Raw genomic sequence first — 43,073 nt, forward strand, 5'->3', positions numbered from 1 at the left:
GGAGCACGAGTCCCATCCTGAGCAGGCTGTGTTGACTTCAGTGTAAATTCAATTTTGTCGTTTCCAATAATTGCCCGATCGACATTGCCCGATCGCACTTGAGAGACGAAATCACTATAAGCAACTTGCTGAGATTGTGAACTAAAGCTTGGCACCACAAAATTCAGCAGTAATAGTAACGCAAATACAATCAGCAATCCGCCTCCGAACTGCCGAGGGCGCTGAGTGCGCTTATTGTTTGTTTCTACTGGCATTGCGGATTTATCCCGAATCGTTTTCTCCATTGTAGAAAATGCACTGCGATCGCTCCCGCCAGGACGCTCTGCCAAAAGGTAAGGATTTCCGTACTTTATCTGTTGTTATTGTTTCAAAATTCGAGGAAACGGCTGTTTTCTGTATGATTGAAGAATGATGGCTAGAGGAGTTCGGTTTTTTGGAGTTTGAGTTTGACCCCAATAAGAGTGCGGCTAATCAAGTTAAACATGGAATCGACTTCAATCAAGCTCAACAGTTATGGACAGATTCGGAGCGCGTTGAGATCCCAGCCAGAACAGAAGATGAACAACGATTCCTTGTCATTGGTAAAATCTCTCAGCAATATTGGGCAGCAGTCATAACATATCGAGCCGAAATGGTACGGATCATTTCCGTTCGACGTGCAAGAGATAGCGAGGTAGAACTTTATGAAAGCAGAAGAATTTGATAAACGGTTTGACAACGCCGAAGATATCATCGAGTTTTTAGACCTGTCAAAAGCATCACGTCCAGGATTAGGACAGAGATCAGTAAGAATTGACTTTCCAGACTGGATGGTTCAAGGAATCGATCAAGAAGCAAAGCGCTTAGGCTTAGATCCGTCAGACAATCCGCTCAAAGGGTTGGCTGACGCGATTGAGGAACACATGACAAAGCTTGGGGCTGAGGATGTGAAAGAGTACGCGATCGCATTCTTTAAGTCTTTCCACTACGCGATCGATCACCCTGACATCCCAATTTTTGAGACGGGCATCGAGATGATTTTGAACGATCGGGTTTTGCCAGATATTGACAGCGCTGTTTTTGCAGTGACGATGAGCTATCTGGCACAAAGCCTGAAAGACAAAAAATATAACGGCGATGTCGGTGTTATGCTTGCCGAACTTTTGACGGGAAAAATTTCGCAAGCTCCGGCAAGAGAACCAGTGGAATGACGCATTCTTCTCTGCCGCAGTAATATCGCACTCTGTCGATCGCGAATCGTTCTGGGTGCTGCTGGATGCAACAGGCGATCGTTGGATGCAATTCTCTGACTAGGGTTGTGCTCGTCCCCGGTGAATCGCATTTAATCTGAAATGTGCGGTTTGAAATTGTTAACGGTAATCTGTCTAAAAGTTGTGATTTGTCCCCAATCGTTTCGAGTAAAAATTGCATCTCAAATTCCTGCCAGTCAGTCAATCGCTTCTAAAAATCTGGGTTGCAGACAAATTAAGACAAGATTCGCCGTCCTCTCAGTATTGAGTTGAATGATTGAGGCTTGAATGACAGCTTTACACCATTAAAAATATTAAGATTCAACCTTTATGCTTTTAGAACTAAAGCGAATTGAGGTTCCACCAGGGCAACGAGTGTTGTTACAAGAGGTTTCATGGGAAGAATTTGAGCAAATTTTAGAAGAATTGGGCGATCGGCGTGCTACCCGAATTGCATATGACGACGGAACGTTAGAGATTATGACCCCACTGCCTGAACACGAAGGCGACAAAGAGGTTATTGGAGATCTAATCAAGGCGTTATTAGAAGAACTAGACATTGAATTTCTGACATTGGGTTCAATTCCTTTAAGAATCAAGAAATGCTTAAAGGAATTGAACCCGACCAATGCTTCTACATTCAGAACGAGTCCAAAATACGAGGCAAAAAGCGTCTAGATTTGAGTGTTGATCCTCCTCCAGACCTCGCCCTTGAAATTGATTTAACTTCTCGGACACATCCAAGTATCTATCAAGCATTAGGAGTCCCGGAGCTATGGCGGTTTGAGAAAGGAAAGCTTCAGATCAATGTGTTGCGAAACGGTCAATATGAAGTCTCAGAGCGAGGAGATATTTTTGCCAATTTACCGATCGCACAAGTGATTCCACACTACCGAGAGCAAAGCGACATGATCGGCAGGAATGCAACTCTGAAAGCATTTCGACAGTGGATCAGGCAACAGATTGGTTGATTCGGGCGCTCGATAGAAGTTTTGCCAGCCAAATTCGTCAACCTGCGGCAAGATAAGATAAATAACGCACTTGTTGAAATTTCCGGGACTTCAATGGCTACTCCTCTTAGCGGCGCTCAAATTCGGCAGACGTTTCTTGATTTCTTTGCACAGCGCGGACATCAACCGCTACCCAGTGCGTCGCTGGTGCCTGAAGATCCAACGGTGTTATTGACGATCGCCGGAATGCTGCCATTTAAGCCGATTTTTCTCGGTCAGCGTCAGGCTGAATTTCCCCGCGCGACGACTTCTCAGAAGTGTATCCGCACGAACGATATTGAGAATGTGGGACGCACCGCCCGACATCATACGTTTTTTGAGATGCTGGGAAATTTCAGCTTTGGTGATTATTTTAAGTCGCAAGCGATCTCTTGGGCTTGGGAGCTTTCAACCAAAACGTATGGCTTGCCTCCAGAGCGCATCATCGTCAGCGTGTTTGAAGAAGATGACGAAGCGTTCGCGATCTGGCGTGATGAGATTGGTATTCCTGCCCATCGAATTCAGCGTATGGGGGCAAAAGATAACTTCTGGAATTCAGGCCCAACTGGCCCCTGCGGCCCTTGCTCGGAGTTGTATTACGACTTTCATCCAGAACTCGGTGATGACCACCTTGATCTCGAAGATGATACACGCTTCATTGAGTATTACAACCTGGTGTTTATGCAATACAACCAGGACATTGATGGCAATTTAACCCCACTTCAGAACAAGAACATTGATACGGGAATGGGTCTGGAGCGGATGGCACAGATTCTCCAGCAAGTGCCAAATAACTATGAAACAGATTTGATTTTCCCGATCGTTCAAACCGCTGCAAAAATTGCTGGGATCGATTACGCGATCTCAGATGAATCGACGAAAGTCTCGCTGAAAGTGATTGGCGATCATGTTCGCGCTGTCGTTCACATGATTGCAGATGGCATCATTGCCTCGAATGAAGGACGGGGCTATGTGCTGCGGCGATTAATTCGCCGGGTAGTGCGTCATGGACGTTTAATCGGAATCAATCAAGATTTCACGCCTGATGTTGCAGAAACTGCGATCGCACTGGCTGAATCGGCTTACCCGAATGTGCGAATGAAGGAAACCGTGATCAAGTCGGAACTGAAGATTGAAGAAGAACGGTTCCGCAAGACGCTCGATCGTGGCGAAAAGCTATTAGAAGACATCTTGAACCAAGAACAAAAGCAGATCTCTGGAAAAGATGCGTTTGAGCTATACGACACCTACGGCTTTCCGGTTGAACTCACCGAAGAAATTGCGGCTGAAAAAGGTTTAACTGTTGATATGTTGGGCTTTGAAGCTGAAATGGAAGCTCAACGCCAACGGGGACGCGATGCTCATAAAACGATCGATTTAACTGTTCAAGGAACATTAGATACGCTGGCAGAAACAATCCAGGAAACAGAATTCTTAGGCTACAAACAACCTTCTAGCCAAGCGGAAATTCAACTGTTGTTAGTAGATGGTGAAACCGTCGATCAAGTCGAATCTGGCACCGAAGTGCAAATCGTTCTGAATCAAACGCCGTTTTATGCAGAATCTGGGGGTCAGATTGGCGATCGAGGTTATCTGTCTGGTGAAGATTCGGTGATTCGGATCGAGGATGTGAAGAAAGAGTCAGCGTTCTTTGTTCACTTTGGACGAGTCGAGCGTGGAACGGTGCGAGTGAGCGATCGTGTCACCGCTCAGATTGATCTGTCCTGTCGTCGTCGCGCCCAAGCCAATCACTCTGCCACACACTTGCTACAAGCAGCACTGCGTAAGATTGTCGATGAAAGCATTTCGCAAGCGGGATCATTAGTTGACTTCGATCGCTTACGGTTTGACTTCAACTATTCCAAGCCCTTAACCCTGGAACAACTGCAACAAGTTGAAGAACAAATTAACACCTGGATTGCAGAAGGACATCAAGCCGAGATTGAAGTTATGCCGATCGCAGATGCGAAAGCAAAAGGTGCAGTCGCAATGTTTGGTGAAAAGTATGGGGATGAAGTTCGCGTGATTGATTTCCCTGGGGTTTCGATGGAGCTATGCGGCGGAACTCATGTGAGTAACACCGCAGAAATTGGGTTGTTCAAGATTGTTTCTGAGATCGGAGTTGCGGCGGGAGTTCGACGGATTGAAGCAATCTCCGGAGCATCGGTGCTGGAATATCTCAATGTTCGCGAGGCTGTTGTTAAAGAGTTAAGCGATCGCTTCAAAGTCAAACCCGAAGAGATCGCCGATCGCATTACTTCACTCCAAACCGAACTGAAGAACACTCAGAAGCAATTGGAAGCGGTGAAAGGACAGCTAGCGATCGCCAAAGCCGATCAACTGTTAGCTGAAGCTGAAACCGTTGGAGACTTCAAAATGCTGGTGGCTCAACTCGAAGGCGTTGATCCGGCTGCGCTTCAGAAAGCCGCAGAACAACTGCTGCAAAAATTAGGTGAAGGCGCGATCGTCTTGGGTTCAATTCCCGAAGCGGGTAAGGTGAGCTTTGTGGCGGCGTTTAGTCCAGCAGTCGTAAAGAAAGGACTGCAAGCGGGGAAAGTTGTCGGTGCGATCGCAAAAATCTGCGGCGGTGGCGGCGGGGGTCGCCCGAACTTGGCGCAAGCAGGCGGGCGAGATACGAGCAAACTACCGGAAGCCTTGGCAGAGGCAAAGCAGCAATTGCAATCTGGCTTAATTTAGGAAATTCGCCCTATCTTCAGCAGCCGAGTTTAGCTGCTGAAGATAGGGCATCAGCTGTGCTAATGTTGAGCTATCTTTGTGCAGGAGAGTTATCGTGTCTCCGATTCACCAAATCATTCTCGGAGAGTTACAAAAATTTCCACTTGAGAAACAGGGAGAAGTTTTAAATTTTATTGAATCGTTGCAACAAACAACAGAAACAAAACTTGGTCGTCCCATGCTCAGGGGTATTTGGGCAAACGTAGAAGAAATTACAGAAGAGGACATTGCAGAGGTGCGACAAGAAGTGTGGAGCAACTTTTCAAGAGAGATTGAATGAGTTCAGTTGTTGCAGACACCCATACAATCATTTGGTATCTTCGCAATTCGTCTAAGCTTTCAGTAGTTGCACGCGAAACGCTGGATCGAGCAGTTCAAGCGGGTGATTTAATCTACATTTCAGCAATTTCATTCGTAGAAATAGTCTATCTGGTTGAAAAAGGAAGGATTCCTAATGCAGATTTTACTAACCTTCTGAAGCTTACCTCAGACTTTTTGATAGGAATTGCGATCGCACCGCTGAACCTAGAAGTCGCAATAGCGATACAGCAAATTCCGAGAGAGACAGTCCCCGAAATGCCTGATCGCATTATCGCAGCAACAGCTTTCTCGCTAAATCTGCCGCTGATTACCTGTGATCACAAGGTTCAAGCCTTGGCAAACGTTCAGACGGTCTGGTAGTTTCTCAATTCAATTTATCGATGCTTGCTTTCGTTGATGGCGGCGATAACGAGCTAGACAAGCTTCTAAATCTGTACAGGATTCAGCATCTAAGCTTGAATCACCCTTGCGATTACACATTTCGATGCAGTGTTGCAGCGATCGTGGTTGCGGTTGACGCATTTCTTTGAATAGTAAAAAACAGTCGCGAAACATCTCTTGTTAAAGGTGTAAACAACAAAAAACAGATCTCCAACAGCTTAAGAATGTTAGAGATCTTTAACCGTACCTAATTATTGCGATAGTTCGCATCCAGCCAGCAGCGGGGCAATGCCTCACCAGAAGGAAACACTAAAGCAGTTTTGGTATACTTTTCTGGGTCTTGCTCTTCTTGCCCTGCTTGATCGCGGGCAGGAACCATCTCTTCGTTTGGATCAATCAAAAGCTTCACATCCAGAACTTCGAGTAAGTTACCCGTTTCTTTTTCTTGCAGCAACATACAAAGCCTTCCTTGCGACACTGTGATTAGAATAAAGAACAATCAACGAATCGAAATTCCTCCTAAGACAGAGTTTCGTCAGGATTAATCGCATTCTTGAAGTCATCGGCGATCGGCTGTGCTGCTCCAATTACATCTTGCTTCATGCCATCCATCATCTGCGAAAGCTCTTCGCGAGTTTCAACTTTCAACAGGTAGCGGTTCACAAACCAAACTGTGTAGCCGATTCCAACCAGTTCTAACAACCCGCTAATGATTGGAAGGCTCGTCACAAAGCCAATGACCCCGAAGATAAGATTCAGCGCAAACAAGGAGACTAGAATTGCACCAAGCACATAGACGATCGGCTTATACTCTTGCCAGAATGCCGAAATGTACTTCATTGGATCACTGAAAAAGTCTTCGATCTGAGCGCGATCGCGCTCCCACGCAGCAAGCCGACGCGCTTCGATCATCTCTTGCTCAGTCATTTGCTCAACCGTTGTAGGCGTGGGCTCAATAGCAGAGCTAGATGGCATTTCAATTTGAGTAGTCATGTTAGTTTCCTCTAGGATTTACGACAGCGATCGAACCAGGCTTGATAGGTTTCTTTGTGTTTCGAGTCTTTGAGCGTGATTTCGATCCGAATTTCGGCACAGTTATGATCGGGAGTCCGGGCGATCGCGTCGAGCAGATCACTCACTGTTTTAGGTGAATCGAACTCACCCTGAATCGTGTTACCGTTCGCGATCGCGGTTCCGTTCGTGTGCTCTTTGCCATTAATTTGGCTCTGACCCAGATCGATTTCTGCAATCCGCTCGTAAGTCGGGTCAACCCGCTCAACAATCAATTTTTCTCGTCGAACAGGAACCTCAACAATTCGAGTCTCGATCTCTTTGCGGACAACAATTTCGCCAACTTTACGCTTATCAGAACGGACAACTAACCGTTCTTCTAGCAGTTGAATGACTTCTTCAGGGGTAAGAACCTCAGAAGTCAGGGATTCATCAGCTTGGGGGATCATAGCGGCAGGATGAAGAATAAAGGATCGAAGGATGAAAGTTACCTTTCATCCTTCAGCAGTCGTTGAGATTAGAGTTTCTTCTCGACGATCGGAGTACCATCGACATTGAGATCAACCTCTTCGCGGCGGATTTGATCTTCTGCGGTGACAACATCGTGATCGACAACCTTCTTCACGCGCACTTCTTCACGCACAAAGGCTTCTTTCTGGATGTCGGCTACTTCTTCGTAAACTTCGACTCGCGCCACTTCACCTTCATGAAAATCAGCTTCACCCACAGTCACAGGCATTCCTCCCGTCACCGGAGTCCGTTCAATGACGACGCGCTCTTTCTCGATTGGCACAGAAACACGAGCGGTTTCAGTCTCGGTATGCTTACCGACGGTCACTTCACCCGTTTTTTGGCGAGTCTTGCTAGCAATCAAGCGCTCTTGGTAGAGACGTAAGGTTTGATCATTGTCCAATCCATAGAGATCCGGATCGCGATCGTAGCCATAGCTTGAGCGATCGTAGGTCATGTCTGCACTCATTGCAGCGGTTGTCGGGCGATACACTCCCCGAACTTGTTCTTCATGGTCATAATCGATCAATCGCTCTGGATCGTAGGTCGGTAAACTTTCCACTTGAGCCTTGGTCAGACTGTTTGCATAAACCCGATGATCGGGATATGCAATGCGCCCTTGCGCGATCGGCATCAAGACTTTTTTGCCCAAGATCCACAACCCCGTGTTGATCACGAGATAGCGAAACGATCCATCATCATCAACTAGAACATCATCGACTGAGCCGACCTTTTCGTTACCAGAATACACATCAAATCCAATGACATCATTGTTATCGAAGTGTGTGCGGTAGTCAGGGTCAAAATCCTTAATCTTATGAAGAGCCATAGCAGTATTTCATGGTTAATTGTGAATTATTTCTACAATAGAAACCAAAGCGATTGGCGACATCATTCTTTTGGAGCGTCAAATCAAGCCAAAAGCAGTAGTTTTTGAACGGCTTCGGCAGAAATCTATGTGAGAATCAAGAAAACGATCGCCACCGTTTATTTTATGGCTCAAGTTTTATCAAAAGACCTTGATCAACAATTGGTGATTCAAGGAACCTGGGAGCATTTCAAGCACATCCAACAAGGATTTGCAGAAACGCCAGGAGTAAAGCTGTCTTATTACAAGGAAACGATCGAGATCCCTATGCCCGGACTAGACCACGAACGTTTTTCCCGCATTATCAATTATCTAGTCTCAACATTCCTGCTGAAGCAAGGAGTTTGGTTTCAGATGACTGGCTCAGTGACACAAGAGCGGAAACGAGAAGTTTCTGCTCAAGCAGACGAATCTTTTTGTCTGGGCAGATTGAAGCCGATTCCTGACTTATCTATTGCAGTTGTCTTCACCAGTGGCGGCGTGAATAGATTGGCGAAGTATCGGGCGTTGGGTGTGCCTGAAGGGTGGTTCTGGGAGGGTGGCGTTCTAAAGCTTTATCACCTGCGCGAAGAAGGCTATCAGCAGATCGATCGTAGCGAACTACCAGGACTCGATCGCTTGGATATCAATCTATTGCAGCGCTGTATTTTAATCGCTGAAACCGACTTTGCAGAAGCAGTACAAACCTTTCAACAATCGATCTAAAAGCTCCATTCTCGAAGCGCGATCGCAATCCCTTGTCCTAGCCTGGACTCTTCTGGCTCAACTTTGGCAAGTCGCTTCAATTGTTGATGAGCTAACTCTGCGTTCAGTGTTTTCAATGCCGAAATTGCATGAAACCGTACACCATCCTCTGCATCTGCTAAGAGTGCTATCAGAGGACTTAAAGCTTCCACATTGCCTAACTGTCCTAAAGAAAGCGCGATCGCTTGTCGAGTCACAGCGGAACGCAAAAGCGGCAAAACATTTAACAGAATTCCGGTTGCTTGAAACTTTAGGGTGTCTGAGTCAATCCGCCCCATCGATTGAATAATTTCGAGTTGAATCGCCTCCGGCAGCGCCAACTGTAACAACGCATCTTCTAAGTAATTCAAAGATTCAGGCAGTTTCATCCAGCTTAATGCACGCACTAGCTCGATCGCTAAATTTTTTGGAGTATGCGGCGATCTCAAAGTCTCGTATAGTGCCCTTGCTGCTTCAGAAGTTCCCCGTCTGCCAAGCGAGATCGCAGCTTGCCGACACACCTCAAGATTCAAGTCCAGCAGCATCGGACGAAGATAGGTCACTAAATTTGGGTAATCTTGACAAAACCCTAATCCAGCGACCGCAGCTAATCTAACCTGTGTGACTGGATCTTGCAGTGCATCAATGAGAACAGTCACAACCTCAGGTGCATGAAAACTACTGAGCGCTTCGATCGCAATGGCGCGAACCTGAGCGTTTGAATCATGAACCACCTGCATCAACAATGGAACCGTTTCCGATCGCCGAATCTGTCCCAACGCTTGAACTGCAAACAGTCGCGTAGAAACTTCTACCAGCAATGGCTCTAACATCGGAACAGCAGATTTTCCCATGCTGGCTAACACTGAAACTGCCATCGAATTTAATTCCTGACTCTGGGAATTTTTTAGCAGTTCAATCAAAGCCTCAAGCACTTGTGGATGTTTAAAGCTGCCTAAAATACGAACCGCAAACCATTGTGCTTCTAACTCCGCTTCTTCATCGTTTAACAGTTCAATCAAGGGTGCGATCGCATCCGTCCCAAAGCTTGGAAAGAGCTTACCCATCTCCCAGCGCTCCTGAAAACTGCCGCCTTCTAGCACCTGCATGGCTAAGTCGAGCAGCACAGTCGTAGTGTTTGGATTGCAGAACAACGATCGTTCAGTCTCACCCAGTTCATCGTTTAAGAGAATCTGCTGCAATCTGTAGCTCAACTGTCCCCAGTCCTGCTGATTTGCTGCGGACTGAGCCTGCTCTAAAATCTCGGAATATCTTAAGTTCTGCACAATTTTTGCCTGCCGTTCTGATCACACATCAGCATTCATCGTCTGATGTTACTGTGCCACAGAAGTCGGCGATCGTCTTGGCAGTTATTGACAAAAACGCATCAATTGATTGCAATGTTTGCATGAGTGCGGCAGAGCATCAATCCCCACCGCACTCATTGTTTTAGATTCTGTTTTACATTTTACCGTTTTGCATCACTTGTTGAAGATGATGACGGATTTCTTGAGCCGTTTGCATGTCTGCGTCTCTCAGCTTGCGGAATAGTTCAGCACAGGGCTGAGACTGCATTTGTTCTGCGTCTTTGATGTACGTTTCGTATGCTTTTACCGCTTCTGCCTTATTTTGCAACGCTGTGAGCAAGTCATACTCAAGGTTACTAATGGCTTCATTCCGAATTGCAGCCTGAGTCATAAGCCAAACCTCCAATGATTTAGGTCTGATTTAACAGTGGATCAATGCCGATCGACCTTCCTCTATCCAAAAGCGCATTAACCTAATTTCACCTGAACATTCTGTCCATCTATCTGAACCGGATAAGTCTCTAACGGTTTCGCGGCTGGTTCTTTTTGCACTGTACCGTCCGCAGCAAATGCCGCGCCATGACAGGGACAGACGAACGATTTACGCTCTTTACTCCAACCGACCAAGCAGCCCTGATGGGTGCAAGTCGAATTGACTGCAATCAGCGTTTTTGGATCAGATGGACTGCGAATCACCACGATCGGAACCGGGGACTCGGTTTGTAGGAAACCTTTGGCATCGAGTTCTGCGATCGTTCCCACCGTCTCAAGTCTCTTAGCGTTTGCTTGCTCATTGCCCCGCCCCGTGCAAGCCGCAAGAAACGCAGTCAATCCGGCTGGAACTCGACTCATCAGCCAACCCACTCCAGCCCACGATAAAAATGTTCGACGACGCATCGCGTTCTCCTTTTCCTCTTTGTTCTAAGGTACGGTGGCGAACCTCTTTCTAGGGGCAGATGACGAAAACGAATAGCCATTATGCAAAAACGTCATATTACGACATACTTTGTAACAACAGCTACGAATTTTCTCTCTTATCCCGCTTACCTTTACTGCATGGTCAACGTCGCATCCAAAGACATCGAATTGGGGAGACGAAACGATCAGACTTGTGTTCGCTCTGGAACACCTTTATCTATAGGCTCAATCCATGACAGACACCCTTGCATCTGCGCCCACTCAGAATAAGTTTGAAAAACTCAAAGCAGAGAAAGACGGTCTTGCGGTGAAAGCAGAGCTAGAGCAGTTCGCTCATCTCGGCTGGGAAGCAATGGATGAAACCGATCGCGATTATCGCTTGAAATGGCTGGGCGTATTTTTCCGCCCCGTTACCCCTGGCAAATTCATGTTACGGATGCGAATTCCGAATGGAATTTTGACCAGTGGGCAAACGCGAGTGTTAGGAGAAATCCTACAGCGTTATGGCGATGACGGCAATGCGGACATCACCACGCGCCAGAATATTCAACTGCGCGGCATTCGGATCGAAGATTTACCGGAAATCTTCCGCAAGTTCGATCAGGCTGGATTAACGAGCGTTCAGTCCGGGATGGATAACGTTCGCAACATCACCGGATCGCCCGTCGCTGGGATTGATGCGGATGAGTTGATCGACACCCGCGGACTGGTGCGAAAAGTGCAGGATATGATCACGAACAATGGTCGTGGCAATCCGAGCTTTAGCAATCTGCCGCGTAAGTTCAACATTGCGATCGCGGGCTGTCGCGATAACTCGGTTCATGCAGAAATCAATGACATCGCGTTTGTGCCTGCTTACAAAGAGGGGACGCTCGGCTTTAATGTCTTAGTCGGTGGCTTCTTCTCAGCAAAGCGCTGCGATGCAGCGATTCCCTTAAATGCCTGGGTTGATCCGCGTGATGTCGTCGCCGTTTGTGAAGCGATTTTGACCGTGTATCGTGATTTGGGCTTGCGATCAAATCGCCAGAAAGCCCGCTTAATGTGGCTGATTGATGATTTGGGTCTCGATGCCTTTCGCGAAGCCGTGGAAAACCGCTTAGGCTACAAATTCACGCCTGCTGCTCTGAAAGATGAGATTCTTTGGGACAAACGCGATCACATCGGCATTCATGCTCAAAAACAGCCGGGACTTAACTATGTCGGATTGCACGTTCCCGTGGGACGATTATTCGCTCAAGACTTGTTTGATCTAGCTCGAATTGCAGAAGTTTACGGCAGCGGCGAAGTTCGCTTTACCGTGGAACAGAATGTAATCATTCCCAATGTTCCAGACTCTCGCGTTTCGGCATTGCTGAGAGAGCCGATCGTCAAACGGTTTTCGATCGAGCCGCAAAATCTCTCCCGCGCTTTAGTTTCTTGCACAGGCGCACAGTTTTGTAACTTTGCTCTGATTGAAACCAAAAATCGTGCAGTCGCTTTGATGCAAGAACTCGAACAAGAATTGCACTGTCCGCGTCCGGTGCGAATTCACTGGACAGGCTGTCCGAACTCTTGTGGACAACCGCAGGTGGCAGACATCGGACTGATGGGTACAAAAGTTCGCAAAGACGGTCGCACCGTGGAAGGTGTGGATCTCTACATGGGTGGCAAAGTTGGCAAACACGCTGAGCTTGGAACCTGTGTGAGAAAAAGCATTCCCTGTGAAGACCTTAAGCCGATTTTGCAAGAGATCTTAATTGAGCAGTTTGGCGCACGTCCTTGGTCAGAGTTGCCCGAATCCACCCGACTTGCTCAAACGGCATGGATTACCCTCGATCGACCCGCAACCGAAACGCCCAACGGTCAATCGACAACCGAAGACTTTGAGTATGTTCTCAGTTCTCCCATGGTCGTGCCAACGCCAGTGGTAACACCCGCTACCGTAAGTTTCGTTCGGTCAGGTAAAGATGTAACCTGTACTCAAAATGACTTCATTCTTGATGTTGCCGATCAGGCAGAGGTTGCGATCGATAGCTCTTGCCGCTCTGGAACCTGCGGTAGCTGCAAATGCACCCTACTCGAAGGTGAAGTTAGCTACGACGGTGAACCGGATGCACTAGACGAGCGCGATCGAGCTGCCGGAAAGATCCTAACTTGCATTGCTCGTCCCGTCGATCGCATCGTTCTCGATGCCTAAGTTTGTTCGCCCTTACACATCAGCACTTGCTGTGCTTTCCCTTTTATTCCCAGTACACTTTCTCTAACCATCATCCATGTCTAATCTTTCAAGACGTAAGTTTCTCTTGACCGCAAGTGCTTCCGCAGCAGGTACGCTGATTATCAATGGTTGCAGCACAGGCTTGAATAAAAGTGCTTCGAGCAGTTCATCTACGACGAATGCGGCTCCTGCTGTGAACGTAAGTGCAGCAGATGCACCAGAAACGACCACCGCTAAACTTGGCTTTATCGCGCTGACGGATTCGGCTCCCTTGATTGTTGCGTTGGAAAAAGGCTTCTTCGCCAAGTACGGCATGAAAGATGTGTCTGTCGCCAAGCAGACTTCCTGGGCAGTGGTGCGCGATAACTTAGAGCTAGGTGCCGAAAGAGGCGGCATTGATGGATCTCACATTCTGTCTCCGATTCCCTACTTCATGACCACCGGGAAGATCACCAAAGGCAATACGCCAGTGCCGATGAGCATTCTGGCGCGGATGAACACCAACGGTCAGGGCATATCGATCGCCAGCGACTACGCAAACCTCAATCTCGGTGCGGATAGTACGCCGCTGAAGGCAAAAGTCGATGAGATGAAAGCTTCAGGCAGAAAGTTCAAGTGTGCGGTGACTTTCCCGGGTGGAAACCATGATTTAATTATGCGCTATTGGTTAGCAGCAGGTGGGATCAATCCCGAAACCGATGTCGAAATCGTGGTAGTTCCGCCGCCTCAGATGGTTGCGAATATGCAAACCAAGACGATGGATTCTTTCTGTGTGGGTGAACCGTGGAACGATCGCTTAGTCAACAAAAAACTCGGCTACAACGCGATCACGACCGGAGAATTCTGGAAAGACCACCCCGAAAAAGCGTTTGCAATGCGGAAAGATTGGGTCGATAAGAATCCGAAAGCTGCCAAAGCCTTGTTGATGGCAGTTCAAGAAGCGCAGATGTGGTGCGACAAGGACGAAAACAAAGAGGAAATGTGTCGTATCATCTCGGCTGAAAAGTATGTTAATGCTCCAGTCGAGGACATTCTAGAGCGGATGAAAGGGAACTTCGACTTTGGCAATGGTCGGACACTGCAAAATAGTCCCTTGTTGATGAAGTTCTGGCGCGACCAAGCTTCATATCCGTTCAAGAGTCATGATCTGTGGTTTGTTACCGAGAATATGCGCTGGGGCAAGTTTGAAGCCAGCACCGATGCGAAAGCATTAGTTGATCAGGTCAACCGAGAAGATCTTTGGAAAGAAGCGGCAAAAGCGATCGGACAAGAAGCCGTGATTCCGAAAGAGACTTCGCGTGGAGTCGAAACCTTCTTCAACAACGTCACCTTCGATCCGGCAAATCCCAAAGCTTACCTCGATAGCTTGAAGATCAAAGTCGCGTAAGTGAGTTCAGCCTGAAGGGTTAGCCAACTGGTTAGTCAACTAGCCCTTCACAGTTCACCGTCATCCTCATCAACTATCTCTTCTGCCATGACTATCAACCCGTCTCTTCGTCCCGCTCGATCGTCCAAGTTCTCAAAAGCGCTGAAAAATTACGGCAATAATTTGATTCCGGTAATTGTCTGTGTCATGGCTGCATTAACGGTCTGGCAACTGCTGTGCATGAGTCCGGACTCACAAATGCCAGGCCCGATCAAGGTGATTCAACAAACCTGGATATTAGTGCTTGATCCCTTCTCGGTCGGGGAAGCGGGTACAGGAGTTGGTTTTCTGCTATTGGCAAGTTTGCAGCGTGTTCTAATTGGATATATGCTGGCGGCTGTGGCTGGGATTGCTATCGGTGTTTTGCTCGGAGTCAGCCAATTTATGCGAACGGGTGTTGATCCGATCGTTCAAGTTCTGCGAACGATTCCGCCGCTGGCGTGGTTGCCGATCGCGCTGGGTATCTTTCGTGATAGTCGCCCTGCGGGTATCTTTTTGATCTTCATCACCGCAATTTGGCCGATCGTAATCAATACGGCTCTCGGCGTACAGCAAATTCCGCAGGACTATAACAACGTGGCTAAGGTACTGAAGCTGTCAGGCAAAGAGTATTTTTTTAGCATTCTGGTGCCTTCGACTGTTCCTTATGTGTTTGGCGGTTTGAGGATTGGGATTGGGTTGGCGTGGTTGGCGATCGTGGCGGCAGAAATGATGACACCCGGCGATGGTATCGGGTTTCAGATCTGGGATGCCTACAACTCCGGCGGCGATCTAGGCATGAGTAAAACGATTATCTATGTTTTCTCGACGGGTCTTGTGGGTCTAGCGCTCGATCGTCTGGTTGGTTGGATTGGCTCACGCATTACTTCGGATCACTAAACCCTTCACCCCATTGCTGCATATGTCTGTTTTTCTAGAAGTTGACCACGTTGATAAGGTTTTCCCGCTCAAGGATGGCGGTGAATACATTGCGCTCAAAAACATCGAACTCAAGATCAAACAAGGCGAGTTCATTTCATTCATCGGACACTCTGGCTGTGGTAAGTCCACGCTGCTGAATATCATTGCGGGACTCGATCAAGCATCCACAGGCGGTGTAATTCTCGAAGGGCGACAAGTCACAGAGCCAGGACCCGATCGCATGATGGTGTTCCAGAACTATTCGCTCTTACCCTGGAAGACAGTCCGCGAGAACATTGCATTAGCGGTCGATAAGGTGATGAAAGATGCACCAAAATCAGAGCGGCAAAGTGTAGTTGAACATCACATTAATATGGTAGGACTGCGCCATGCAGCCGACAAAAAGCCGAAAGAACTATCCGGAGGGATGAAACAGAGAGTTGCGATCGCTCGCGCTCTGGCAATTCGTCCGAAGCTGCTCTTACTCGATGAACCCTTTGGAGCATTAGACGCATTAACGAGAGGCAATCTACAACAGCAGTTAATGTCGATCGCACAGGAGAACAATGTCACCTGCATTATGGTGACCCATGACGTCGATGAAGCTTTGCTGCTCTCCGATCGCATTGTGATGTTAACGAACGGCCCGGAAGCTCACATCGGACAAATTCTATCGGTGCCGATTCCCCGTCCGCGTAATCGTTTAGAAGTAGTGAATCATCCCAGCTACTATGCGTTACGCAATGAGATGATCTACTTCCTCAATCAGCAGAAACGGGCGAAGAAACGCCAAGTCAAAGAACGAGTGTCGATCGCCCGCAATGGCTTAGAGAAGGTCAATCTCGAAATCGGTTTTGTTCCCCTCACAGACTGTGCACCGCTCGTGGTTGCACAAGAAAAAGGCTTCTTCAAGAAGCACGGGCTAGAACAAGTCACACTCAGCCGCGAACCAAGCTGGAAAGCGATTTCGGAAGGCATTCGCACCGGACGACTCGATGCAGCGCAAATGGTAGCAGCGATGCCGTTAGCCATGACGTTGGGCTATGGAGGTCATGCCCCTCAGCCGGTCGTGACTGCACTGGTGACATCGCGCAATGGAAATTCGATTACGCTGAAAAAATCTTTCTTGGAGCAAGGAGTCCGATCGCTCTCTGACTTCAAACGCTTCCTCGAAGAGACGCAAGATCGCGCTCATACTTTGGGTGTGGTTTATCCGACTTCAATGCACAATCTGATGCTGCGCTATTGGTTAGCATCCGGGGGCATTGATCCCGATCGAGATCTAGCCATCACCATTGTTCCACCACCGCAAATGGTTTCTAACTTAGTGGCAGGCAACATTGATGGTTACTGTGCGGGCGAACCCTGGAACTCTCGCGCTGTCAAAGAAGGATCAGGCTATGTGATTGCAACCGATTTAGATATCTGGCAAGGACATCCTGAGAAAGTGCTAGGCGTGCGCGAAGGTTGGACACATCAACACCCAGAGACGCACAATGCTCTAGTCAAAGCTCTGCTCGAAGCGTGTGAATACTGTGACGATCGTAGAAACCGCGAAGAAATTCTCAGTCTGCTAGCGCGCCCTCAATACGTGGGTGCAGCCGCAGAATACGCCCGCCCTGGATTCATTGATGCTTACGACAAAGGCACAGGCGAAACTCCAGCCAATCTCCTCCGCTTTAATCAGTTCCATGTGGACAATGCGAACTGTCCCGGTCGCGTTGAAGGACTCTGGATTCTAACTCAGCTTGCCAGATGGGGCATTACTCCCTTCCCGCGCAACTGGATCGAAGTCACCGATCGCGTCCGTCGCGTCGATCTCTATGGTCGCGCTGCCCGTGAAGTTGGCTTCCCGGACAATGAAGGTGATCGTAGTTCCTTCTCACTTTTCGATGGCAAAGTGTTTAATCCTGATGATCCGATCGGCTACCTTAACAGCCTAGAAATCCATCGCGAGATTCGCATCGAAGAAGTCAACCTTGATGCAGTCGAATCTCCGATCGCAGCCTAAACTTCAAGGATCAGAAACCTTCTGATCCTCTATTCTTCTCACTCCTCTACTCCCCACCTTATGCAAATTCTCTCCGCTCAAACCTCTCAAACCGAAGCTCTCGCCGTCGCTCCTTTTGTCGAGATTGACGGAGTTTCCAAGGTCTACCCGAAAAAAGATGGTGGCGAAGCTGTCATTCTTCAAGATGTGAATCTGACTGTTGCTGAAGGTGAGTTTGTCTGTGTCATTGGTCACTCCGGCTGCGGTAAGTCTACCCTGCTGGACATGGTTTCAGGGTTTGGTCAGCCCACTACGGGCGAAGTGCGCGTTGAGGGTAAACGAGTGCTGCAACCGGGGCCTGATCGCATGGTCGTGTTCCAAAACTACTCGCTTTTGCCTTGGAAAACTGCATTCGAGAACATTTATCTCGCGGTAAATGCAGTCTATCCAGAGAAGTCTAAAGCAGATAAAACCGAGATTGTGCATCAGCACTTAGCAATGGTTGGACTCGAAGAAGCAGCCAACAAAAAGCCAGGACAGCTATCGGGAGGCATGAAGCAAAGAGTCTCGATCGCTCGCGCCCTTGCGATCTATCCACAAGTGCTGATTCTGGATGAACCGTTTGGTGCGCTCGATGCCATCACTAAAGAAGAACTGCAAGAAGAACTGCTGCAAATCTGGTCACAGCACAAAGTTACAGTGCTGATGATTACGCATGATATTGATGAAGCCTTGTTTCTTGCCGATCGCGTAGTGATGATGACCAACGGGCCTGCAGCAAACATCGGCGAAATCATGACTGTTCCATTTGCTCGTCCCCGCGATCGGGCAGCACTAATGGAAGACCCGCAGTATTACACCCTGCGGAACCAGGCACTTGACTTTCTATTTGGTCGCTATGCTCACGATGATGAGTAAACGTTGACAAAGCGGATCGTACCGAACAAAGCTGAGGATGTGTTCGGTACGATCGCAATCTGATGCGCTTGTAGCGGTCGGATTTAATCTTGAAGAAGTATCAGCTCGTAACTGATAACACAGTTCAACTCGAAGCCCCCCAATCAGAATGAACTGAGACTTGAAGGCTCTATCTCTCACTGTTGGCTTTGTGGGATTCATGGTTCGGATTTGTTTTCTTTCAGGGCTGGCTCCCCCCTTGATTTCATGACTTCAATCTTGTGCTACTACATCAACTCAACTAGACAGCTTCAGCAAATCCGGTTACAAAACAATCCTGATTTATCCCTCGATCGCATTGTATTCCCTGGGGAAAAATTTATTTTTGAAGCCTTACCCGAAGAACTGCTAGAAATCTATACGTTTACTGCAACCGGATTGCAATTGCTGCAAACGATCGCTTGTCCGCACCTTCAAGTCCTTCAGCGTCCGCCAGCAGAACTTGAGACATAACAGGGAGAGAACCATTTATGGCTGAACCAACTAAAACGCTCTGCCCCTACTGTGGGGTTGGCTGCGGCTTAGAGGTGCTGCCGCCTGCCTTGCCGGGTAAAGCCATCAACCGCGCCTCAGATGGAACACCGATTTGGAATGTGCGCGGCGATCGCGCTCATGCTTCCAGTCAAGGATTAGTCTGTGTCAAAGGAGCAACGATCGCAGAATCCCTCCACAAAGATCGCCTGCGCTATCCGATGCTGCGGGATTCACTGGATGAACCGTTTCGACGGGTGACTTGGGAAGAGGCGCTTTCTAAGATTGTCGATCGCATTCGTTTAGTGAAGTTTACGCAGGGCGTAGATGCGATCGCGATGTATGGATCGGGACAGTTCCAGACCGAGGATTACTACATCGCGCAGAAGCTAATGAAAGGCTGTCTCGGTACCAATAACTTTGATGCGAATTCCCGATTGTGTATGTCTTCGGCAGTTGCGGGATATCTTCAAAGCTTTGGCTCAGATGGCCCGCCCTGCTGTTATGAAGACTTAGAGCAGACCGATTGTGCGTTTCTAATTGGAACGAATACGGCAGAATGCCATCCGATCGTCTTTAACCGCTTTCGTCGCTACCACAAGAAAAATCGCGATGTGAAGCTTGTGGTTGTAGATCCTCGTCGGACTGAAACTGCTGAAGTGGCTGATCTGCATCTGGCAATCAATCCCGGTACGGACATCGACTTGATGTATGGCTTAGCTCACCTATTGCTGCGCTGGGGAGATATCGATCCGGCATTTATTGATGCCCACACGAACGGGTTTGAAGACTTCAAAGAAGTGATTCGCCACTATCCGCCCGATGTCGTATCAGTTCGGTGTGGCATTGCTGAAGTGGATTTGCTCACGGCTGCACATTATTGGAGCCAATCGAAGCGGGTGCTGTCCATGTGGTCGATGGGGATCAATCAATCCTCAGAAGGCACAGCAAAGGTGCGATCGATTATTAATCTTCACTTGCTCACCGGGCAGATTGGCAAACCAGGAGCAGGCCCCTTCTCACTCACCGGGCAACCGAATGCAATGGGAGGACGGGAAGCAGGTGGCTTGTCTCATTTGTTGCCGGGATATCGATCGGTCATGAACGCCGAACATCGCGCCGAACTTGAGCAGCTCTGGCAGCTTCCTTCAGGTGCAATCTCGCCGCATCCCGGTCGCACAGCTTGGGAGATGATCACAGGGCTGGAAACCGGGGAAATTGGGATGCTCTGGGTAGCAGCAACAAATCCAGCCGTAAGTATGCCAGATTTGGAGCGGACAAAAGCGGCGCTGCGTCGATCGCCTTTCACGGTGTATCAAGAGTGCTACTATCCAACCGAGATGGCAGACTATGCTCATGTGTTGCTACCGACAACGCAATGGAGCGAAAAGACGGGAGTTATGACTAATTCTGAACGGCGCGTGACGTTGTGTCCGCAGTTTCGGGTGGCTCCGGGTGAAGCGCGAACCGATTGGGAAATTTTTGCAGAAGTTGGACGACGATTGGGCTATCGCAAGCAGTTTGCGTTTAACTATTCGGCTGAAGTCTATGCGGAATTTGTGCGGATTACCCGCGATCGACCTTGTGATCAATCCGGATTGAGTCATACTTTCTTACGCGAAATGGGCGCAACGCAATGGCCTTTTTCCAACAAAGCCGAACTAACTCCACAAAAAACCGAAAACGCGAAACGCCTTTATACCGATTTGAAGTTTCACACTGCTGATGGCAAGGCACGGTTCTCTAACGTCTACTCGCGTGGATTAGCAGAACCGCCCGATGATACCTATCCGTTTGTGTTAACGACAGGTCGATTGTATGGACATTGGCACACTCAGAGCCGCACCGGACGAATCGAGAAAATTCGCCAGATGTATCCGAATCCATTCATTGAGATTCATCCCAAGGATGCAGATCAGTTAGGCATCGAAGCTGAGGAATGGATTGAAGTGCGATCGCGGCGAGGCAAAGCAAGATTTCCAGCCAAGATCACAAAAGCGATTCCGCCGGGAACAGTGTTTGTGCCGATGCACTGGGGCGCATTGTGGGCAGAGCAAGCTGAAGCGAATGCGTTAACGCATGAAGTCGCTTGTCCAGACTCGAAGCAACCCGAACTGAAAGCCTGTGCGGTTCAATTGATTCCGATCGCAGCGATCGATGGCTCCGATTGTGAAAGCGACACCAGCGAGTCAACGCAGGCTACACTTCTTGCCTCTGCTTCTTAGCGGTTTCTGCAAGCATAGATTCTACCTAATTGTTGTTGATAGAATCCGCGATGTAACAAAGCACACGATTCTCTTTACGGCGATCGCCGTGACTCGGTATGCTCTCAGCAGTAGAGGTGGTAGGTATTTATGCGGCGCTCCCTGTGGAAATCCTTGCGTGAGGGAATGAAAGACGATAATTTTCTCGGTTTCCTCGAACGAATTGAGGGCGGGGTTTCCAAGATCCTGTCGATCATGATGCTGCTGGTGATTTTTTTATCAGTGTTTCAACTCGGCAGAGTGCTGTTTGTTGAACTCACCTCGATTTCACCGAATGACAACTCGACCAGAGTTCTGTTTACAATTTTTGGTTTGTTTTTGAATGTTCTGATCGCGTTTGAGATTCTAGAAAACATTACCGCTTACTTGAAAAAGTACGTCATTCAAGTCGAGTTAGTCATTGTGACTTCACTGATTGCCGTGGCTCGAAAGATCATCATTCTCGATTTAGAGAAAACGGCTGGACTCGATTTAATTGCGCTGGCAGCCGCGATTCTTGCCCTTTCGGTTAGCTATTGGCTGGTTCGCAAAGTTCCCCCAAGAAATCATCATTAAGGAAGCGATCGATGAGTCCTTTTTTTCAGTTTGAATCTGATTTTGTTGATTCGCTCCGCTGCATTCCGATGATTGTGCGATACAAGTTAGATACTTGTGGTGTCAAACTAAAGTTACATCAATGGAATAAGTTTAGTGAATCCGATCGACAACAGACCGTTGATGCGCCTTGCAGCACAGAAGATGAAGTTCGCAAGTACAAAGAATTATTACACCAGCTAATCGAGCAGCGGACAGGAGAGACAGCAACGGACTTAGCGATCGATGAGAATCCCTCGTGGAATGATGCGGTCAATATTCCTGAAAGCGTGATTCAACAAGCTGAAAGAGTTGGCGTGAGGATTACACCCAAGCAATGGCAAACACTCACGCCAATTCAACGGTTTGTATTGATTAAGTTAAGTCGATCGTCGCATGAGAACGCGAATTTTCTACCTGCTGTGAAGGAGTTTCAGTTGGTTCCGGTGTGAACTCTAACCACGCTTGATAAAGCACTAAACGATTTCTTGACGTTGTGGGTGACGATCGAACCGAATAGTAACAGCTTGTGTTGTGGTCTGCATTATGGGCATTACTTATGGGTTAATGCTGCTGGCTGAGCCGATTTTACGCATTATTCATAACGGTGCTGCAATTCAATCTCTGATATCGGTCACAAATTTAATTTTTGTTGTAGGGTGCGATCGACCACGTTAATCAGGAAATAGAATGACAAAGCCTTCTTGGGTAAAGTGTTTGTCGTGAGTCAAAACTTCAATGATTCCAAGTTGGCGCATCGTATTCATTGAGATGCAATCAGTGAGGCTGTATTCTTTGTCGGGTCGATTTTCATAGAGTTCAACACCTGCAAGAAACGATTCATGAGTTTGTTGAATCACCTGAATTCTACGATTTGTCATAGCACTCTTAACAAGTTCAACAGCGCGGTTTCGCATAAGAGTGCCACGAGTCGAAGAGAAAGCCAGAACCTCAACAAAAACTTCGTCTGTTGTAACGATTTGCGTTTTGTTGAGCTTGGCTGCAACAGTCTTAACCCTTAAATGCCATTCATCGCCTGGATTAATAAATGCGATCCAATAAAATGTGTCAGCAAAGACAGCTTTCATTTCGGTCTCTTGGGACTTCCGTAGATGTAGTGATCATGTTGTTCTGCACCATCTTTTGGAAGCTGAGCAATTTCTTCCTCAGTCATGTCGGCGGTTAACCGTTCCATAAGTTCTAACAAAGTTTCATCTTCTGTCTCAATTGGTTCATCTGCATTGAGCGCATTATCGTGCGGGGTGGCTTCCAGACTAGGTTGCTGTCGATCGTGTCGAGATTGAGTCATTTGCAGAAAATGAAACAGTTCTTCCACTACAGCGTCTGGTGCTTGTCTGATAGCTTCAATGAGTTTTTCTTTAGTATTCATCTGATTACTCCGGTTTGTTCATCTCATTCTATGGTTGTCGATCGAATCTGTTTCTCATTATCTGAAATCTTCTCACTTAGCCCTTGTGCGAGGTGAGCAATGAGGCGCAGTTGTTCTTCGGGGGGTAGCTATTCTGCGGCTTGGATCAGTTCACTGAGTTGTTTTGACATTATTTTCTCTTCCGCTTCTCAATCTCTGATATTGGCAATAATAACGTCTCTTCAATTTCCTGCCGCACGTCACGACTCACATAACAATCGCTATTGAGACAATCAAATAACAGCTCATTTGCATCGTAATACTGCTTCAGTAAGGCCTTTTGCTCATTAGTGAATTGCCAATCGTGACCGATGTTGCGATACGTTCTCATAATTTCTCTTAGTTTTTCTGCCCAACATTCTCGATTAAGTTGCCATTTCTCAGCAAACTGCTCATCTTGCCATGATGGTAATTGGTTCTGTAGCTCTAAAAGTTCATTTTCAAACTTCATAACCCTTTGCTCCAGTTCGCTACCTGAAACATAAAAGTCACGATCAAAAATATCATCTACGAGAACATCATCAAAATTTAGAGGAGGGGGATATCCTGCCCCTAAAGACATGTTCAGCCATGCTACTGTATAGCTACTATATAAATTCCAATCAAGTCTAAATGTTTCGGAGAATGAATCAAATTTCCATTCGCTAGTTTCACTGAAATTATGAGAGAAGATTAAGTCGAATCTAAAAGAGTGATCAATTTCAAGATTAATAGCTAATTCACGAGAAATGTAGAACGCACGAGCAAGCATTTCTTTCATATCCTCATTAAAACGATCTCGACAGAACTCAATCGCTCTGTGTCTTACCCAAGTTAAAAAGATTTGTATTTCTTTCTCAGAATTGACTAATCCATCAATATTAGTTTTCATAGCTATGACTAGATCATCAGCATTCGGCAGCATATTGACTGTCAATAAACCAATTTCCCGCCAGCGCTTTTCACCAACATTCTCTAACAAAGGCTCAAAAGTCGATCGATTAATTATCTCCCGCGCTACGAAATACTCCTGAAACGTCAAATGTGAAAACGAGTAGATTCCCTTCGCTCTTTCAACAAGTAGCCCGTGTTGAGATTCTATTGACTTCAATACCGCCTCACTATCGACCTGTAGCGCTTCTGGATCAGTTGCTACATCGGGTAGATTGCGAATGTAATCGCTGATATAGCCTTCTAGAATCCGTTGTTTGATGAAATAGTCTTTATTTGTAAAAGTGGTCAGCGCAATCTGGCTTAAGAGGTCTTCTTTGCGCTTGAGTGAGAGTTTTTTGTAAACCTGATCGCGATCGATTCTCCGACTCGCATCCCATTTTGTCAGCAGAACGCGCAACCCTCGATCGTACAATTCCGCCCGATTTTTCGGAAACTCTAGCGACTCTTCACATTCCAAGCAAATCAGCGTCAGCAACAACGGATTCGAGGCTAACTCTTTGATCGGTTCATTGTTGTTGAGATTTTCGATTAACGTCGTCGATCGTTCTTCTGCATGATCCGGATCTTTACATCGGAACCAATTCAACACAAAGATTGCAATCTGTTCATCATCAAAGTCTGCCACCTCTACTTCAGTAAACTTCTCAAACGTATATTCTTTGGAAGCAATCCGACAGGTCATCACAAACTGATTCTTCGGATATTGCCTTGAGAATTGCTCAATGTGGCCGATCGTGCGTCGTGTATCTTCCTCGCGCACTTCATCCAGTCCATCAAGCAATACCAGCAGCTTTCCTTGATTGAATAATTGCTCTGCAATCTCAGCATTATTTCCTGCATTCACAATCGATCGAATATAGCTCCTGAGATCCGGCTGCCCATCTAATTCTGCAAACCGCTTCAGCGTGATAAAAATCGGAACGCGATCGCCAAACTCAAGACTCTCAATACAAGCCATCGCCAAATACTTCAGAAATGTAGTCTTTCCGGCTCCAGGCTTGCCCAACACCATTAACTTACTGTGCCGCTTCACTGCTTCGAGTCCCAACACTCGCTTCTCAGTGATGCCGCTCAGCCCAAATCGATCGAACTCCTCAGGCGTCGAACCCATCAGCAATTGCTCAATCCGTAGCCGTCTATGCTTGGTCAAGCGCTCCAAGATATTCACATTTGTATAAATGCCACGATCGCCCGTTAGCTCGATCGGCTGCGTCATATCCAAAACGCGCATCGTGCTGCATTGCTCATGGATGAACGATCGCACACTTCCGCGAATGCTTTGCACGATCGCATCGATTTTCTCAATTTGTTGGTTCTCTTGCTCTGAAGTTTCGGCAATTTCTTCAGAGTTATACAGGCCACTAATCGATCGCCAATCGAGCTTTAAAGTTTCACAAATTTGTACAAACAAGATTCGATCAACAGGTTTGCAATTAAAGAATTTGCTGATTGTCGAAAGAGAAAGCCCTGTCCTTGTAGAAAGCTGCTGCTGCGTAATGCCAAGATCAGTCAGCGCGTCCCTTGCTGCCTTTTTGCCCTCCGGAGTAGCTTGAAGCGACTTCTCAACCATACGTCCAAAGAAAAACTTTCCGACTATTCTAACCGTTGCAAGCGAAACTCACTCATCGCAAACATACAAGTCACACATCACACAAGCCCAACTAATAAACGGTTTGAAAGACATTAGGGACATCCAAACGATAGGAGAAATCCAATGTCCTCAACTCAAATTCAAGTTCCCGCTATTCCTCCTCAACCGCAACTCCCACAAGGTGATCCCACGACTCAGCTAATTATCGCGATCGCCCTTCTAATCAAAGCGATCGCTCTTCTCATCCACACCCTCAAGCGACGATAAATTCCGGCGCGATCGTCTCTCCACTCTGCGTTTCACAATCCAACACTCAAGCGCGAGACTCAAACACTCAACGACGAGTTTCAAATACTCAAGCGCGAGTTTCAAATACTCAACGACGAGTCTCAAACACTCAAGCGCGAGTCTCAAACACTCAAGCGCGAGTCTCAAACACTCAAGCGCGAGTCTCAAACACTCAAGCGTGAGTTTCAAACACTCAAGCGCGACTCTCAGATACTCAACGACGAGTGTTTGAACCTGATTCACGAAGATCGATCGCTCGCGCTTGAGTCATTAAGACTCGTTCACGACTGTTTAGGCTACATCAATAAGTCAACAGAGTTCAACGTCGATCGCCCTTCTGATCCATACGCTCAGACGCTAAATTTCAAACGCGATCGACAACAAGAAATCAATTTGGCGTACAGTGATCAAGAGTTGGAATCGCCCAACGGTAGCGCCCTTTGCCCCCAGATTTCTATGTCGATCGCGTCTTCCCTACCCGAACAACTGCTTGAGCTTGCCTTACGCTCCGGAGCCGAATGCGCCGAAGTATTTCAATCGCAATCGCTGTCTCGTCCCGTCTTTTTTGAAGCCAATCGCCTCAAACAACTCGAAAGCACCGAAGCCGAAGGAACCGCCCTACGCTTGTGGAAACAAGGTCGTCCAGGGTTAGCCGTAGCGTATGGAGCCGTTGAACCGCAAGCACTCGTCGATCGTGCCCTTGCCATCAGTCAACTGAATGAACCCGAAGAAATCGAACTCTCTCCCGCTTCGCAATTGTCTTATCCCGATGTGGGGCAATCGGTCAGCGTGGAGCAGTTAGTCGAATGGGGCAAAACCGCGATCGAACTGGTGCGCGATCGCTATCCAGAAGTGCTGAGTTCTAGCGGTTGGGATTGTGAAGCGGAAACGACGCGCTTGATCAATTCCCACGGACTCGACTGTGGCTATATGGATACAACGTTGAGCGGTTTTCTCGAAGTGGAATGGGTTCGGGGCGATGATTTTCTCAATGTGTCCGATGGGCAAACCGAGCGCGATCGACTTGATCCGGTGGCGATCGCTCAACAGGTGTTACAGCGACTAGACTGGGCGAAAGAAAACGTCTCAACTCCGGTCGGACGAGTGCCGATTCTATTCACCTCGAAAGCAGTGGATATGCTGTGGGGAACGGTGCAATCGGCGTTAAACGGAAAGCAAGTGATCGAAGGAGCATCCCCTTGGAGCGATCGACTCGGTAAGCTGGTGACTTCAGAAGCAATTACGCTTTCACAACAGCCGAATGCAGGACCGTTTAGCTGTCCGTTTGACGATGAAGGCACACCGACTCGAATGATTACGTTTATCGATCGCGGTGAACTCAAGCTGTTTTACGCCGATCGTACGACTGGAAAATTACTCGGTAGCGGCACAACCGGAAACGGATTTCGATCGGGCTTAGGCAGCTATCCCACACCGGGATTATTTAATTTACTGGTTGAACCAGGAAAGAAATCGCTAGAGGAATTGATTGCATCGATCGACAACGGCTTGATCGTGGATCAGATGCTCGGTGGCGGCGCGGGAATTTCGGGTGAATTCTCGATCAATGTCGATCTCGGCTATCGCGTTGAGAACGGTCAGATTGTGGGACGGGTCAAAGACACAATGGTTGCAGGCAATGTTTACACCGCATTAAAGAATTTAGTCGAATTGGGTGGCGATGCAGACTGGAACGGCTCTTGTTATACGCCCTCTGCGATCGTAGAAGGCTTATCCTGTACAGGTCGCGCATAAATTCCACTTTTGAAGCGTCAACCAGAGGCGCTACAATGTGACGGTTGAATTCGAGAACCTACCTTGATTGAGCGTTACACCCTGCCTGAGATGGGCGATTTGTGGACGGATCACTATAAGTTCAAAACCTGGCTACAAGTTGAAATTGCAGTGTGTGAAGCACAAGCAGAGCTAGGTTACATTCCCCAAGAAGCCGTCGAAGAAATTAAAGCCAAAGCGAACTTCGATGTCGATCGCATTCTCGAAATCGAAGCGCAAGTCCGTCATGATGTGATCGCATTCCTAACCAACGTAAATGAATATGTTGGCGATGCTGGACGCTATATTCACTTAGGCATGACCAGTTCAGACGTGCTAGATACTGCGCTGGCACTGCAAATGGTGGCAAGTCTAGAAGTGATCATGACGCATGTAGAAGCGCTGATCCAAGCCATTCGTTATCAAGCGCAACAACATCGCAACACGGTGATGATTGGTCGATCTCACGGCATTCACGCAGAACCGATCACGTTTGGATTTAAGCTTGCAGGCTGGTTAGCCGAAATGCTGCGCCACCGCGATCGTCTCTGTGCCTTGAGAAAATCGATCGCGGTTGGTCAAATCTCCGGAGCCGTTGGAACTTACGCCAATATTGACCCACGCATTGAAGCATTAACTTGTCAGAATTTGGGACTAGAACCCGATGCCGCTTCAACACAAGTAATTTCCCGCGATCGTCATGCGGATTTTATGAATGGCTTGGCACTGTTGGGAGCCTCGATCGAGCGGTTCGCGGTTGAAATTCGCAACCTGCAAAGAACCGATGTCCTCGAAGTTGAAGAATTCTTCTCGAAAGGACAAAAAGGCTCGTCTGCAATGCCCCACAAGCGGAATCCGATTCGATCGGAGCGCTTAACCGGAATGGCGCGTCTCCTCCGAGGGTATGCAACCGCCGCACTCGAAAACGTTGCACTCTGGCATGAGCGCGATATTTCGCATAGCTCGGTCGAACGAGTTGCTCTCCCGGATGCCTGCATTCTGGCGCACTTCATGCTGGTAGAAACCACAGATTTGATCAGAAACCTGCTGGTCTATCCGGAGAACATGGCGCGGAATATGAACGTCTACGGAGGTGTTGTATTTAGTCAGCGCGTGATGTTAGCACTGGTGCAAAAAGGGTTGAGTCGGGAAGATGCTTATGCGATCGTCCAATCCTGCGCTCACCAAGCCTGGAACCGTGAAGACGGCAACTTCCGCAAACTCTTGAGCGAAGACCAGCGCGTGACTCAAACCTTATCGCCTGCCGAACTCGATGAATGCTTTGATCCACAAGTTCACCTGAAGAACTTAGATCAGGTCTATCAGCGCTTAGGCATTTAGCGTACTTTGACTTCAAAGGTGTATTCGTACCCTTTGAAGTTTGAGTCAAACTGGAGCGTGTAATCTCCGGTTTCAGGGAGTGTGCCCGTCCAGGAACTAGGCTGCTCCAGATCTGCAATTAATGACTTGCCACTGGGCGAAATGACTGCGGGAAGAAGCTCACCACGATTGCTGCCACTCGTTAGCGTCATTTTCTGCCCTTTGGCAAGATTAAAGCGGTAACTATGCGTTCCGCCGCCCACGAAGCGATCGCGAATCTCGATCGAGTCTTGTCCCCTGCCAAACTGAACGCGCTCAGTTTTTTCACCACAGGTCTTGTCCGTTCTGTTTTTAGCAATCCATCCCGGCGTTTCACCACTGATTCGGAACCAGCCATTTTGCTCTTCTTTGACATCTACATATGTCCCATTTTTTAGCTGTCCGACAATGTTCTCGGTTGTGGTTGCTTTGGGAGACGATCGTACATTGAGCGGTGAATCCGGATCATTCACTCTCGCCATCAAAACTATGCACTTTTCAACCGTTCGAGTGCCCTGAGTAGGTGTATCGCGTGGTGTATCAGGTTCAGGAGTGGGTTGAGAAGTCTCGTCGTTTGTGTTGCTCTTTGTGATTGGCGCAGAAGATTCCGAAACAGGTGGAGAAGGGCTAGGAGTAGCAGTGTTGCTCTGTGCATTGGGTTGAGATTGAGGCTTAGAAGAACAGCCTGCAACCAGGGCAAGAACTGTAATAACTCCAATCAAGCGTGACCAGGAACCGTGAAGCAGCATAGTGTAAAAACCGAGTAATATCGTAAAGTCTGCTTCAATAGCAATTGCACGAATCACGGAAACATCTGCAAGCGCTAAACTAGGAATCCGAAATGTCTTGATGCTTATGTTGGTCGCTACTTTTTATAAATTTGTTCAACTGCCAGATTACGTAGAGCTACGATCGCCCCTGCTTGCCCTCTGCCAAGCCCAGAATTTGCGGGGAACGATTCTACTGGCACAAGAAGGAATTAACGGTACGATCGCTGGCTCAAAGGACGCGATCGACACCATTCTAGAGTTTCTCAAGCGCGATCTACGGTTTGCAGATTTAACGATCAAAGAATCTGAAACAGGATCGGGAATGTTCGATCGCATGAAAGTCAAGCTCAAAAAAGAAATTGTCACTTTGGGACGTGCAGAAGCCAATCCAACTCAGCAAGTCGGAACGTATGTAAAACCGCAAGATTGGAATGCAGTGATTTCTGATCCGGAGGTGACGGTGATTGATGTGCGAAACCAGTTTGAAGTCGCGATCGGTAGCTTTAGGGGCGCGATCGATCCGCAGACCGCTTCGTTTCGGCAGTTCCCGGAGTATGTCCAAACTGCACTTGATCCAACCCACCATAAAAAAGTTGCAATGTTCTGCACAGGTGGAATTCGCTGCGAGAAAGCTTCGTCCTATATGCTTGCTCAAGGTTTTGAGCAGGTTTATCATCTCGAAGGTGGCATCCTCAAATATTTAGAAGAAGTACCTCCCGAAGAAAGTTTATGGCAGGGTGAATGCTTTGTGTTCGATCAGCGGGTCGCAGTGACTCATAGTGTTAGCGATGGTTCCTATACAATGTGCCAAGCCTGTGGTCATCCAATTTCACAGGATGAACAAGCCTCGCCGCAGTATCAACCGGGAGTATCTTGCCCGTATTGCGCAGACTCCTAAAGAAACTGGTGTTTATCCTCCAAGTGGCAGACTGCACTTCTGCACTGGATGATAAACACCAACTCAACTGCTCGAACTCCTTTCACCATAAGCAAGCCGCACAAGAAACAGTATTCCCCAAACGGGTACTTCGACTGGATCGAATTCTCCCCACAGGTTGACGGATTACCACGCTCGATCGCAAACAATAAGGAGTTCAACTTTATAGGATGCGACTATGGCAAACTCAACTCAATCTGCAAATCTTGATCAAACGATCGCCCTGTTCAGCTCTGACCTAGTTCAAATCGATCCAGAGGCTGCACTTGCCAATATTGAAGCTTGGCAAGCCCAGTTAAAAGGAACCGAACTCGCAGAAACTTTGGGAGAACTTAAGCTCGCGATCGATGGCGGGATGCGTGGTGGTGAAATTGGATCGATTCTGTCTGATCTCGGAAAGCAAGCTACTGCTGCCGCAGCGACCGAGCAAGGAGAAGCAGCAACAAAGCTGCAACAGTTAGGACAGATCCTTTCTAACGCAGTGAAGTAAACAAATAGAACGCTAAGAGGATCAAGGCTCTTCTTAGCGTTGATTCTTAATAAAGGAAAACTGAGCCGTTGTTTTCGACTCGCATTGTGATGCTGTCGGTTGCTAAGTTGGTTGTTGCATTCAGTGTTACTTCGATCGTGCCAGGCAAGGTGGCGGATTGTTTCGGAGTGACATTCAGCAAGCCCGCATCTTGACGATCGAAAGTCAAAGTGGTTGGAACCCGCAGTCCTCGCAGCGTCACGGTTCCGCGTCCAGGTAGCGTTCTTACCTGCGTATCACCAATCGCTTGATAGAGAACTGCAGCATTGGTTTGGTTAATCAATGTAACATTCACGCGATCGCCGCTGAGGGTCGCTTGTGCTTTCGGTGAAAATTGTGCTTCGGGTGCAGGAGCGACTGTAGGTTGGGTAGATTGAGAAAATACGGGAGTCGTTGCTCCACCGATTGCGATTGCAGTCGCCAAGACTCCAACTCCGATTTGTCTCAACATAATCAATCTCCTTGTTCTTAAATTCGATTAAATTTAGGGACATTAGTGCGTCTTTCCCATCAGATTAATGATAATTAAAAAATTGTATTTGTCATCATTACAACATTCTCTCTACTGAAAAGAACACTCAAAAAGTGGGCAATCTTAATGGATTGCCCATCGCTAAATGCTCAATTTTAGTGATATCTCAAACAGTGTTTTAACGTTCTAGTGATATCAGCGAAGAATTTCTGCTATGCCCGTTTTGGCTATACTTCTCAGCTAAAATCTGGCGATAAACCGCTTCATAACCATCCACCATCTGCTTCACACTAAAGTTATTTTCAACGTGCTTGCGACAATTAAATCGATCGATCTCATGAACTCGATACACTGCTGCAACACATTCATCCACGTTTTGACACAAAAATCCAGTTTCTTCATGTGCAATCACCTCGGAAGTTGCTCCGAGTTCCAGCGCAATCACCGGAGTTCCCGCTGCCATTGATTCAACCATGACGAGTCCAAACGGCTCCCGCCAGGTAATCGGAAATAGCGTTGCGATCGCATTTCCCATCAGTTGATTCTTCTGAGCATGATTTGCCTCACCCAGATATTGAATCTGCTCCCCGTCAATGTGCGGCTTGATTTCCTGCTCAAAATAGTCCACATCAACTCGATCGATCTTACCTGCCATTTTCAGCGGGTATCCAGTGCGCTTAGCAATCTCGATCGCGTGGTGCGGGCCTTTTTCCGGTGAAAGTCGCCCTAAAAAAGCCAGATACGGAGGCGTGTCTGGCTGGGAATAAAATCGATGGGTGGAAGGATCAATCCCGTTATAGACGGTGGCAACGTAATTTAATCCTAATCGGGGTTCTCGTTGTGATTTAGAGATACTAACGTAAGGTTGTGATTTCGCAAAACTAAAGGCTTTCTGATTATCTAAGCTGAATGTGCCATGTAGGGTGTGTATGGTGGGCGTTTTGACCAACTGAGCGCAGGCTAAAGCGGCAAAACCGATATGTGAATGAATAATGTCAAAGTTGTGAGCATTTTGATAAACGCGATTTAGCTCGATCGCTTCATAAACATTAAATTCTTGAACCGATGAATCAAGGCGTAGTGCGCTAGGATGAATCGCATCGAGTTTTGCCTGAGTTGTAGAATCCCCAGTCGCAAACAAGGTTACATCATGTCCTCGACGAACTAGCTCTTCGGTTAATAGACTCACCACGAGTTCTGCACCTCCATAGGCTGGAGGAGGCACCGTTTCCCATAAAGGAGCAATTTGAGCAATCCGCACGTAAACCTCCGTAATAAAAGGGTCAGTGAAGAGCATACGAGTATTTACGGAACTTCCACATCTGGCTATCGAGTTACAGCATTAGGTAGATGAGCTTATGGCGCTAATCGATCTGTGGACTTCAAATCAGACTAGGAGCGATCGTTGCTGCGATGGTGGAGAGCGTTTTATTATCAGCGGCAGGATGATCAGCCGTTTTCAGGCATTAGATTCTTCAATCAGCTGAATTCGACCCAAGCGGACGGCGTAGAGTAACCGATCGATCGCTTGTTTTTCTTCGTCGCTAGTCTGGTCGCTGAGCAGAGCATCTCTAAGATGCTGACAATCACGCAGGGCAATTTTTCCAGTGCTGCTGACTTCAGCAAATAATTCAGAAAGCGTATCTGAGGGCAATGGAAGATTGTTCATTGGGAAGCATGGGAAATTATCGTAACCTTAGTATTGACGCTCTACCCCGTGAAGTCGGTGACAGACTGAGGACTGGCTTGTGACTTTTTTTTACTTCAAAAGTGATTTACATCACAATGGACTGAAATCACGCTGTTTGTTGCTTCAGATAGTTTTCGCGATTTAAACGGTGGAACGTTCCCTGCTTAGTTTTATAGTTTGACAGCCGCATCATCCTCGATCGACAGCATAAACTGAATTAGATCGGTTTGATCTTGAGGCGTAAATCTAGCCGCTTGATCCACCCACGCTTGATCCACCCAATAGTTGTGCTCACTGTCATTACTATTGATGTTGATGTGTGTTTGATGTATGTTCCGACTAAAAAAGTCCACCGGGAATTCCAGTGGACTTGATTGCTTTCTAAGAGTTAGGGACTATTGACCGAACGCATCTTTGATGCCGTCAACTGCTCTTTTCACAGCGCCCATGTTGTTGTCGATCGCGTCTTTTGTCCGAGACGCATCTTCATCTGCTCGCTTCTGGATGGTTGATGCATCTTCTCGTGCTTTACGTGCAGCAGTGTTATCTCCATCGGTCGAGCTATTGACCTTGCTCGCATTGCTCTTTGCCGCGTCTTTCACTTTGTCTCTAACGTTGTCCACTAAGCCCTTGGAGTTATCTTCAGTTGCTTGTGCTGCACCTTTAGCGGTTGTTAAAAGCACGGGAGATGCGTTTGCACTCGGGGTCGAGAACCAAAGCGAGGTCATCATTAGAACAGCAAATAATCCAGTGATTAAACGCTTTACAAAATAATTGGGTTTCATAGAATACAGTCTCCGTAAAAATTAGCCTCTTACGTTTTACTGGAAGCAGCGAACTCGGCATATCGTTCTCGCGATAGAAGTTCTTGTGTCCCAAGGCTTACTTAAGCTTGCCTGAGCGATCGTACGGTTTCTCTAACACACAAAGCCGCTTGATCGATCTCCTCTTCAGTGTTAAATCGTCCAATTCCAAAGCGAATCGAAGCATAGGCTAACTCATCAGGAACTCCGATCGCGCTTAACACATGAGAAGGTTCTATCTTAGCAGAGGTGCAAGCGGAACCGGATGAAACCGCGATCGTTGATTGTAATCCCAGCAGTAAAGCTTGTCCGTCTACGCCTTCAATGCTGATGTTCAAATTTCCCGGTAGACGCTCTTGCGGATGCCCGTTGAGATGAATGCCATCCCTGTTTAATTGCTGCCATAAGCGATCGCGTAATTGCTTGATCTGCACCGCTTCAGAAGTTGGATCAGCAATTTCAACTGCTTTACCGAGTCCAACAATCAAAGGGGTGTAAAGTGTTCCCGATCGCATTCCTCGCTCGTGTCCGCCTCCGTGTAACTGTGCTGAGAGTTGAACTCTCGGATTTTTTCGCCGCACATACAATGCACCAATCCCTTTTGGCGCATAAAGCTTATGTCCTGTGATTGACATTAAATCAATGTGATCGACCGTGAGCGGAATCTTACCGATCGCTTGGGCTGCATCAGTGTGAAAAAGAATGTTGCGGCTGTGGCAAAGTTCACCGATTTTGTCGATCGGCTGCAACACACCAATCTCATTGTTTGCTGCCATGACTGAGACGAGAATTGTATCTTCACGCATGGCTTTTTCAAGTTCAGTCAGATTGATCAAACCGAAGCGATCGACTCCCAAATAAGTTACTTCAAATCCTAGCGATTCTAGATAGCGACAGGGGTCTAAAACGGCATTATGTTCGGTTTGAACCGTAATAATGTGTCGTCCTTGATTGAAGTAAGCTTCGGCAACCCCTTTGATCGCTAAGTTATTAGCTTCAGTTGCACCACTGGTAAAAATAATCTCTTCGGGTGTGGCGTGAATTGTTTCTGCAATGATTTGGCGGGCTTGTTTAACAGCAGCTTCTGCTTCCCAACCATAAGCATGAGTTACACTTGCGGGATTGCCATAATGCTTTGTGAAAAAGGGCAGCATTGCGGCTAAAACGCGATCGTCTACCCGTGTGGTTGAATGGTTATCAAGATAAATCGGACGCATCTACAGTTCAATCCTTATGGATGTCTATCTAACAGCACCTGATACTTTGTTTCAGATGCCCAGAAAGAGGTACTTTGGAAAGAGGGACTTTGAAGGCTCCGAATCGCACTAGGGAGATCAATCAGTTTCATCGATGCGGCTTTCTAAAATTTCGAGGATGCCTGTGATCATGAAGCCTCTATGTATTGCAACTCGACGTAGCCTAAGATTAGTCGCACATCGCGTTAGGTAATACCCTTCTTAAACAAGGTTGGTAAGTCCTGTTCGAGCGTATGAACGATCGCGTCAATCCGTTCTTGTTCAATCATCCCAATCTCCGGTCGCTTGGTTTAATCCCATCCAATCGAGACATCTTTGCATTGCTTGGTACATCGTTTCAAGGTCAGCATGATAGCGCCGTCCATGCCCCGGCAGCACCCATTCAAAATCATAGCGACTCAGTTTCTGCATTGATCGCTTTAATTCATCCCAAGAATACCAACACGCTTCACGAAATCCGACCAGATGATTTTGTCTTGCTGACCATGCCAGATGATCGCCTGTAAACAGAAACTTATTCTTATACAGTAAAACCGTGTGTCCTTTGGTATGCCCAGGAACTGGGATAATCAACAACTCAGAATCAAGCTGAAATGGCTCCGTTCCTGTGAGTTTAATTTCAACGCTCTGCGTACTGCGGGTAATTTCATCGGAATGCAAAATTCGATCGCATTCAAAATGATCGTGAAACTTCTGATGATCCGCAACATCATCACGATGCGTTAAGTAAAGATAACGCACTCCACCCATTGTCTCTAATCGTTTTACCAATGGAGGCGTGAACCTTGGCGAGTCTATTAAGATATTACCTTCGGGACGCTGAATCAAATAGCTTGCAGCACCATAAGAACTCTCAGCGTGATAGCCGCAATGGTAAACATTTTCAGCAACTAAAACTGGAAAGCTCGCTTGAGCAAGTTTAATATCGGTTGGTTTTTCAACGGTTCCGATCGAACCTGTTGGACAGGCTAACAAGGCTTGCAGTGCTTGGAGCCGCTCAGTTTCATTCGCGGGTTGATGAAATACGATCGATTGGCTGTCTTCGCGAGCAAAGATTTCTGGAGACATCCAGCGGCAAGTATCACAATCAATGCAAGAACGATCAACATAAAAATCGCCTGCCATATTCTGCGATCGACGGTCTGCTAAGTGAGCCATTTTCGACTCCATAAAACAATCACCTTGATCATAGCGAATGCAAATCCGATCAAGGGGAGCGGTAAAAATGGGTCGCCTAGGATTCGAGCGAAAGAACGATTCTATTAAACAGAGCTGAAGTAAATCGATCAAAGAAAAATTAGCATTCAAATTCTGTTACAGCCCTCAAAAAAACATGAGCTCGACAAAGTTCTCCGCTGCGTTGCTATTCCACCAAGTGATTAAAAATCCGGGGCGGGACGCAAACGCAGCAACAGGCTCGTCGAACTCATGTCAAGTTGAAAAAGGGCTTGCCATTGGTCACTTGCAGCATCAATTCTGCTCAAGGTTATGTTTTGTTAGCCCCAAATTGGAAGATCTCAATCAGCACGAACGGCGAGAGTTCGCTTTGGTAAAGTCTGACAAATTCTGACAACACTTCACGCCTGTCTCCGATCGTGCTTATCAACCCCTGAGCCGCACTCACTTCATGGTTGTGAGGGGATCACTGAGCGCGAATTGACTGAACGATCGATCCGAATAACTCCCCAGTTCTGGTGTGAGTGGCGATCGTCCAGTTCCCAGCCCCGCAGGCAGTGAGATATCCTCAGATTGCAGCAACCGACTTTGAGCCGGAGTACTGACAGCCGCTAAACCCACACGCGGATCAAGATTGAGAGGTTGTTCAAGTTGCAACCGAATAATTTCATTGTTATCAATATTAGGTGGACGACCTACCGAGAAGGGATAGTTATTGTCGTTTGCAACCAAGATTGTGAATGGATCGATGACTAAAACATCCTCGATCGTTTCAAACGGAAATCTAAACGTTGTACTGCCATCACCATTAAGGTCATCCGGATCTTCAATCTTTAGTAGATCAACAATTTCCTGTTTTGCAACAAAGCCATTGGCATCTTTTTGAGAGAAGTCAACCTTAAAAATCTTCTTGAATTGAGCCGCATCACCCTGGTTAGGGTCACGCTCAATCACCAGATATTCGTTGTCATTCACAACGGTAAAATCGCCGATCGCATGGTTCGGATTCGACAAAGGATAGTAACCTACTAGCCCGGTATATTGCTTTGATGCAACATCAAACTCATAGATTCTTAAAGCATTACTCGGATCGCCAACCACAGACCCTTCTAGCAACGGATATAGCTTGGACTGATCCGGGCTAATTGCCATTCCTTCAAATCCCCTCGATTGCCCTAAATTTGCAACAACTAAATTGCCGTAGTAAGGCTGATTCGCATCGGTAACGTAAGATTGGGATGCACTCGGACTTAAGTTTGGACGTGAATAGCCTGTTCCGGCAAAGTACTCATCGATCAAGACCGATCGACCTGTTCCCGGAAAATCAGTAAAGAAGCCATCTACGCCTAAATCAATGAACTGCTTGAACTCGGCTCTGGGATTGTTCTGATAGTCCGAAGCTAGGAAAAACGGATCATTCCGCAGCGTATACAAGTGTACGAGCAACCCTGCACTGTGAGCATCTTGAACCAGCGTCGTCGGTGTACCTAGAACGCGATCGGCATCACTGATTTGTCTGTCTCCATTCAAATCATCGGGTCTACTATCATTGTTACGATCGACCGTGCTTGCTCGAATAATCAATCGCTTGTCTGGGCCGATGCCTGTCGCATAAGTCGCGATCTCTGCAAGTCCTTCCGGTTTGACCAAGTCTGCATAAGTGAGATCGTTACCATTTGCAACAAAATCGAAGGGGCTGCCTGATCCACCAATCAGTTGAACGAGCGGCAGATCAACGCCTGCCTTAGACATGATGCTGTGATTGAGATCTTTTAGATTGCTCACTTCAAACGATTGAACATAGACTCGGGATGGGTCAGTAAAGCCACTTGCAACGAGTGTATCGATCAAGAGTTGACTCGTGTTATGGCCTTGGTTTGCGAAAAAGGTTGGATGCTTTGTTTCTGGATAGATGCCAATCTTACGTCCAGTTTCTTTCTCGGTTTGCTTGACTAAGTCAATCACTTCTTGCAGGGTTGGAACTTTTAGCCCATCATTATTGAACTGAGTTCCACGCAAGGCGGGCAATCGCTCGATCGCATTGAGCGACTTGATTTCTTCTAAGGTGAAATCTTCCGCAAACCAACCTGTGACAGGTTTGCCATCGAGAATTTTAGTTGTTTTGCGATCGGCAAACTCTGGGCGTTTATGAATATCAGTGCTTGTATCCGTTGTATTCAGTGAACCATCTGCATTGAGAACAGCGAGCATCGGTTCATGACGAGCAATCAGAACGCCATCTTTTGTAACGACTAAATCCGGTTCAATGAAATCGGCTCCACCTGCGATCGCAACTTTGTAGGATTCCAATGTATGTTCAGGACGTTCGCCCGAAGCACCTCGGTGTCCAATTACGATCGGTGCATTGCCCGTTAGCGTATCGAATTCTGGTCGCTTCAAAACATCAGGGTTTTGGGGCGATCGCACAAACGGAGCCGTGATTTGATCGCGCACTAAGTCGCCTGTGCCTGGAAAATCATCAAAGAAGCCATCCACACCCAATTCGATAAACTGGCGCAGTTCTAGTTCTGGATTGCCTTTATAGTCCGAGGCAAGGTAGCGGCTTTCGTTCCGAAACGTGTAAGGATGCACAAGCAAGCCAGCATTGTGAGCATCATCGATCAACGATGTCGGCGGCAGCGTTACTTTATCTGCGTCATTGATAGTTCCATCGTTATTCAGATCGTCGGGTTGCCCGTTGCCGTCACGATCGACGGTCTGCACCGACACAATCATTCTTTTCCAGGGACCAATTCCGCTCGCATAGGTAGCAATTTCTTTTAGACCTTCTGGAGTTCGTAAATCGCCATAGGTGCGAGAATCGCCACTGACTACAAAATCGTAAGGTTGAATCTCAATCAATGTGCCATCGTTTCGCACATCACTTGCATCAAACAACTGAACCAGCGGAATGTCTACACCTGCATCCGGCATCAAATTGAACTTGAGATCTTTGAGATTTCCAACTTCAAAGGATTGGATAAAGATACGATCGGGATCAGTAAAATTGTTCTCGACCAGCGCATCAATGAGTTGTTCACTCGTGTTGTAGCCTTGGGTTTCAAAAAACGTTGGGTGCTTTGTTTCTGGATAGATACCAATTTTGCGCCCGGTGTCTTGTTCAACTTGCTTCACTAAATCGATGATTTCATCGAGCGTTGGAATCTCGAATACGCTGTTATAGATAGTTGAACGAAATGGCAATTGCTGGATCGCTCGAATTTGCTTGATTTCAGCCAACGTAAAGTCTTCCGCAAACCAGCCTGTTACAGGTGTGCCATCGAGAATTTTCGTTGTTTTACGATCGGCAAATTCTGGACGCTGATAAACATCGGTTGTCGTGTTGCTTAGATCAACTGTGCCGTCATCTTTGACCACCGCTAACATTGGCTCATGACGAGCAATCAGAACGCCGTCCTTTGTCGTTACCAGATCCGGTTCAATAAAGTCGGCTCCGCGCTGGATTGCTAGCTGATAAGCTGCGATCGTATGTTCGGGACGTTCTCCAGAAGCACCCCGATGTCCGATTACAATTGGAACTTCGCCGTTGAGCGTCTTGAGATTAAAGAAGTTCGGAGTCGGGATCGGCGCGTCTAACACTTTCCCGGTTGCATCCGTGTTTAGCAAGAACGGGCCGAATTCGTCTCCGAACCACAGGGTTTTATCTGCCCCAATCGCAAAAGATTCGATGTCGAAATCTGCTCCAGTTAATTGGCGATCGCTTTGCGTTTGATTGACGATCGAGAATGGAATCTTTTGATCAGAATCATTCAGTTGTAAATAGTTGAGAATTTGAACACTGCCGTTTCCGGTTTTGCCCTCCCGGAAATTGGGCTGAAGTTCATAAACTCGCAGTTGAAAATCGGAACTATTTTCTTTACGTCCAAAGCCATTATCGGACATGAACCAAAAAGAGTTCGGACTCGCAAACTGAACCGCACTAAGTCCTTGCACAGGCTGCCCAGGGAATGGACCTGTTCGCCCATTCCCTGAGATGTCTTTACCTGAATCAGGACCCTCTGCAAATGTATCGGCGGGTAATGATGCGAATCCCTTTAATGTAACGATCGTCATAAATTTCTATGCCTAAGTAACACAGGTAGAATAAAAATCGTGTTCACCGCAGCATTACATATCAAGATTAAGAATGATTTATGTAATAGAAAAGAGTTAGGTTAAAAAATAGATTGCTGTAATTAATAGAAAATATGTCAATGCAAGACTCTATAATTTGCATGAAAATCAACACTTAACTAACGCTGATTGATGTAGTTAAGAATCAATTATTGAATCAGTATTAACTATGGTATTCGTTGTAATAAAAAATACGGCAGGAGCTAAAAGAACGTGAGTTCGACGCAAATTCTTGACTACGTTTAGATCTGCGCGTTGCCCCCTAAATCCCCCACGGGTGGGGGACTTGGAGAAGCAAAATTCCCCAATCTCATGAGTTCTCCCGACCGTCAAAGTCCCCCAAGATGGGGGATTTAGGGGGCAGGATCGAGCCTAAACGCAGCGAGGAAATCCGTCGAGCTGACGTTAAAAGATGTTGCATACTCCTGCCCGAGTCATACCGAATTAAACATAGAAGGCGACAGATCATACTCAAAGTCTCCCATTCTGGGGGATTTAGGGGGCGAGAATCTGTCGCATCCACAAATCAATCTGGTATCAGTTCAGAAGGAGAGCAGACTGTCTTCAATCTCCTCTCCTTCACGCTAAGCAATCAACATAAAGCTAGATTGTGTCAGACTGCTTGCTTGAACTCCCACCAACGTTGCTAACAACTCATTGCTAGTTCCCGCTTGAATGAGCGTATTGTTAGCATTCGCACCTGTCCCTTGGAGAAGGCTTAACCGTCCAAAGGTCAATCCCCCTGACAGAGCAATCTTATCGCCTTCGGAGATGTTGAAGTCTTGGATTGTGTCAGAACCATTCCCTGTTGCTAGCGCAAACACATCAGCTTCTGTACCACCTACCAGGATGTCACTGCCGAGGCCACCATCGAGATAGTCGAAGCCAGCACCGCCGCGCAGAAGATCATCACCGCCAAGCCCGAAGCTGCGATCGTCACCCCCTTGAGCATTCATTACATCATTCGAGTCGTCAAACCCGCTTACTGTATTATCTAAATCATTGAAAAAGGTAACAGAATTGCGGTTCAGGATTTGAGCGAGATCTGCATCGGCTCTGAACACATCAAAGCTATCTTCAACACTGCTCTGCCCATCAAAGATCAGGTTTCCAAAGTCAACAGATGCTCCTGTTGCTTGACTCAGATTATTTAGATTCTCCGAGTGAAAATTTCGTAGAATCACACCTGTATTGGCAACACCCTCAAAGCTGATCACAAGATCATCACCTTGCTCAGTGAGCAACAGATTGCGAGCCGTCAAATCCGCACCCCTAAATTGGATTGTGTCTGCTTCAGCGATCGTGCTTTCTGAAGGATCAACACCGACACCACCAAAATTCACAACAGCTAGATAACCCTCGCCTGTCGTTACTTCAGCCGTCTTTTGTCCACCCTCAGCCTTAAGCACCTCCGAAAACCGTACCCCAAACATCGTTTGGTACATGAGACGGTAAATTTCGGTGTTGTCTAAAGTACTGGGCAGTAGGTCGGCATTCATACCATAAGCTTTGGAAACGATGCTACCCGGAAAGTCGGGTGTCCCAACCCAGCCGACTCCAAAATTCCCCATCGGGCCATCCAAACTATCCATTGATGGAAAGGGTTTCCAAGGAGCGTCAGCGCTCGCTGTGCTGCCATTCACACCATCGAGGAAATTCCGAGTCGTGTTTGTCGTGGTGGGATTGACATTAATGAAAGGAACTTCAGTTTCGCTATCGAGCAATTCTGGCGTGGTAATCGCGCTTCCGGTCGGACGAGTGTAAGGTTTAAACTGGGAAACCTGCAACCCTCCAGCATCACTATCAGCAGCAGTAATAACTAACGTGTTGGGGTCTTGTGTATTCACGTAATTCATCGCAACCCCGATCGCCGCATCCGCCCGTCGGACTGCTTCAACCGTTCCAACGGCATTGTTGTTGTTCGCGAAGTTATCGCTTCCTTCCTCTTCAACTACTGCAAAGAAACCATCCGGGTCTCGCTGAATAATTTTGAGAGAGGCATCGAGCATTTCCGCAACTGTCGGAGCGGTTTCGACATAGAGCGGCTTCGGATTTGCTGTATTTAAGCCCAAGGCTTCTTCGGTACGATCGTCAAACGTATGAATCGCAGAAAACACGCCTAAGAGCTTTTCTGGTGGGGTTGAGCCATTCACCGCAGCATT

The 43,073-nt window shown here is 47.3% G+C and carries 39 protein-coding genes and 3 pseudogenes (1 of these 42 only partly in view); 21 read left to right on the top strand and 21 right to left on the bottom strand.

Going from position 1 to position 43,073, the window contains the following annotated elements; all coding sequences use genetic code 11:
* Window positions 1–254, bottom strand: the 5' portion of a protein-coding gene (locus H6F51_07895) for an ATP-dependent metallopeptidase FtsH/Yme1/Tma family protein (protein MBD1822418.1). The gene continues 1,669 nt to the left of window position 1, outside the view; only the first 254 of its 1,923 coding nucleotides appear in the window; the start codon lies at window positions 252–254; the stop codon falls past the left edge of the window.
* A gap of 179 nt (window positions 255–433) precedes the next feature.
* Between H6F51_07895 and H6F51_07900 the strand changes: the two genes are divergently transcribed.
* From H6F51_07900 to H6F51_07925, 6 genes and pseudogenes are all read left to right on the top strand, one after another.
* Window positions 434–703: a BrnT family toxin gene (locus H6F51_07900; GenBank protein MBD1822419.1), complete on the top strand. Its 270-nt coding sequence runs from the start codon at window positions 434–436 to the stop codon at window positions 701–703.
* Window positions 684–851, top strand: a pseudogene (locus H6F51_07905) (CopG family transcriptional regulator). Before H6F51_07900 ends, H6F51_07905 begins: the two are co-directional and overlap by 20 nt.
* 708 nt (window positions 852–1,559) lie before the next feature.
* Window positions 1,560–2,200 (top strand): annotated as a pseudogene (locus H6F51_07910) (Uma2 family endonuclease).
* A 93-nt stretch (window positions 2,201–2,293) separates the two neighbouring features.
* Complete coding sequence (gene alaS, locus H6F51_07915; GenBank protein MBD1822420.1) at window positions 2,294–4,915, top strand: alanine--tRNA ligase; 2,622 nt, start codon at window positions 2,294–2,296, stop codon at window positions 4,913–4,915.
* 94 nt (window positions 4,916–5,009) lie between these two features.
* Window positions 5,010–5,234, top strand: coding sequence for a hypothetical protein (locus H6F51_07920; GenBank protein ID MBD1822421.1), 225 nt, complete (start codon window positions 5,010–5,012; stop codon window positions 5,232–5,234).
* Window positions 5,231–5,635, top strand: a complete 405-nt coding sequence (locus H6F51_07925; GenBank protein ID MBD1822422.1) for a type II toxin-antitoxin system VapC family toxin — start codon at window positions 5,231–5,233, stop codon at window positions 5,633–5,635. The genes H6F51_07920 and H6F51_07925 overlap by 4 nt, the downstream gene beginning before the upstream one ends.
* A gap of 268 nt (window positions 5,636–5,903) precedes the next feature.
* Here the strand turns inward: H6F51_07925 and H6F51_07930 are convergent, their stop codons facing one another.
* The 4 genes from H6F51_07930 to H6F51_07945 all read right to left on the bottom strand — a co-directional run bounded on the left by H6F51_07930 (window position 5,904) and on the right by H6F51_07945 (window position 8,006).
* A complete protein-coding gene (locus H6F51_07930; GenBank protein MBD1822423.1) occupies window positions 5,904–6,113 on the bottom strand; it encodes an acetyltransferase in 210 nt (69 codons plus the stop codon).
* Window positions 6,114–6,175: 62 nt separating this feature from the next.
* Window positions 6,176–6,649, bottom strand: coding sequence for a CAAD domain-containing protein (locus tag H6F51_07935; GenBank protein ID MBD1822424.1), 474 nt, complete (start codon window positions 6,647–6,649; stop codon window positions 6,176–6,178).
* An 11-nt stretch (window positions 6,650–6,660) separates the two neighbouring features.
* Window positions 6,661–7,116 (bottom strand): DUF2382 domain-containing protein, encoded by a 456-nt coding sequence (locus H6F51_07940; GenBank protein ID MBD1822425.1) that lies wholly within the window; start codon window positions 7,114–7,116, stop codon window positions 6,661–6,663.
* A gap of 68 nt (window positions 7,117–7,184) precedes the next feature.
* The gene (locus H6F51_07945; protein MBD1822426.1) at window positions 7,185–8,006 is read right to left on the bottom strand and encodes a YsnF/AvaK domain-containing protein; all 822 of its coding nucleotides are present in this window, start codon (window positions 8,004–8,006) and stop codon (window positions 7,185–7,187) included.
* 165 nt (window positions 8,007–8,171) lie between these two features.
* On the opposite strand from H6F51_07945, the gene H6F51_07950 reads away from it, so the two are divergent.
* A complete protein-coding gene (locus tag H6F51_07950; protein MBD1822427.1) occupies window positions 8,172–8,750 on the top strand; it encodes a Uma2 family endonuclease in 579 nt (192 codons plus the stop codon).
* Here the strand turns inward: H6F51_07950 and H6F51_07955 are convergent.
* From H6F51_07955 to H6F51_07965, 3 genes are all read right to left on the bottom strand, one after another.
* Window positions 8,747–10,054: a HEAT repeat domain-containing protein gene (locus H6F51_07955; GenBank protein MBD1822428.1), complete on the bottom strand. Its 1,308-nt coding sequence runs from the start codon at window positions 10,052–10,054 to the stop codon at window positions 8,747–8,749. The two genes, H6F51_07950 and H6F51_07955, sit on opposite strands and share 4 nt — an antisense overlap.
* A gap of 175 nt (window positions 10,055–10,229) precedes the next feature.
* Window positions 10,230–10,466, bottom strand: coding sequence for a hypothetical protein (locus tag H6F51_07960; protein ID MBD1822429.1), 237 nt, complete (start codon window positions 10,464–10,466; stop codon window positions 10,230–10,232).
* Between the two features lie 77 nt (window positions 10,467–10,543).
* Window positions 10,544–10,972, bottom strand: coding sequence for a ubiquinol-cytochrome c reductase iron-sulfur subunit (locus H6F51_07965; GenBank protein MBD1822430.1), 429 nt, complete (start codon window positions 10,970–10,972; stop codon window positions 10,544–10,546).
* A gap of 253 nt (window positions 10,973–11,225) precedes the next feature.
* On the opposite strand from H6F51_07965, the gene H6F51_07970 reads away from it, so the two are divergent.
* The 9 genes from H6F51_07970 to H6F51_08010 all read left to right on the top strand — a co-directional run bounded on the left by H6F51_07970 (window position 11,226) and on the right by H6F51_08010 (window position 22,223).
* Window positions 11,226–13,169, top strand: coding sequence for a ferredoxin--nitrite reductase (locus H6F51_07970; protein ID MBD1822431.1), 1,944 nt, complete (start codon window positions 11,226–11,228; stop codon window positions 13,167–13,169).
* A 76-nt stretch (window positions 13,170–13,245) separates the two neighbouring features.
* On the top strand, window positions 13,246–14,577 hold the full coding sequence (locus H6F51_07975) for an ABC transporter substrate-binding protein (GenBank protein MBD1822432.1): 1,332 nt from the start codon (window positions 13,246–13,248) through the stop codon (window positions 14,575–14,577).
* A gap of 87 nt (window positions 14,578–14,664) precedes the next feature.
* Window positions 14,665–15,495, top strand: a complete 831-nt coding sequence (gene ntrB, locus H6F51_07980; protein ID MBD1822433.1) for a nitrate ABC transporter permease — start codon at window positions 14,665–14,667, stop codon at window positions 15,493–15,495.
* A gap of 22 nt (window positions 15,496–15,517) precedes the next feature.
* The gene (locus tag H6F51_07985) at window positions 15,518–17,527 is read left to right on the top strand and encodes an ABC transporter substrate-binding protein (protein ID MBD1822434.1); all 2,010 of its coding nucleotides are present in this window, start codon (window positions 15,518–15,520) and stop codon (window positions 17,525–17,527) included.
* A gap of 60 nt (window positions 17,528–17,587) precedes the next feature.
* The gene (locus H6F51_07990) at window positions 17,588–18,424 is read left to right on the top strand and encodes an ATP-binding cassette domain-containing protein (GenBank protein MBD1822435.1); all 837 of its coding nucleotides are present in this window, start codon (window positions 17,588–17,590) and stop codon (window positions 18,422–18,424) included.
* Between the two features lie 246 nt (window positions 18,425–18,670).
* A complete protein-coding gene (locus tag H6F51_07995) occupies window positions 18,671–18,916 on the top strand; it encodes a DUF1830 domain-containing protein (protein ID MBD1822436.1) in 246 nt (81 codons plus the stop codon).
* A gap of 17 nt (window positions 18,917–18,933) precedes the next feature.
* Entirely contained in the window at window positions 18,934–21,159 is a 2,226-nt protein-coding gene (locus H6F51_08000) for a nitrate reductase (GenBank protein MBD1822437.1), read from the top strand.
* A gap of 165 nt (window positions 21,160–21,324) precedes the next feature.
* Window positions 21,325–21,753: a phosphate-starvation-inducible PsiE family protein gene (locus H6F51_08005; GenBank protein ID MBD1822438.1), complete on the top strand. Its 429-nt coding sequence runs from the start codon at window positions 21,325–21,327 to the stop codon at window positions 21,751–21,753.
* 11 nt (window positions 21,754–21,764) lie between these two features.
* Window positions 21,765–22,223, top strand: a complete 459-nt coding sequence (locus tag H6F51_08010; GenBank protein ID MBD1822439.1) for a nitrate reductase associated protein — start codon at window positions 21,765–21,767, stop codon at window positions 22,221–22,223.
* A gap of 222 nt (window positions 22,224–22,445) precedes the next feature.
* On the opposite strand, the gene H6F51_08015 is transcribed toward H6F51_08010, so the two are convergent.
* The 3 genes and pseudogenes from H6F51_08015 to H6F51_08025 all read right to left on the bottom strand — a co-directional run bounded on the left by H6F51_08015 (window position 22,446) and on the right by H6F51_08025 (window position 25,703).
* Window positions 22,446–22,859 carry a type II toxin-antitoxin system VapC family toxin gene (locus H6F51_08015; protein MBD1822440.1) on the bottom strand — a complete coding sequence of 138 codons (414 nt, stop codon included), beginning with the start codon at window positions 22,857–22,859 and terminating at the stop codon, window positions 22,446–22,448.
* The gene (locus tag H6F51_08020) at window positions 22,856–23,161 is read right to left on the bottom strand and encodes a hypothetical protein (protein MBD1822441.1); all 306 of its coding nucleotides are present in this window, start codon (window positions 23,159–23,161) and stop codon (window positions 22,856–22,858) included. Before H6F51_08020 ends, H6F51_08015 begins: the two co-directional genes overlap by 4 nt.
* A 952-nt stretch (window positions 23,162–24,113) precedes the next feature.
* Window positions 24,114–25,703, bottom strand: a pseudogene (locus H6F51_08025) (NACHT domain-containing NTPase).
* 144 nt (window positions 25,704–25,847) lie between these two features.
* Between H6F51_08025 and H6F51_08030 the strand changes: the two are divergent.
* The 3 genes from H6F51_08030 (at window position 25,848) to H6F51_08040 (ending at window position 29,126) form a co-directional block, all read left to right on the top strand.
* Window positions 25,848–25,991 (top strand): hypothetical protein, encoded by a 144-nt coding sequence (locus tag H6F51_08030; protein MBD1822442.1) that lies wholly within the window; start codon window positions 25,848–25,850, stop codon window positions 25,989–25,991.
* Between the two features lie 477 nt (window positions 25,992–26,468).
* Complete coding sequence (locus H6F51_08035; protein ID MBD1822443.1) at window positions 26,469–27,767, top strand: TldD/PmbA family protein; 1,299 nt, start codon at window positions 26,469–26,471, stop codon at window positions 27,765–27,767.
* Between the two features lie 63 nt (window positions 27,768–27,830).
* Window positions 27,831–29,126 (top strand): adenylosuccinate lyase, encoded by a 1,296-nt coding sequence (locus H6F51_08040; GenBank protein MBD1822444.1) that lies wholly within the window; start codon window positions 27,831–27,833, stop codon window positions 29,124–29,126.
* Here H6F51_08040 and H6F51_08045 read toward each other — a convergent pair.
* Window positions 29,123–29,893 (bottom strand): SH3 domain-containing protein, encoded by a 771-nt coding sequence (locus H6F51_08045; protein MBD1822445.1) that lies wholly within the window; start codon window positions 29,891–29,893, stop codon window positions 29,123–29,125. The two genes, H6F51_08040 and H6F51_08045, sit on opposite strands and share 4 nt — an antisense overlap.
* 100 nt (window positions 29,894–29,993) lie before the next feature.
* On the opposite strand from H6F51_08045, the gene H6F51_08050 reads away from it, so the two are divergent.
* Together H6F51_08050 and H6F51_08055 are read left to right on the top strand one after the other, a co-directional pair.
* Entirely contained in the window at window positions 29,994–30,812 is an 819-nt protein-coding gene (locus H6F51_08050) for a rhodanese-related sulfurtransferase (protein MBD1822446.1), read from the top strand.
* A gap of 217 nt (window positions 30,813–31,029) precedes the next feature.
* On the top strand, window positions 31,030–31,341 hold the full coding sequence (locus H6F51_08055; protein ID MBD1822447.1) for a hypothetical protein: 312 nt from the start codon (window positions 31,030–31,032) through the stop codon (window positions 31,339–31,341).
* Between the two features lie 46 nt (window positions 31,342–31,387).
* Here the strand turns inward: H6F51_08055 and H6F51_08060 are convergent, their stop codons facing one another.
* From H6F51_08060 to H6F51_08100, 9 genes are all read right to left on the bottom strand, one after another.
* The gene (locus tag H6F51_08060; GenBank protein MBD1822448.1) at window positions 31,388–31,831 is read right to left on the bottom strand and encodes a hypothetical protein; all 444 of its coding nucleotides are present in this window, start codon (window positions 31,829–31,831) and stop codon (window positions 31,388–31,390) included.
* A gap of 199 nt (window positions 31,832–32,030) precedes the next feature.
* Window positions 32,031–33,113: a glycosyltransferase family 4 protein gene (locus H6F51_08065; protein MBD1822449.1), complete on the bottom strand. Its 1,083-nt coding sequence runs from the start codon at window positions 33,111–33,113 to the stop codon at window positions 32,031–32,033.
* Window positions 33,114–33,311: 198 nt separating this feature from the next.
* Window positions 33,312–33,521 carry a hypothetical protein gene (locus H6F51_08070; protein ID MBD1822450.1) on the bottom strand — a complete coding sequence of 70 codons (210 nt, stop codon included), beginning with the start codon at window positions 33,519–33,521 and terminating at the stop codon, window positions 33,312–33,314.
* 191 nt (window positions 33,522–33,712) lie between these two features.
* Window positions 33,713–33,895, bottom strand: coding sequence for a hypothetical protein (locus tag H6F51_08075; protein ID MBD1822451.1), 183 nt, complete (start codon window positions 33,893–33,895; stop codon window positions 33,713–33,715).
* A gap of 42 nt (window positions 33,896–33,937) precedes the next feature.
* Window positions 33,938–34,327 (bottom strand): hypothetical protein, encoded by a 390-nt coding sequence (locus H6F51_08080; protein ID MBD1822452.1) that lies wholly within the window; start codon window positions 34,325–34,327, stop codon window positions 33,938–33,940.
* 101 nt (window positions 34,328–34,428) lie between these two features.
* A complete protein-coding gene (locus H6F51_08085; GenBank protein ID MBD1822453.1) occupies window positions 34,429–35,562 on the bottom strand; it encodes an aminotransferase class V-fold PLP-dependent enzyme in 1,134 nt (377 codons plus the stop codon).
* A 300-nt stretch (window positions 35,563–35,862) separates the two neighbouring features.
* Window positions 35,863–36,759 (bottom strand): MBL fold metallo-hydrolase, encoded by an 897-nt coding sequence (locus H6F51_08090; GenBank protein MBD1822454.1) that lies wholly within the window; start codon window positions 36,757–36,759, stop codon window positions 35,863–35,865.
* A 462-nt stretch (window positions 36,760–37,221) separates the two neighbouring features.
* Window positions 37,222–40,851: an esterase-like activity of phytase family protein gene (locus H6F51_08095; GenBank protein ID MBD1822455.1), complete on the bottom strand. Its 3,630-nt coding sequence runs from the start codon at window positions 40,849–40,851 to the stop codon at window positions 37,222–37,224.
* 644 nt (window positions 40,852–41,495) lie between these two features.
* Window positions 41,496–43,073 (bottom strand): alkaline phosphatase (locus tag H6F51_08100; GenBank protein ID MBD1822456.1); only part of this gene is annotated, 1,578 nt, incomplete at its 5' end.

This window comes from Cyanobacteria bacterium FACHB-DQ100 (genome assembly GCA_014695195.1).
In the GTDB taxonomy this organism is placed as follows: Bacteria; Cyanobacteriota; Cyanobacteriia; order Leptolyngbyales; family Leptolyngbyaceae; genus Leptolyngbya.

Coding starts and splice junctions, on each gene's coding strand:
- alaS (MBD1822420.1), top strand. CDS start 2,294: ATGGCTACTCCTCTTAGCGGCGCTCAAATTCGGCAGACGTTTCTTGAT.
- H6F51_08090 (MBD1822454.1), bottom strand. CDS start 36,759: ATGGCTCACTTAGCAGACCGTCGATCGCAGAATATGGCAGGCGATTTT.
- H6F51_07960 (MBD1822429.1), bottom strand. CDS start 10,466: ATGACTCAGGCTGCAATTCGGAATGAAGCCATTAGTAACCTTGAGTAT.
- H6F51_07930 (MBD1822423.1), bottom strand. CDS start 6,113: ATGTTGCTGCAAGAAAAAGAAACGGGTAACTTACTCGAAGTTCTGGAT.
- H6F51_07945 (MBD1822426.1), bottom strand. CDS start 8,006: ATGGCTCTTCATAAGATTAAGGATTTTGACCCTGACTACCGCACACAC.
- H6F51_08060 (MBD1822448.1), bottom strand. CDS start 31,831: ATGTTGAGACAAATCGGAGTTGGAGTCTTGGCGACTGCAATCGCAATC.
- H6F51_08000 (MBD1822437.1), top strand. CDS start 18,934: ATGGCTGAACCAACTAAAACGCTCTGCCCCTACTGTGGGGTTGGCTGC.
- H6F51_08045 (MBD1822445.1), bottom strand. CDS start 29,893: ATGCTGCTTCACGGTTCCTGGTCACGCTTGATTGGAGTTATTACAGTT.
- H6F51_08020 (MBD1822441.1), bottom strand. CDS start 23,161: ATGAATACTAAAGAAAAACTCATTGAAGCTATCAGACAAGCACCAGAC.
- H6F51_07935 (MBD1822424.1), bottom strand. CDS start 6,649: ATGACTACTCAAATTGAAATGCCATCTAGCTCTGCTATTGAGCCCACG.
- H6F51_08010 (MBD1822439.1), top strand. CDS start 21,765: ATGAGTCCTTTTTTTCAGTTTGAATCTGATTTTGTTGATTCGCTCCGC.
- H6F51_07975 (MBD1822432.1), top strand. CDS start 13,246: ATGTCTAATCTTTCAAGACGTAAGTTTCTCTTGACCGCAAGTGCTTCC.
- H6F51_08095 (MBD1822455.1), bottom strand. CDS start 40,851: ATGACGATCGTTACATTAAAGGGATTCGCATCATTACCCGCCGATACA.
- H6F51_07990 (MBD1822435.1), top strand. CDS start 17,588: ATGCAAATTCTCTCCGCTCAAACCTCTCAAACCGAAGCTCTCGCCGTC.
- H6F51_07940 (MBD1822425.1), bottom strand. CDS start 7,116: ATGATCCCCCAAGCTGATGAATCCCTGACTTCTGAGGTTCTTACCCCT.
- H6F51_07950 (MBD1822427.1), top strand. CDS start 8,172: ATGGCTCAAGTTTTATCAAAAGACCTTGATCAACAATTGGTGATTCAA.
- H6F51_08015 (MBD1822440.1), bottom strand. CDS start 22,859: ATGAAAGCTGTCTTTGCTGACACATTTTATTGGATCGCATTTATTAAT.
- H6F51_08080 (MBD1822452.1), bottom strand. CDS start 34,327: ATGAAACCCAATTATTTTGTAAAGCGTTTAATCACTGGATTATTTGCT.
- H6F51_08005 (MBD1822438.1), top strand. CDS start 21,325: ATGAAAGACGATAATTTTCTCGGTTTCCTCGAACGAATTGAGGGCGGG.
- H6F51_08030 (MBD1822442.1), top strand. CDS start 25,848: ATGTCCTCAACTCAAATTCAAGTTCCCGCTATTCCTCCTCAACCGCAA.
- H6F51_07970 (MBD1822431.1), top strand. CDS start 11,226: ATGACAGACACCCTTGCATCTGCGCCCACTCAGAATAAGTTTGAAAAA.
- H6F51_07995 (MBD1822436.1), top strand. CDS start 18,671: ATGACTTCAATCTTGTGCTACTACATCAACTCAACTAGACAGCTTCAG.
- H6F51_08035 (MBD1822443.1), top strand. CDS start 26,469: ATGTCGATCGCGTCTTCCCTACCCGAACAACTGCTTGAGCTTGCCTTA.
- H6F51_07925 (MBD1822422.1), top strand. CDS start 5,231: ATGAGTTCAGTTGTTGCAGACACCCATACAATCATTTGGTATCTTCGC.
- H6F51_08070 (MBD1822450.1), bottom strand. CDS start 33,521: ATGAACAATCTTCCATTGCCCTCAGATACGCTTTCTGAATTATTTGCT.
- H6F51_08050 (MBD1822446.1), top strand. CDS start 29,994: ATGCTTATGTTGGTCGCTACTTTTTATAAATTTGTTCAACTGCCAGAT.
- H6F51_08085 (MBD1822453.1), bottom strand. CDS start 35,562: ATGCGTCCGATTTATCTTGATAACCATTCAACCACACGGGTAGACGAT.
- H6F51_07985 (MBD1822434.1), top strand. CDS start 15,518: ATGTCTGTTTTTCTAGAAGTTGACCACGTTGATAAGGTTTTCCCGCTC.
- H6F51_08055 (MBD1822447.1), top strand. CDS start 31,030: ATGGCAAACTCAACTCAATCTGCAAATCTTGATCAAACGATCGCCCTG.
- H6F51_07965 (MBD1822430.1), bottom strand. CDS start 10,972: ATGCGTCGTCGAACATTTTTATCGTGGGCTGGAGTGGGTTGGCTGATG.
- ntrB (MBD1822433.1), top strand. CDS start 14,665: ATGACTATCAACCCGTCTCTTCGTCCCGCTCGATCGTCCAAGTTCTCA.